Origin of the sequence: Caecibacter sp. AF58-12pH5A (genome assembly GCF_027681725.1) — a bacterium.
Lineage (GTDB): Bacteria > Bacillota > Negativicutes > Veillonellales > Megasphaeraceae > Megasphaera > Megasphaera hominis.
This window is the reverse complement of sequence record NZ_JAQDBC010000003.1, coordinates 57,672-115,342: the sequence shown is the minus strand read 5'-3', so window position 1 is coordinate 115,342 and position 57,671 is coordinate 57,672. Positions and strand designations below refer to the sequence as shown.

Sequence of the window (57,671 nt, the reverse complement as noted above, 5' to 3'; positions counted from 1 at the left end):
TTTTTAACGTACTTATATATTATACACGATATTTTTAAAAATTCCTATTAGAAACGAGTGAAAATCGCGCCTGGCCCGGGGAAAATGAAAGGCCTAGTCACATATCTTTTTTTAGTCTATAATAGAATAATATGTGGAAATACCCTTTCTGCATAGTAACAGATTACAAATTCAAGGAGAGATCTTCATGTTATTTGATGCATGTACCATAGGCGGCATTGACGCTCGCTGCCGTATTGTCCGTTCGGCCACCTTCGAAGGGATGGCCGATGCCCAGGGACAGCCGACAGAAAAGCTCGCCTCTATGTACAAAAACCTGGCCGCAGGCGGTACAGGCGTTATGATTACTGGCATGATTGCAGCTTCCAAATTGGAACCGCATCAGCACAACCAGATACTGCTTGACGATGACAGCTGTATTGCACCGCTGGCAGACCTTATTACGCAGGTTCATGACCGGGGCGGAAAAATCGTAGCCCAGATCGTTATCATGGGCTCTGCCATTATGGTGCCGGAAGGAGAAAACAGGTTGATCGTCAGCCCCAGCGGCGTTCCTGACCAGCTGGGACGGGAAAAACAAGACTCCACCGCGCTGAGCGAAGGGCAGATTCGCCAGCTCGTCGCTGATGCCGGCCAGGCTGCCCGCCGGGCCAAGGCTGCCGGTTTTGACGGCGTCCAGTTCCACGGTGCCCACGGCTATTTGGCCAGCAAATTCCTGACCCCCTTTTATAATACGCGTACCGATGCCTACGGCGGCAGCCTGGAAAACCGGGCCCGCTTCCTGCGTGAATGTATTGCCGAAATCCGCAAACAAACAGGTGCAGATTACCCCGTATGGGTAAAATTAAATTGCAGTGACTTCATGAAAGAAGGCGGCCTCGAAGCAGAAGAAAGCCTGCAAGTTATGAAATGGCTCGCTGAAGACGGCGTCCAGGCCATTGAAGTAAGTGGCGGCAATACGTCGTCCCTGCCCCGCAAAGGTCCCATCCGGGCCATCCGCCGCACGAAGGAACCCATGTACTTCGCTGCTTACGCCAAGGCGGCCGCAGCGGCCCTTAAAGGCAAAACGGATGTCGGTGTCGTTGGCGGCTGGCGTGCTGCCAGTGATATGGAAGAGGCCTTAGCGACATCAGATCTGTCCTTTATTTCCCTGTGCCGGCCGTTATTGCGGCAGCCCGATCTGCCCAATCTCTGGCGCAACGGCAGTACGGAGCCGGCAACCTGCATTTCTTGCAACCGCTGTTTCCGCGATACCGACGTAGACTGTATTTTCCACGAACAGGCAGAAGCCTGATCTGTCGTATTACAAAGAGGATTTCTTCCTGTTATAGCGAATACATTATCATAACGGAACTGTTCCGTGTACTATTGGGAAAGGGAGGCGTGCCATGCTCTTCATCATATTACTATCACTGCTTATGATGGTCCTTGCCTTGCTTCTCTTTATCCCTTGTACGTATACGGTTCACATAGAGATACGTGCGCCCTTCCGCTTATATTGCCAGGTTGCCTGGTTACAGCATGGCTTGTACTGGTCCTGGGATTACACCTTTGGCCAACGGCCGAAAAAAGAGCTGTATCTGGGCTGGCATGCCTGGCCGCCACAAAGAGTGCCGGCCGAGACAGAAGAGGAACCGGTTCCGGATGCTGCTCTTGACGATGACGTGCTGAGGGAAGCCCTGTCGGACGCAGACACACTGCAGTCCGAGTCAGACGAACAGGCAGGCTGGTGGCGGCCCTACCTTATATCAGAGGAGTTTCTGGCAGCGTGCTTACAGCTTATCCGCCGGGTGCTGCACCATTCCCGCATCCGCCGCTTTACTTTAGAGGGCACGCTGGGCCTGCCCCAGCCGCATCAGACAGGTATGACTGCCGGCTTTCTCTACATGGTGGCACCCCGGCAGGCAGCTACGCTGCAGTTCAATTTTCTGGAAGAAATATATGACTGTGAAGCGGTCCTTGCCGGCACGATATACCCGGGGGCCCTCATCCTATACGCAGCAGCCTTTATGACTACACGCCCGCTCCGCAAGCTTCTGCGGGCCATCTTACAACGAAGAAGGGATACGGATCATGGACAAAAACGAACTAAAAAACAACCTGGAAACGATATTTGAAAACTTCCGTGAGATGATCAAGGTGGAAACTGTCGTCGGCCAGGCCGTACACATTGGCGACGCCATTCTTGTCCCCTTTGTCGATATTACCTTCGGCTTTGGTACCGGCTGCGGCGGCGGCCAGGGGGAAGTAAGCCGGCGAAGCAGCGGCGGTGGCGGTGGTGGCGGCGGTGCAAAGATGGAACCTACTGCCGTATTAGTCATTAAAGGGGACCGTGTAGAAATGTTCTCCATCAAAAAAGGCGGCTATCAGGCTTCCGCCTTTGAAAAGCTGTTAACCATGGCACCGGAAATTATCGAAAAACTGAAAAAGGATAAATACATTTATATTAAAGACGACGACGAAACGACAACGGCCGGGCCGGCAGATAACAACAAAGAATCGTAATTGTCACAGTACAGTTACAAACGTTGTACTTTCCGTTTTATTTTGCTATAATAGGGAAACAGCAAGAAACCCTTAATATTTGCGATTTACAGGAGGAATATATAATGAAATTGAAAAAACAATTGGCTTCCCTCGCCGTAGTAGGGATGATGAGCATTGTTGCTGCGTCTTCTGCTTTTGCTGCTGGCGTAGGCTACGTCAATTTCGACACCCTCGTTCAGGCACATAAAGATTTCCCGAAGGTAAGTGCACAGATGCAGTCTGCCATCAAGAGCGCAAATGAAGAATTCTCTAAAAAAGCTCCTACACTGAAAACCGATCAGGAACGACAGGAATTAGGCCGTCAGCTGGCTCAAAACCTGAGCAAGCTGGAAAACAGCCTGATTGTCCCGATTGAAAAAGATGTAGTCGCAAATGTAGAAAAAGTACGTCAGCAGAAGAACCTGGACTGCATCGTAGCCCAGGGCGCTATCATCGCCGGTGCCGATAATGCACAGGACGAAACACAGGCCGTTGAACAGCTGCTCAAATAATACCGTACTTCATACGTCCGGAATCCATCCCCGTTTGGCCAAGAGCCAGACGGGGATTTTTTTATAGCCTTTCCGTGTCACGCAGGAACCTTCTGTGTGACGTTTTATTTTTCCTTTATATTTTTCTCTCTTTCCTGAAAAAACGGGGAGGGGTATAGTTTCTTTATATAGAATATCTCTATATCTTATTGGTTTATAAATGATACTTTTTCTCATATTTTTATATTGAAAATAAATTGCAAATTCCTTGACATATACCCCCTTAGGGTATATGATGTGTGCAGATACCGGTGGGAGGTATAGTAAGGAGGTGTACGTGATGGAAGAGAAGGAAAAAGAAAAAGCACTGGAAGTAGAAAAAGAAGCAGAAGTGAAGACGGCTTGCTGTTGCCCCACTGGCAAAAGCAAGCACCGCGATAAAGAGGGCAAGGAGTATAAAAGCCTCATTTGCCGTTTAAACCGTATTGAAGGACAGATCCGCGGTATCCGCAATATGGTCGAAAACGACCGTTATTGCGTCGATATCCTGATGCAGGTCAGTGCCGTTCAGTCGGCACTCAATGCCTTTAATAAAGAACTCCTGGCCCAGCACATCAACGGCTGCGTCGTCCGCGATATACGGGCAGGCAAAGACGAAGTCGTCGATGAACTGGTAACGATGTTACAAAAATTGATGAAGTAGGTGAGATAGATGAAGCATGAAAAGTACGCCGTCACAGGCATGAGCTGCTCTGCCTGCTCGAGCCGTGTAGAAAAAGCTGTTTCTAAGCTAGACGGTATGGATAAGGCCAGCGTCAACCTGCTGACTAACAGCATGCAGGTCGATTACGATGAAACAAAGCTGTCGAGTACGGATATTATCAATGCCGTCGTCGACGCCGGTTATGGTGCATCTGTAGCCGGTGGCAGTACACAAAAGAGCAACGCAGCCCCAGCGCCCAGTCCGTCTGATATGGCAAAAAAAGCCATGGAGGCTATGAAGACACGCCTCATTTGGTCTATTGTATTCCTTATTCCTGTCATGTACCTGGCTATGCATCATATGCTGCTGGAATGGTTTGGTATTCCTGTACCGGACATCATTACCAATACCTTCCACGGCGATGCCAACGCCATTACCTTAGGGTTTGCTGAATTTCTCCTCGTTTTGCCCATTATGTACTTGAACCGGGCCTATTATACAAAAGGCTTTCGCACACTCTTTGAAGGTGCGCCCAATATGAACAGCCTGGTTGCCATGGGTTCTATGGCTGCCGCGGCCTATGGTGTCTTTGCCATCTTCCGCATGAGCTGGGGCATGGGTCACGGCGATTGGGCCCTCGTTGCTACGTACAGTACGAATTTGTACTTTGAATCGGCCGGTATGATCGTCACGCTCATCGATATCGGCAAATATCTGGAAGCCCGCGCCAAGGGTAAAACCAGCACGGCCATTGAAAAGCTCATGGATTTGGCGCCAAAGCAAGCGACAGTCCTGCGTAACGGCGTAGAAACAGTCGTCCCTGTAGAAGAACTGGTCGTCGGCGATGAAATTGTCGTCCGCCCCGGTGAAAGTATTCCTGCTGACGGCGTCATCAGCGAAGGTACGACCAGCATCGATGAAGCCGCCATTACGGGCGAAAGCATTCCTGTAGAAAAACAGGCCGGTGACCCTGTTACGTCGGCAACGCTCAACAAAACGGGCTTTATCCATATGACAGCCCGCCGCGTCGGCGCCGATACGACCATCAGCCAGATCATCCAGCTCGTCGACGAAGCCAGCTCCAGTAAAGCGCCTATTTCCAAAATGGCCGATAAAATTGCGGGCATCTTCGTACCGGCCGTCATTACCATCGCCGTCATTGCCGGTCTCGTATGGTATTTTCTGCTCGGCTCTGATATGGAATTTGCTTTCTCGACAGCTATTTCCATTCTCGTCATTTCCTGCCCCTGCGCCTTGGGCCTGGCTACGCCGGTAGCCATCATGGTCGGTACCGGTAAAGGTGCTGAAAACGGCATCCTTATCAAGTCCGGGGAAGCCTTGGAAACGGCCCACGACGTAGATACAGTCGTTATGGACAAAACCGGTACCATTACAGAAGGTCATCCGCAGGTGACGGACATCTGGGTACAGCGGGGTACGGAAGAAGAACTCCTGGCCCTGGCAGCCGGCCTGGAACAGGGGAGCGAACATCCCTTAGCCGAAGCCATTACGACGTACGCAGCCGGCCGGCAGATCCGGCCTGTCGTGATTTCTGATTTTAAAGCGCTCTTTGGCCGCGGCATTCAGGGCGTTGTAAATGGCAAGCTGTACTTTGCCGGCAATACGCGGCTCCTCGAAGAAAAGGGCCTCTCTGCCACTGCCATTACGGACCAGCTGAACCGCTTTGCCGATGACGGCAAGACGCCCCTTATCTTCGCCGATCACAGCGGCGTTATCGGTATTATCGCCGCTGCCGACGTAGAAAAGGAAAACAGCGCCGCCGCCATTTCCCTCTTTCACCAGATGGGCATCCATGTTATTATGCTCACAGGGGACAACCAGCGTACAGCCGAAGCCATCCGCAAACGGCTGCATATCCCGCAGGTCATTGCCGGCGTACTGCCCCAAGACAAAGAACGTCATATAGCGGCGCTGCAGGCCAAAGGCCATAAGGTCGCCATGATTGGTGACGGCATCAACGATGCACCGGCCCTGGCCAAAGCCGACCTGGGTATCGCCATCGGTGCCGGTACGGACGTAGCGATTGAAAGTGCCGATGCCGTCCTCATGCGTAACGACCTCCTCGACGCGGTCAGCGCCGTCCGCCTGAGCAAGGCCGTTATTAAAAACATTAAAGAAAACCTCTTCTGGGCGTTTTTCTACAACGTCATTTGTATTCCCTTGGCAGCCGGCGTTCTTTATCCGGCCTTTGGCATCCGCCTCAATCCGATGATCGGCGCTGCTGCCATGAGCCTGAGCAGTTTCTGCGTCTGCATGAACGCCTTGCGTTTGCGCTTTTTTAAGCCCTCTGCCGCTCCTTCAGGACATATGTATCAAGGCACGCCCGTTACGGACGTTACAGCGGCTTCTAGCGCGATTACGCCCTTTACGGCCGAAACAGCCGCTCCGGCAGGTCCGTCTGCCCTCCCTGAAGAACACTATACGCTGCACGTGGAAGGTATGACCTGCAGCCATTGCACGGCTACGGTCACCAAGGCCTTACAGGCCATGACCGGCGTCACAGACGTTCAGGTCAGCCTGGAAGACAAGACCGCTATGGTCACCAGTACGTCCGCCATTGCGGCTGAAGACTTTGAAAAGGTCATTACCGCTGCAGGCTACACCTTAGTTCCGGCAGCAGCACAGGAACACTATACACTGCACATTGAAGGCATGATGTGCGGCCATTGCACGGCTACAGTCACCAAGGCCTTACAGGCCATGCCCGGCGTCACAGACGTTCAGGTCAGCCTGGAAGACAAGACCGCTATGGTCACCAGTACGTCCGCCATTGCGGCTGAAGCCTTTGAAAAGGTCATTACCGCTGCAGGCTACACCTTAGTTCCGGCAGCGGCACAGGAACACTATACACTGCACATTGAAGGCATGATGTGCGGCCATTGCACGGCTACAGTCACCAAGGCCTTACAGGCCATGCCCGGCGTCACAGACGTTCAGGTCAGCCTGGAGGACAAGACTGCTGTGGTCACCAGTACATCTGACATCCCGGCAGGAGATTTTGAAAAGGTCATTACTGCTGCAGGATATACATTAGTTCAAGGAAAGGAAGAATCAACGAATATGAAAACAACACTGAAAATCGAAGGCATGATGTGCCAGCACTGCCAAAAACACGTACACGAAGCATTAGCTGCCATGGATGGCGTAACGGCTGTCAGCGTAGACTTGGAAGGGAAAAAAGCAGAAGTAGAAACAAATCGCGAAATCCCGACTGCCGAATTTGCCAAAGTAATTGCCGATGCCGGCTACGAACTCGTTACCGCCTAAAAAGGGTTGCACAATAAAAAAGGTCCTGCACTGAAGTGAGTTCAGTGCAGGACCTTTTTTTATCCCCTTAGAAAATACCCATACGAATGAGCACGACGAGCTGCAACGCATACACCAGAAGGATACCGTATTTAAACTTCCAGTCCTTCTTCTTGTGCGTAAAAATATAAATACCAAAGTAAGCCCCCATAGAGCCGCCGGCAATAGCTAAGGCCAAGAGACCGCCGTCCGGCACAAGTTTCCGGCCGCCTTCCACATAATGCTTGTCCATTCCGTACACAATAAAGGCTAAGACGTTGATGATCGCCAAATACCACCATACGTAGGTTACATATATTGCTTCCATATCCGACTCCTTCTCCCAGTACGACACGCGTGTATTTTTCTATATTGTACCATAAAGAGGCCGTTTCTCCCATGTCACGTCCAGAAAAGAGAAGCGCCCATGGCAGGCGGCAAAAGAAAAATATAAAAAAAAGCCTATAATGATTGATTTTTTCTCTATATTGGCATACAATAGTCTCGTAAACGTTACTATTGTTGCGACAGATGAAACACTAGTTGTTAAAATAAAAGAGGGGGAGGTTCATCATGTCCATCCAATTAGCTATTGTCATTCTATACATTTTATTACTTTTCGCCATATCCTTTTACGTCAAACGCCGGGCCAGTCAAAACCCGACGGAATACCTGTTTGCAGGCCGCCAATTCTCAACCGGCCTCGTAGCTGTCAGCATTACCGGCATGGCCGTCGGTGCTGCATCTACTGTAGGCGTAGCTGAAAGTGCCACCAAAATCGGCCTGGCCGCCGGCTGGTACAATGCCGCCTGGGCCATTGGTGCCATCGTCATGGGTCTCGTCGCTGCCGGCAAATACCGCTCCCTGGAATGTACGACCATTCCGGAGCTCTTTGAACGGAGCTATGATAAAAAAGCGCGTGTCATCAGCGTTATCGGCTTATCCCTGATCATGATCTGTATTACATCCCTGCAATATGTTGCCGGCGGCTCTATCCTGCACGCCCTGATGCCGGACATTTTCTCGTTCCACGCCGGGATGATCGTCAGTGCTGTCGTCTTCATTGGCATTACGGCCATTGGCGGTCTCTGGTCCAGCGGTCTTTCCAACGTCTTAAGTGTTGCCGTCATTTATATCGGCATTGTCTACTCGATGATCCGCATTCTCATGCGTGATGGCGGCATTTCTGCTATCAACGCGGCCTTACCACAGGCAGACTTCGGCTGGTTCGATCCCTTTGGCGGCCTCACGGCAGCCATGCTGCTCGGCTGGATCATCGTCATGACCACCCAGGCCATTACCGCCCAGGGACCGGTACAAATTGCCTGCGGTGCCAAAAACGCCCATGCTGCCCGTAAGGGCTTTATCCTCGGCGGGTTCCTCATTTTTCCAATCGGCTTCATTTCTGCCGTTCTCGGCTTAGCTGCCAAAGCCCAGTTCCCCGATTTAAATCCGACCATGGCCTTGCCGCAAATCATCATGAGCCTCGATCCGTTTTCCTCCGGTATGACCTTAGCTGCCCTGTGGGCCGCTGACGTATCGACAGCCTGCACGATTCTCCTCGGCGCCGGTACACTCATTGCCCAGGATATTTACAAGCGGTTTATAAACCCGACCATTTCAGAACACTCGTATGTGCGCGCAAACCGCCTGATCATCCTCTTCGTTGGCTTAGGTACCCTCTGGCTGGCCTTTAACGCCGTCGGTATTGTTAAGGTCATGCTCATCGGCCTCTCCCTGACAACGGCCTTCACCTTGGTTTTCCTGGCTACCATGTTCTGTCCGTCCCTGTGCCGTAAAAACACAGCTTTCTGGACGACTTTGGTTGGTATCGTTGGCCTCTTCGCCTGGCAGTTTTTCCCGGAAATCCATTTCCTGCCCCACGTCATTTACTTTGAATGGCTGATCTGCATCATTACGCTTCTCGTCGTCCGCCTGGTCGATAAGACGCCGATTCAGCCGCCGCAGGTAAAGGCACAGGCAAAATAAACGTATCTGCAACGGTCCTGACACACACCACGTCAGGGCCGTATTTTTTCCCTGCAGACAGGCTGCCTTTGTTTCACGTGAAACAAAAGGGCAGGCCTGTCTGACAAACGAAGAACCTCCCGTATGTTTCACGTGAAACATACGGGAGGTTCTTTGTCATGTAGTAGGAAAGGTAATCGTAAAAACCGTTCCTTTACCGATTTCACTGGCAGCCTGTATCGTGCCGCCCTGGCTAAGGACAAACTGTCGCGCCAGGGCCAGGCCAATACCACTGCCACCGCTTTTCCGGTTACGCGATTTTTCGGCCCTGTAGAAACACTCAAAAATATGCTCAAGATCTTCCTTTGCTATACCAGGCCCTGTATCAGCAATCTGCAAGCACACCTGCCGTTTGCCTGCCGCTTCTTCCAGAGAGGTGGTAATCGTAATATCGGCCGCCTCCGGCGTGTAGCGGATAGCATTATTCAAAATATTGTAAATCACCTGATTGGTCCGGTCCTTATCAAGCTGCAAGAGTGGCACTGCGTCATCTAAGTGTACCGTCACATGGAGATTCTTTTCATCAAAGAGCGGCTGCAGCATCCCTGCCGCCCGGGTGAGGAGAAGATTGAGATCGACGTCACTCTTGTGGAGGACCAGCTCGTTTACTTCTGCCAGGGACAGGTCCCGCAAGTCCTGGACCAGGCGGTTCAGGCGCAGGATTTCATCTTCCATAGAAAGAAAATGTTCCTTATCTGCCGGGATAACGTCATCGATCATGCCTTCCAGATTTCCCTGCATGATGGCTAAGGGCGTCCGCAGCTCATGGGCGATACTGGCAAAGAGCTGCCGCCGCATCGTATCGTTATATTCCAGCTTGCGGGACATATCATTAAAGGTATCTGCCAGCATGCCTACCTCGTCATTCCGGTCTACCCTGACGGTTTGGCCAAAGGAGCCTTCGGCTATGTCATGGACGGCATCCGTCAATTTTCGCAACGGTTTGACAAAACTGCGTACGAAAAGCCAGCTCACGAAGACGCTGATGCAGATCATAAAGGAACCCACCCAAAAAAGGGACTGGTGCACAGACGACAAGTATATATTTTCCGGTGAATTGTGCATCATCATGCCGTGCATCCCCATGGGCATCCCACCCATGGCATGGGTGTACAAATAATTGGAAAAATGCGTATCCATCTGGTAATTCACCAAAAAGAGAAGCGTACCGATGGTAGCCGCAAAAAGCAGGAAAATGATACCGGTCAGGCGAAAAACCATACTATTGTATTTATTCACGGTTATGTGCGCCTCCATCGAATTTATAGCCAATACCATAGACGGTCAGGATATATTCCGGATGGGCCGGATCGCGCTCCAGTTTCTTGCGCAGATTACGAATGTGCGTGTCAATAGTCCGTTCATAGCCTTCAAATCCATAGCCGCCCTGCGTACGTTCCATGAGCTGCATACGGCTGAAAACACGGCCCGGCGAAGACGTCAATACTTCGAGCAGGTTAAATTCCGTTGGCGTCAGGCATATGGGCTCACCTGCACGGAGGACCGTATATTGGTCTTTATCGATGACCAAATCGGCTATTTCATAACGGGCTACATGCTGAATGACTTCTCCACGGGCCCGGCGCAAGAGGCTGTACACACGGGCAATGACTTCCTTCATATGGAAGGGCTTGGTAATATAATCGTCACCACCCATATTGAGCCCGACAAGACGGTCCGTTTCATCATCCTTTGCCGTCAGAAAAATAATAGGAATATCACTAAAGGAACGGATACGGCGGCACACTTCAAAACCGTCCATACTGGGCAGCATGAGATCGAGGAGCATGATCTGAGGTGTTTGCGTACGCACCGTATGGATCGCCGCAGCACCATCCGTTGCTGTATAGACAATAAATTTTTCTTGCTCAAAATACGAGCGGAGCAAAGAACAAAGTTTTTCGTCATCGTCGACGATGAGGATCGAATTTGTAATCAAAGGCTTACCCTCCTGCCATTTATAGGATCATATCTGTATTGTATCACGCCCTGCGGGGAGAAGGTAGGTTTCCATGTTTCACGTGAAACAAATCCCCCATGCCGTAGCATGGGGGAGAAAAGAGAAAAGCAGAAATTATTTGTTAGCATCGGAGCTCTGCTGATTCATATTCATATTTTGCTGATTATTCATCTGCTGATTGCTCATATCATGGTTCATCTGGCCGTTTTGCATGTTCATCTGCATGTTCATGGTCTGCTGCGGCGGTACATAGCCGGCGAGCTGCGGATCAGCCATGCCGAAGACCATGGCCATGTGGGTAAAGAAGATGAAGAGAATCATGAGCAGGGTGTGACGCTTCAAGCGTTTTTCTACATCGGCATTCTTGCAAACAACGCCTAACTCGAAGAGGATGAGCAGTACTGCCGGAATAATGGCCAAAACGTAGCTCCATACGGCAATGTAGTCAATAGGACCACGCCATTGAATGGTCGGCATGTACGAAATGACAATGTAGCCGGCGGCAAAGATGAAGAAGACGCCCAAGATGAGGCTGGCTGCATGACTTAACGAATCCCAGCGGGCACTGCGTGCATCGCCATCAATCAGGGAAATAACACCGGCAGCCAAAATGGTTTCTGCCAAAACCATCGGTACCAGCATGAAAAGGATCAAAAACCAAGGCTGATGGAGTGAAAGGAGCTCCATATAATGAGTCATTACCATAACTAGTTCCTCCTATATATGTACAATATCATTACCGCTGAGCCGCAAGGCCACGACAGCCACGCGGACCGGCACAGGTGTAGCCATTCTGGTTAGAAGACGCTGTGTCCCCGTTTCCCGTCGTAGCCGCCGTGCCTGTATAGCAATTCTGCGGTCCCTGGCAGTACGTACCTGCTGCCGGAGCCGGACAATCCTGTGGTCCCTGGCAATAGGCTGACGCATTCACATTACTTGTATTGCCATAGCAGGCCTGTGGCCCCTGGCAATATGTGCCATACCCGTTTTGTGCCTCATTCTGTGTGCCTGCAGTGGGGGCTGCAGCAAAAACAGAGAAGCTGGCAACAGCAGCGATAGCGGCCAAACCTAGGGCAAGTGTTCGTCTCATCATGTCTACCTCCTTTAACTTTTGTCTATGCTTATAGTATAGTAAAGGCATGCGAAAAAGTTGTGAAGATATTATGAAGAAATTGTGAAGATACAAAAATTCCCGCCATGTTTCACGTGAAACAAAGCGGGAATTTTATATCTGCAAAGAGCTTAGCCGTGCAGTTTATCGATCATAGCGTGCAGTTCTGCAATTTGCGTGGCTGCTTCCTGACGAATTTCTTCGGGATCGCGTTCGATACGGGCCGAGCCTGATTCCATAGCGGCCTTGGCTACCGCAGCTGCCACAGCCGGTGCTACGCGTTCATCAAAGGCATCGGGAATCACGTACTCTTCATGTAATTCCGCATCACTAATGAGGCCGGCAATGGCGTAGGCCGCAGCAATCTTCATATCTTCGTTGATATGGCGGGCCCGTACAGCCAGGGCGCCGCGGAAAATGCCCGGGAAGACCAAAACGTTGTTGATCTGGTTCGGAGAATCCGAACGGCCTGTACCGACGACGCGGGCACCGGCAGCCTTAGCAGATTCATAATCCGTTTCCGGAATAGGGTTGGCCATAGCAAAGACGATGGCATCAGCATTCATGGAGCGGATAATTTCTTTTGTAAAGATATGGGGTGCCGAAACGCCGAGGAGCAAATCAGCGCCTTTTACGACGTCGGCTAATGCGCCCTGTACGTGTTCCTTGTTGGTCAGGCTGGCCAGTTCAGCCTGTACGCTATTGAGGCCTTCCATTCCTTCATACAGGGCACCAAAGCGGTCTACCATGATGACCTGTTCCGCTCCGGCGCGAACGAGGAGCCGGCCAATGGATGCACCGGCAGCACCGGCACCGTTGATAACGATCTTAGCCGTTGCCAGTTTTTTGCCTACGACACGCAGAGCGCCGATAACGCCGGCGAGAGCCGCAATAGCCGTGCCGTGCTGGTCATCGTGGAAAACGGGGATATCCATTTCCTTTTTCAGGGTCGTTTCTATTTCATAGCATTTAGGTGAAGAAATATCTTCCAGATTAATGCCGGCAAAAGACGGCTGGAGCAGTTTTACCGTTTCAATGAATTTTTGCGGATCCTTCGTATCCAAGCAGATAGGTACGGCATTGACGCCGCCAAAGACTTTGAATAGGATGGATTTCCCTTCCATAACCGGCATGGCCGCTTCCGGACCAATATCGCCCAAGCCCAGTACACGCGTACCATCAGAAATGACGGCAATCATATTGCCACGACAGGTCAAGTCGAAGGATAAATCCTTATCCTTCACAATTTCCCGGCACGGCTGGGCTACACCCGGCGTATAAAGCGTACTCAAATCATCCCGTGTCTTCAAGACAGCCCGGGGGAGCGTTTCAATGATACCTTTTTTACCACGTCGTACAGCCATAGCGGCTTCGTCAAAATTCATATCCTCACCTCATCATCTAATCTGAAGACTGATACATAGCACAGCCTTTTTCTATACACCGTTATCTTATACTGATTTTTACAGTAAATCAAAGGCTTTTACCTGCCAGCCACGTTAGGCCCGTGAGTTATACAGTTTCTCCTGTCAGTGCCGCCCAGGCTTCATTGGCCCGTTCGACAAACATTTTCCGGACGGCTGCATTTTCTCCCAGGCCATGGATGTACACGCTGACAGAAAAGCCGGCTTTTTCAAGCAGCGTCTTATGCGAATCGTCTGCCGTACCGGCCATGTCATTGTTGGCGTGATCACCGGCGACGAGCATCATCGGCATGAGCAGGACCTCCCTAATGCCCCGGGCCTTGAGCTGGGGTATAATTTCCCCAAGTGCCGGCCAGCCTTCGACGGAATAGACATAGACCCGGTCCAGACCAGCCTGGTTCAGGCGGTGCTGGACGACGGCATAATAGGCGTTGGCCGGATGGGGCGTACCGTGGGCCATGACCAGGATGGCTTTATTTTCCCCTAAGGCCGCCGGGGGAAACTGCGTCGCAAAGGCCCGGGAAAATTCGGCTACATCGTCACGCTGCTCCTCTTGGCCCATCCAATAGAGAAGCGGCGTACCTAAGGTCATCTTCTTAAAATTGGCCTTATATAAGTCGAAAATAGCTGTCATATAACTATATTCCATACCGGGAATGATATCGAGAGAAGCCAGGGCTACGCGCGTACAGCCAGCCGTCAGGAGTTCTTCCAGGGCCTGTTCCGGTGTAGGTATGACACGGCCTTCCTTGGCCCGGATCCGGTCGATGATGATGTGGGACGTAAAGGCCAGGGCCACTCGTGTATCCTTATGGGCAGCCTGAATGGCCGCGACAGTCGCATCGATATTCAAGCAGCGGCTTTCCGCATAGGTCGTGCCGAAGCTGACGATAAGGAGGGCGTCGACATTCTCCCTATGAGCGAGCTCCGGGTTCTCATACGTCCGTACGCCAATGGCCGCAGCCTGGCGCAAGGCCGGCGTCGGGTCCTTGACGGCCGGATGCAGGCGGTACGACGCCTTTGCCGGCACACCCGTATAGGCACCACAGCCGGTAATTCCCATAATAGAACATAGACATACACGTTTCCATAGCTTACGAAACATAACACTGTCACTCCTTCAAAATAATTCCTGAAGACGGCAGAGCAGGCGCTGAAAAAACATCATCCACTCCCTATGGCTCGCAGGTTCGTTGATTACACAATCAGGCAGTTCTTCTGGCTCGGCATCATCACTACGCTGCGCCTTCCCATACTCCTGCGTACAGTGGCATTTAGCAGCCTCGCTCCACCTTACAGCGGCGGCACCGCGCCGGCTTACCCGGCTTCTCTTTTAAGCAAAAGCACCTGATTGAAAGAAAAGTACTTTGACTGTACCATAGACACTACGGCCTGTCAAATATGCTGAAAAATCTATTTTCCCCAGAATGTTTCACGTGAAACAAGCAGGGTGTTTCTAAAAAGACGCCCTGCCCAAAGGCAGAGCGTCTTGACAAATACATCCGTCTTATTTGCTTAAATCAAGGGAGCGTACTGTATCCCGCAAGGGCAGGACCGACTGGGGGCTCACGGACAACTCGTCTACACCCATGCGCAGGAATGTTTCGGTCAGGCTCAGGTCTGCACCGAGTTCACCGCAAATACCTACCCAAATGCCGGCCTGGTGGCCATTGGCAATGGTCTGGCCGATGAGACGCAGAACGGCCGGATGGTGCGCATCAAAGAACGAATCCAGCTGGGTCTGCTGCCGGTCAATGGCCAGTGTATACTGGGTCAGATCATTGGAGCCAATACTGAAGAAATCGACTTCCTTGGCCAGGTCGTCACTCATAATAGCCGCTGCCGGCGTTTCAATCATGATACCGATTTCCATGTCTTTATCATAGGCAATACCCCGGCGATCCAGATCCTGGCGCACTTCCTGCAACAGTTCCTTAGCCCGCCGTATTTCCTTGACCGAAATGATCATGGGGAACATGACGGCTATCTTGCCAAAGGCCGATGCCCGGCACAGTGCCCGGAGCTGGGTCTTGAAGAGTTCCGGACGGGTCAGGCAAATACGGATTGCCCGCATGCCCAGGGCCGGATTTTCTTCTTCTGCCAGATTAAAATAATCGACTTTCTTATCGGCACCAATATCGAGTGTCCGGATGACAACCTTTTTGCTGGGCAAGGCCTGGACCGTCTTTTTATATGCTTCGAACTGTTCCTCTTCTGTCGGATAGTCCGTCCGGCCCAGGTAGAGGAATTCACTGCGGAAGAGGCCAATGCCTTCGGCATCGTTGGCCAGTACCTGTGGCAGGTTATCCGGATTGCCAATGTTGGCAAAAATTTCTACGGTCTTGCCGTCTTTGGTTGCCGAAGGCAGGCCGCGGACCAATTCCAGCCTCTTACGGCGATCTTCTTCTTCCTTTTGAGCCTGTTGCATCCGGGCGAGTGTTTCCGCATCGGGATTAATATAGACCGTACCGGTCGTACCATCGACAATGGCCAACAGGCCATCTACGTCCTGATGGAGCTGTGTCCCCGTATTGACAATAGCCGCAATGCCCAGTGTACGGGCCAGGATGGCCGTGTGGGAGTTGGCACTGCCGCCTGAAGTGATAAAGCCCAAGATTTTATCCGTATCGAGCTGCATCGTTTCACTGGGAGCCAGATCATCGGCAGCAATAATCACTTCATCGTATTTACTGAAATCAATCCCCTGGCCGCCGCACAATTCCTGTTCTACCCGGCGGGATATATCCAGCACATCTGCGGCCCGGGCCTGCATATACGCATCATCCATTTCCCGGAACATAGTGGCAAACTGCTGGGCCGTATTCTCAACGGCCGCTTCGGCATTGCACTGTTTTTCTTCAATCTGGCTGACGATAGAATCGATGTAATCATCATCTTCGAGCATCATCTGATGTACTTCAAATACGGCTGCCTGTTCTTCGCCGACTTTTGCCAGGGCCTTTTCATACAGGGCCTGGAGCTGGCGGATAGCCGCTTCCCGGGCTGCCTGGAAACGGTCGATTTCTGCTGCTACATCTTCGACTTTACGTTCTGCCGTAGAAATAGTATTGCGATGAAACAGTGCCAGCGGCCCAATGGTAATGCCCGTATTGACACTTTTTCCTTTGAGTACTAACATGGGAACCTCCTTTGAAAGACAGGGGAGAATCGCCCTGGCAATTCTCCCCATATGGTGATAACTTAGAAATTTTCCTTCAAAAAGGCTTCCATAGCGGCAGCGGCAGCGTCTTCATCAGCACCTTGTGCCTGAACGGTTACGGTTTCGCCCTGTTTAACACCTAAGCCCATGACGGTAAAGATCTTCTTCAGATCGCCTTTCTTGGTCCCCTTTAAGATAGTCAGGGTAGAAGCATATTTTTTTGCTTCTTTTACGAGCAGGCCTGCCGGACGGGCATGAATACCTTGGGGATCTGTAATAGTAAACGTAAATTCTTTCATGATAGTTCCTCCTTTAAATGTGATGATACGTATATATATAGTGTACGTTACGTACAGCAGAATCGCAAGAGAAGGATCTTATTCCTGCGGCTGGGCTTTGCGTATAAGGCCCAAGAGAACGGCCGCAACGACCGTGCCAATAGCCAGGGCCGCTAAGTACATGGGCCAATTGTGAACGACGCCAAAGACGAAGATCCCGCCATGCGGCGCCGGCAGGGTGCAGCCGAAGAGCATGGAAAGCGCACCGGCTACGGCTGCGCCAATGGCACAGGAAGGAATGACATGTAACGGGTCAGAGGCCGCAAAGGGAATGGCCCCTTCTGTAATGAAGGAAAGGCCCATAATAAAGTTGGTAATCGTCGACTGCCGTTCTTTAGGCGTAAATTTTCCCTTGAAGAGCAGCATGGCCAGGGAAATAGCCAGCGGCGGTACCATGCCGCCGACCATAACAGAAGCCATGATACCTGAGCTGACAGCCGCGCCGGATGCACTCATGAGCGAAGCCGTACCAAAGACATACGCAGCCTTATTGATAGGCCCGCCAAAGTCGATAGACATCATGCCACCGAGGATAAAGCCGAGAATAATCCGGCTTGACGTCGACATGGAGTTCAGTGCGTCAGAGAGCCACTGATTGAAGATGGCCATAGGCGGATTGATGATGTAGATCATGATGACGCCAATGAGGATCAGCCCTAAGACCGGATAAAGGAGGACCGGCTTAGTCCCTTCCAAGGACTGGGGCAGGCGGGCAAAGACCTTTTTCAATAAGACGACTACATAGCCCGCAATAAACCCGGCAAAGAGAGCACCGAAGAAACCGGAACCGCCTTGCGTCGCCAGGAAACCGCCGACGATGCCCGGCATGAGGGCCGGCCGTTCACCAATACTGACGGCAATGTAGCCGGCCAGGATCGGCATCATCATGCTGAAGGAAAGACCACCGACGGTCTTTAAAAAGGCTGCCAGCGGCGTGCCGGAACCAAAGTTGCCCGACCCTGCGTTGCCCATATCAAAGAGAAAGGCCAGGGCAATGAGAATCCCGCCGCCAATGACGAAGGGGAGCATGTGAGAAACGCCATTCATCAGGTGTTTATAAATCTGCCGGCCGGCACTTTCACCGCCTGCGGCGGCTGGCGCATTGCTCGCAGCGGCGTGCGTACTGTGAAAGACCGGTACATTGCCATCGAGTACCTGCTGAATGAGATGCTCCGGTTCTTTAATACCGGCAGCCACTTTTACAAAGAGAACGGGCTTGCCATCAAAGCGGTCCGTTGCCACATCCTTATCGGCTGCGACGATAACGCCGGCAGCCCGCTGAATATCGGCGGCTGTGAGGACATGCTTGGCGCCGCCGGAACCATTCGTTTCAATTTTAATTTCAACGCCCATTTCCTGAGCTTTATTTTCCAGTGCTTCGGCTGCCATATACGTGTGGGCAATGCCCGTCGGGCACGCCGTTACGCCAATGACGTAGGGCTTTTCTGTTTCTGTCTCAGGTGCCGCCGGCACAGGTGCTGCCTGTGCTGCCGCTGCTTCCGCCGCTTCGGCTTCCTCTTCGGCTTCCTCTTCGGCCAGCTGCGCTGCTTCCGCCTCATTGATAACCGCTAAATATTCCTGCGGCGACGCAGCCTGCATCAGGCGGTCGCGAAAGTCATCGTCCATGAGCATACGGCTCAAACGGCTCAATACTTCCAAATGAATATCTGCCCCGTCAGCCGGAGCGGCAATCATGAAGAAGAGATACGCCGGTTCTTCGTCGAGGCTTTCATAATCGACACCGCCACGGACGATCATGGAAGCCAGGCCGGGATTTTGTACGGCATCGGTCTTGGCATGCGGAATGGCGATTCCTTCGCCAATGCCCGTACTGCCTTCTGCTTCACGGGCCAGTACGCCGGCCTTATAGGCACTGACATCCCGCAAATGACCACCCTTAGCCATCAGGTCTACGAGGTGATCAATGGCTGCCTCTTTGTTGACGGCCTGTGCCTGGAGATCAATACTGTCGAGTTTTAATAAATCTGCAATACGCACGGGATTTCCCCTCACTTTCCTACGAGTATCTATAACGTTTTATAGAGAGCACGGATTTCCTGCTCTGTAGCCAGCCATTCCTGAAAGGCTGTGGCACTGCCGGCACACAAGCCCAATTTTAATGCTTCTTCCAAATTGCCGCCAGACGATTCATAGCCTGCCAGGAAACCGGCAACCATACTGTCTCCGGCACCGACGGAGTTGACCATCTTGCCCTGTGGTGCTTCGCGGCGGTACACCTGTCCATCTTCACCGATGAGCAAGGCTCCGGCTTCACCTAATGACACGAGTACGTTGCGGGCCCCCATAGACTGGAGCCGTTTGCCACAGGTAATGATTTCTTCATCTGTATGCAGGATTACACTGAAGAGTTCGCCTAATTCAAATTGATTCGGTTTGATCAGGAAGGGATGATAGGCAATGACATTGCGCAGAAGATCACCTGTCGCATCGACGACAACGCGGATCTGCCGTCCCTGAAGCCGCTTCATGATAGCTTCATACATGTCGCCTGGCAGGACAGATGGGATACTGCCGGCCAAAACCAGCGTATCGCCGGCCTCTAAGGTCTGTATTTTTTCCCACAGGAGCTGCAGCTTAGCTTCCGGTATGTCCGGTCCCATACCGTTGACAGCCGTTTCATCGGCAGCACTGATTTTCAAATTGATGCGGGAATTTCCCTGATCGAGCGTAATAAAATCACAATCGCCGCCGTTCTCTTTGCAAAGCCGGACGATCTCCTGGCCGGTAAAGCCGGCCGTAAAGCCCAGAATCCGGGCCGGAATATGCAGGTTGCCCAGGACCAGGGCCACGTTGATGCCCTTGCCGCCCGGGTAGATCATTTCCTGTTCAGCCCGGTTGATGGCTCCTGTTTCAAAGTGTTTCATGCGTACAACATAATCCAAAGAAGGATTAAAGGTTACCGTGTAAATCACAGTACATGCACCTCCGTTAACTGCTGATACGAGCTAAAGTCCTGAATGCGTTCGTTTTTGGCAGTAATAATCGTAACATCCGGTAATTCGGCAAAGGTAATATGCGAAGCAAGGCCAAATTTACTGGCATCGGCCAGGATATATGCCGTATTACAGCGAACGACAGCCGCTTCTTTGGTAGCCGCTTCTTCAATATCCGGCGTCGTACAGCCTTCATGAAGACTCAGTCCATTAGCCCCAAAAAAGCCCTTCGTAAAGTGATACCGGCTCAGGAGCTGTATGACCTCACTGCCGACGACGGAAGCCGTCGTCCCTTTGACATGGCCTGCCAGGATCCTGACCTGGCAGCCATTACGGGCCAGTTTCTGTGCTAAGGGCAGGCTGTTCGTCATAAACGTCGCCGTAGAGCCAGAGAGGAAATCTGCCATTTGTTCCACTGTCGAGCCGGCGTCGAGATAAACGAAATCGGCCGGTCCGATTTGTCCTGCCGCATATTGGGCAATACGGCGCTTTTCCGGCAAATGAAAGGCATATTTTATTTCTAACTCTTCCATGTTTGCTTCATAACCGGCTGCATCGGAAGGGATAGCCGTAGCACCGCCATGGACACGGCGCAGGCGGCCAGCCTGTTGCAGTACAGTCAAATCCCGGCGTACGGTAGCCTCTGAAATATGAAAATAATCAACCAGTTCCTGTACAGAGGCGGCACCGCCAGCGTTGACAATGCGTACGATTTCTTCCTGTCGTTCTTCTGTAAGCATAGCGTCACCTGTCTTTTTTCTATGTATCATTCCTTATATCTGCCTTTATTATATAATCATAATCAATCATTTTCAATCATTTTTAGTGACTATGTTTAAAAAGCAATCATTTTCAATCATCCATCTAACTACGATATACCGGGACAAAAAAATCCCCCAGGCAGTACCATACTGCCACGGGGGATAGGGGTTAAACAGAGCTTAGCCTTTCACTTCCGCCTTCTGACGGACAGGACGGAGGCCTTCCGCATCACGGCAAACGATGCCATGACGGGTCTGGTATTTGAGGAAGAGCATCAGTGCTAAAGCGCCGACGAAGAAGGCCGAGAAGACCTGCAAGGTAACGGCATAGCTGTTCGTCGTTTCTTTAATCAAAGCCAGCAGCAGCGGACCGGCGACACCGGCAGCGCCCCAGGCCGTAAGAATACGTCCGTGAATGGCACTGAGTTCCCGTGTGCCGAAGAGGTCCGAAAGGTATGCCGGCATGCACGAGAAGCCGCCGCCATAGCAGGTGATGATGAGCAATACGAGAACCTGGAAGCTAAAAGAATTAGTCACCTGAGAAAGCTGCCAGAAGGCGACGATTTCAATGGCAAAGAAGAGGACATACGTAGCCGAACGGCCAAGGTAGTCCGATACGGTAGCCCAGGCGATGCGGCCGGCACCGTTCATAAACCCGATGATACCGACCATGGAAGCAGCGGCCATGGGCGACATGCCGACGACTTCCTGAGCCATAGGGGAGGCGACGGCCAGGAGGGCAATACCACAGGTAATGTTGGTAAAGAAGAGAAGCCAGATCGTGTAGAGCTGCCACGTCTTCATCGCCCCTTTGACCGTAAACTGGGGCAGGGAATCGGCATAGACGATCTTTTTCTTTTCCCCGGCCTGACGCAGGGCCAGATCGGCCTGAGGCACTTCGCCTGCTTTAGGCGGCGCCAAATACAGCGAAGAAGCTGTCATAATGGTCATATAAACGGCTCCCAAGATGAGGAAGTTGGGAATAAGACCTACGTGCTGCACCAGAAGCTGCATAACCGGACCGGCGATCATGCTGGCAAAACCAAAGCCCATGATGGCCAGACCCGTAGCAAAGCCACGGTTATCGGGGAACCATTTGACCAGTGTCGAAACAGGTGTAATATAGCCTGTACCCAGGCCGATGCCGCCTATGACACCATAGCAGATATAGAGCAGGGGCAGGCTGTGGAAATACAGGGCAGCAGCCGTACCAAACATGCCGCTGCAGAAGAAAGCCATCGATAAAAGACCTGACTTGCGCGGTCCGATTTTCTGGACAAAGCTGCCTAAAAAACCTGCTGACAGGCCTAAGAATAAAATGGCCAGGGAGAATGTCCACGTCGTTTCCTTCAGGGAAAAGCCCATGGACTCCATAATCGGGCGGGTAAGGACGCTCCAGGCATAGACACTGCCAATGCAGATGTGAATCCCCATAGCGGACAACGCAATAAGCCAACGGTTCTTTTTCATTGAATCCATCTCTCCTTTGCGGTCGGCCGGCACACAGGCGCACAAAAAGAAGCGCCGGCCGGCTGGCCAAAGCATATTTTCATATCTTTGCCCAGACGGTCGGCGCTTACTACTGCGATACAGTCCACGTGGTTGTTCCACTGATCCGTCAGTCCTGTATCGGAATATTCATGATGTTCTTTTATTATAGCAAGAAAGAGTCTTATGTCAAGAATTAATTTTTATGACTCTGCTCCTTGGGCATTGGCAGCAGAAAGGGCCTGTACCTGTCTCTGCTGAGCTGCAATAGACGATAAGGTCTGTCCTGCCGGTGCATTGCGCAGGACATAGGCTTCTTCTGCATCCCGGTCAGCAGCTGTCGCTGCGGCAGTTTCGCTTTGTGCCGCAGCCGCCTGGCTCGTCGTCTTAGCCGCCGGTGCAGCTGTCGTCTGCGGTGCTGTCGTATCCTTTAACTGCGAAAAACCATACGTGAGCAAGCTTTGGGCATCGGCAGAACGGCTCTGCGAATTGAGTATCGAAACGACGAGAGTATGGCCATCACGCGTGGCCGAAGCGACGAGGCAAGGACCGCCTTCGTTCGTCACGCCCGTTTTGACACCGTTAGCACCGCTAAAGCCACTGGTCAGGAACCCATTGGTCGTTTCACAATGCTTGGTCCCGCTATCGATATAGGGCATATCGTAGGACGTGTGGTTTACAAGGCCGCGGAAATCAGAGGACTGCATCGCATAGGCTGCGATTTTCGCCAAATCGCGGGCTGTCGAATAGTGCTTGGCATCAGGCAGGCCGGTAGGATTGGTAAAATGCGTGCCTGTCGCGCCTAAGGCGGCAGCCTTGGCATTCATTTGCTGCACAAAATCAGCTTCTGTCGGCGCTACCGTTACGGCTGCGTCTATGGCCGCATCACAGCCACCGACGGTCATCATACCGGTCAGGGCATGACGCAAGGTCACTTTATCACCGGCATAAAGGCCCAGCTTGCTGACATCGCCAGGCAGCTGCTGGGAAGCCGGAGCAATCGTAAGAGGCTGATCCAGTTTCCCCGATTCTACACCGAGCAGACTGGTCATAATCATAGTCGTACCACCGGGATACATGCGGTGATCTGCATCCTTGGCGTATAATTCTTTCCCCGTATTGGCATCAATGACACAGGCCGACTGTGCATTGATTTCCGGTGCAGCTGCCATGGCGGCCGCCGTACCCAGGGTAAAGCAGGCTGTAAGCAGGACCAGAATAGATTTTTTAAGAGACATGCTGACACACCCTTTCTATAGGCTGAAAAATATGAATTCAGCTCCATTATAACGGATTTTTGGCAGCCAGTGTAGGCTTGCGCGGATATTTTAAGGGACTCTTGGCGTTCTTGCGGATGTAGAGGACAGCCCGCTTATCTGTAAGCCCCGGCAAGGTCACAGGACGCACAGCTTCCAGGGTCCCTCCTAGCACAGCCAGAGCATGGCCGGCTTCTTTGATTTCCTCTTCATATTGTGCCCCCTTAAGGGCAATGAAAACACCGCCTGTACGCACATAGGGCAGTGCCCATTCGCAGAGAATATTGAGGCGCGCAACGGCCCGGCTGGTAACGACATCGAACTGTTCCCGGTAGGTCTTGTCATGGGCTTTTTCTTCAGCCCGGCCGTGGAGAAATACAGCTCCTGTCAGCGTTAGTTCTGTCGTGACCTGTTCCAGGAAACGCAGCCTTTTTTGCAGGGAATCGAAAAAAGTCATGCGCAGGTCCGGCCGGTAAATGAGCAGGGGAATACCGGGAAAACCGGCGCCAGTGCCTAAATCGAGGCAGGCAGCGCCCTTAGGAAAATACGCGTCCCCATAGCAGGAAAGGCTGTCTGCCATGTGCTTGACCGCTACTTCTTTGGGTTCTGTAATGGCCGTCAGGTTCATGACCTTGTTCGTTTCCAAAAGGAGTTCTTCAAAGCGGCAGAACTGGCTGAGCTGCTGCTCGCTCAGGGAAATATGCATAGCCGTCAGAACGGCAGTCAATTCATTACGAAACATGATTGCCCTCCCGCTTGTTTTGTTCCAGCACGATGAGCAGTGCCGTAATATCGGCCGGAGAAACACCGGAAATACGGCTGGCCTGGCCGAGGGAACGGGGACGGATAGCATCGAGCTTCTGCCGCGCTTCGGCAGACAGCGTATCGATATCTGCATACACGATAGTATCCGGCATGAGTTTTTGTTCCAGCCGGTTCATTTTTTCTACCTGTTCCAGCTGGCGGTTAATATAGCCTTCATATTTGATCATGATTTCGATTTCTTCTTTTACATCAGCATTCAGATCGGGCAGCTCGAAGACTGTCTGCAGCCGGTCATAGGTCAATTCCTGGCGGCGCAGCAGTTCATAGGCCGTAAGCCCAGTATGTACCGGTGCTGTCCCCAAGGCCTGCAGCTTTTCTCCCATGGCCTTGCTGGGCGTAATAGAAATGGCCCGCAGCGCAGCTATGCCGTCGGCAATAGCCTTTTTTTTGGCGCAAAAGCGGTCGTAGCGTGCCTGGCTTACGAGACCCAGGTCGTAGCCCTTCTGGGTGAGGCGCAGGTCTGCATTATCCTGACGCAGGATGAGACGGTATTCACTGCGGCTGGTCATCATGCGGTATGGTTCTTCCGTACCCTTTGTGACCAGATCATCAATCAGTACGCCGATATACGCTTCGGCACGCGTTAAAATAAACGGTTCTTTTCCCTGGACCTTGCGGGCTGCATTAATACCGGCCATGAGTCCCTGGGCGGCAGCTTCTTCATAACCGCTGGTCCCATTGGACTGGCCGGCGGAAAAGAGGCCGCTGACCTGCTTTGTTTCCAAGGCCGGGGTCAGCTGCAAGGGGTCAAGGCAATCGTATTCAATGGCATAGCCCGGACGCATAATGCGCACGTCTTCCAGGCCCGGAATGGTATGCAAAAATTCATACTGCACATCAATTGGCATACTCGTACTCATGCCCTGGACGTACATTTCTTCCGTCGCTTCTCCTTCCGGTTCAATAAAGAGCTGATGCCGTTTCTTGTCGGCAAAGCGGACGATTTTCGATTCGATAGAAGGGCAGTAGCGCGGGCCAATGCCTTCAATCGTACCATTACACATAGGTGCCCGGTCCAGATTTTCCCGGATGATGCGGTGTGTTTCTTCATTCGTAAAGGTCAGCCAGCAGCATTCCTTGTTGCGGTTTTCCCGTTCCGACATAAAGGAAAAGGCGTGACCGTCTGTATCGCCTTCTTGAATGGTCATTTCCTCCGTCCGCAAGGTCCGCCGGTCGACGCGGGCAGGCGTACCGGTTTTAAAGCGCATGAGATGGAGGCCTGCCCCGAGCAGGGAAGCCGACAGGTCTTCAGCCGACCGCTGTCCTACCGGGCCGCCGGAGTAGGTGCACTCGCCAATGATGATTTTCCCCTTTAAGTACGTACCGGTCGCCAAAATGACACAGGCCGCCTTATATACTTCACCTAATTCCGTACGGATGCCCGTTACCTTGCCATCTTCGATGAGGAGGTCCGTCACCATGAGCTGGCGTACATCGAGATTTTCCTGATTTTCCAAGGTTTTCGTCATGGTCATCTGATAGAGCTTTTTATCCGACTGGGCCCGCAAGGAATACACAGCCGGCCCTTTGCCTGTATTGAGCATGCGCATTTGCAGGCATGTCCAGTCCGTATTGATGCCCATTTGTCCGCCTAAGGCGTCGATTTCCCGCACTAAGTGGCTCTTACCGGGGCCGCCAACGGCCGGATTACAGGGCATGAGGGCAATATTATCCAGGTTAAGCGTGGCCATCAGTGTTTTAGCTCCCAAACGGGCACTGGCCAGGGCCGCTTCACAGCCGGCATGGCCGGCACCAATGACGATGACATCGTATGTATCTATGACAAACATGGAAATTCCTTCCTTTGCGTAATGTATGAACTCGTATTATTTTCCCAAACAAAAACGGCTGAATATTTCTTCTACAATATCGGCATGAACCGTTTCCCCCGTAATGGATCCCAAAAGGTCCCAGGCTTCGCGAATATCGACGACAGCACAATCGAGAGGCATGCCGGCGGCCAGGGATTCCTGGGCCCGTGTCAAGGCGGCTGCACTTTGCCGCACCAGCTCGATATGCCGCGTATTGGTCAGGAGGGCACTCTGGCCGTCCATCAGGCCGTGGGCCAGGACTTCCTGGAGCAGGCGCTCTTTTAATGCATCCATACCGGCGCCTGTATTGGCTGAAATAGGACATACAGGGAAGCCGTAGTCCGTCAGGTCAGAGACGGTCACTTCTTTTTGCAGGTCTTCTTTATTTAAGACGATAATGGCTTTTTTGCCCTTTACCGAGGCGAGGATCTGACGGTCTTCTTCCGTCAGGGCCCGGGAGCCGTCAATGACTACCATGACGATATCGGCCCGGTCCAGATATTTCCGGGCCCGGTCGACACCTATCTTTTCGACAGTATCTTCCGTTTGCCTGATCCCGGCTGTATCGACGAGACAAACAGGTACGCCCTGGAGGACGATCCATTCTTCCAGTACGTCCCGCGTCGTCCCCGGTACATCTGTAACGATGGCCCGTTCTTCCTGCAAAAAGCGGTTCAGGAGGCTCGATTTACCGGCATTGGGCACGCCGGCAATGGCTGCAACGACGCCATCGCGGATCATTTTGCCACTTTGGGAGTTTTCCAGCATGGCCTGGATTTTCTCCTGCATCGTCTGCAGGGCTGCACTGACATCAGGTACGACAATATCTTCCAAATCTTCTTCCGGGTAATCGATCATGACTTCCAGGCGCGTAATCAGTTCGGTCAGTTCCTGACGCACAGACCGGACGGCCTGGGAAAGGCGGCCCTCCAGCTGGCTTACGGCACTGGTAAGACCGGCTTTGCTTTTCGCCTGAATGACATCCATCACGGCCTCTGCCTGGGCCAGGTCAATACGGCCGTTGACAAAGGCCCGTTCCGTAAACTCACCGGGATTGGCCAGGCGGGCACCTTGACGCAAAATAAGCGCTAAAATAGCAGCCAAGGACTGACGGCCGCCATGACATTGAATTTCGAGTACATCCTCAGCCGTATAGGAATGAGGGCCCTTCATGATCAGGGCCAATACTTCATCTATGCAATGGCCTTGTTCATCGACAATAGTGCCGTATTGGATAGACCGGTCCCGTCTTTCGCCTAAGGGAGTTTGGGACTGGCTGTGAAAGATACGGTCACCCAGGGTATATGCGTCAGGACCGCTAATGCGGATGGCGCCGATCCCGCTTTCGCCTAAGGGCGTCGTAATAGCCGCAATCGTATCTGTTGCATCGTAGAGCATAGGAAGAGTTCCTCCTTTCAAAAAAACCCGGTGCCAGCACCGGGTTTTTTTGCAGGTGTTATCCTGCGTTTATTCTGCGTAATAAATGACTACATGACGGTAAGGATCCTGTCCTTCACTTTCCGTCCGGACGTGTTCCTTATCCTGCAGTGCCACGTGAATGATCTTGCGTTCATACCCGTTCATCGGTTCTAAAACTACTTTATCGCCTTTTTTCTTAATACGCCCGGAAAGGCGTACAGCCAGCTGTTTTAACGTTTCTTCACGGCGATGGCGGTAATTTTCTACATCGAGCATGACAAAATGACGGCCTTCATGACTCTGATTAATCGTCAGATTCGTCAGATACTGCAGCGCATCCAGCGTTTGTCCGTGCTTACCGATGAGAATGCCCAGATTTTTCCCGTGCAAGTGGAGGACAATCTTGTCCGGCTTGATCATCTTTTCGATCATCACTTGCAGGCCCATATTGGCAAGAACTTCCTGTAAGAAGCGTTTTGCCTGAGCGGCGGCTTCTTCCGCTGTGTATACGGGTTTCGTTTCTTCTGTATCGGCAAGGGCTACAGCCGGTGCTGCTTCCGGTGCGTTAGCAACAGCAGGTGCTGTCATTTCCGCAGCCGGAGCCGTAGCGGCAGGAGCCACTTCTTTTTCTTCTGTAACTGCCTTGCTGTCTTCTTTTTCAACAGCAGGCACAGGTACTTCCTGTGCGGCAGCCGCCTCTTCTTGCTGACGGAAGAGTACATGGGCTGCTTCTTTCTTAGCCGTTACCCGTACTTGGGCAGGCTTGCTGCCAAGACCGAGAAAACCGCTTTTCGGTTCAGCTAATACTTCGACATCAGCTTCATCACGGGTTAATCCCAATTGAACCAGGCCAGAGCGGACGGCATCTTCGATCGTTTTGCCTGTAGCTTCTACACTGTTCATGCATTAGCTCCTTTCTTTTTGCCGCGGAACATGATGAGTTGCTGTACCCACTGGAATACGTTGGAAACGACCCAGTAAATAACAAGACCGCTAGGGAAGCTGATGCTGATCCAGCCGATGAAGAGAGGCATGACGATCTGCATGATTTTCTGCTGCTTTGCCTGCGCATCATTCATCGCTACCTGCGTACCGCTCATCTGCTTTTGAATGCCAAAGGTAGAAATGGCGGAAAGGATAGGCATGATATACGTCGGATCGGCAGCACCCAGGCTGGGCATCCATAAAAAGCTTTCATATGCCGGATCGTAAGGATATGCCCTCAGGGCATAAAAAATAGAAATCAGGAACGGCATCTGAATGATGATCGGCAGGCATCCTGAAAAGGGGCTGACCTTTTCTTCCTTATATAATTTCTGCAGGGCTGCCTGCATTTTTGCCTGGTCGCCTTTGTATTTCTTTTGCAATTCCTTGATCTTCGGCTGTATTTTCTGCATGCCTTCCATGGAATGGATCTGCTTTGCCGTTAAAGGCGCCAGAATCAGCTTGATGATGATCGTCAATAAAATAATTGCAATGCCATAGCTCGGGTAACCAATCATATGGGTGAAGGCATAACAATAATCGAGGCAGACGGACATGAAACCTGTTAATATATCCATAATTCCGCTAAAAAAGCTCAATAAACTCAACTCCTGTCGAATAAAAAGGATAAAAAATCAGACAGCCTCTTTTTCATCTGTCTAATTTATTAAGGTACAGGATCGTAACCTCCCTTATGGAAAGGATGGCATTTTAAAATGCGCTTTACTGCCAGATAACCGCCTTTCAAGGCACCGTATTTCTGTACAGCTTCCAAGGCATAGGCGGAGCACGTAGGGTAAAAACGGCAACATGGCAGCCGTAGCGGAGATACACATACCTGATAAAAACGTATTACGAAAATGAAGAGTGCTTTCATTGCATTCGCTTCTTCCATATATTGGCCCGGCGAAATAGCTGGAGGATACTTTTTTCAGCTTCTTTATATCCTACATCTTTTAAATAGCTGCGTCCGATTAATACTACATCATAGCCGTCCTGCAGGGAATCCTGATGCAAGCGGTAGACTTCCTTCATTAACCGGCGACAGCGGTTGCGTTCTACAGCACAGCCGATCTTTTTCCCTGTAACAAAGCCGATGCGTGACGGCTGTTTCGGGGAACGGGGCAATACGTATAAAACGGCTAAGCGATTTACGAAAGATTTACCGCGGCGGTAGACAAGCTGATATTCCCGGTTCTTACGCAACCGCTTTTCTTTATTTAATTCATACATCGTAAGTTCCTAAGCTGTAATTCCTAAAAATTACAGATGAACAGAAAAATTCCTCTGTGGAACTTTTCTGTTCATCTGAAAAAATTAAGCAGAAAGCTTCTTTCTGCCTTTCATGCGGCGTTTTTTCAAAACCATGCGGCCACCTTTGGTCTTCATTCTTTCACGGAAGCCATGGGTTCTTTTTTTCCACAGTTCGTTCGGCTGATATGTCTGTTTCAATGTAGACACCTCCTTCGTATCGATACAACGTATATAGAATTTACACCATAACAGTGTAATTATAGACAATCCGACTGCTCATGTCAATCATTTCCGCTTACATTTTATTTTTTCCGGTCTTACATGAGGCGAAAAAAAGTTATCCACAGCCCTGTGTACAAGTAAAAACACAAGTTCTATTTGTGTATTATCCACTTTTGATGTACAATGTCAATGTGATCTTCGGGAAGATATTCACCTAGTTATCCACAAGTTATCCACAAAATGTGGATAACTTCCATTATGTCGGAAATTCGATATTCATCGGCTTTCCGTTTTTTTCAGCCCTATTTTACCCACTTTATCCACAAGGGATTATAAACATATCCACAAGAGGAAGGAATGCATGACATGGCAAGCATGGATCTGACATCACTTTGGCTGGGAATCCTGGCTAAAATCCAGCAGGAAATACCTCCACAAATTTATGACAACTGGTTTGAAACAGCCCTGATTCCCTATACGTATGAGAACGATATACTGACTCTCGATACGACAGGCCTCTTTATTTGTAAATTTATCAGCAAAAAATACACAGGTCTCCTGGAAAATGCGGCTTCCCAGGTAACGGGAAAGGCGACAACGGTCCGGCTGATCTATAGCAGTGAAGGCGAAGAAGAAGCCATTGTCAGTACGGCTGCCGAAAAAACGACGAACGCACTGCTACAAGAAACGCATGGCATAGACGAACCGGAATTACAGCCGGAGGAAGCAGAACCAGCAGTAGATCCGCCTATTACGCCAGCCATCGAAGTCGTACAGCCGGAACTTTTCGTCCAGGATGCATTGCCACTGACACCGCCCAAAAACGACGTAAAACCCTTGACGACAGCCGATGAATTAAACAGCAATTATACCTTTGAAACGTTTATCGTCGGCAACAGCAACCGCATTGCCCACGCAGCAGCCCTTTCGATTGCCGAAGCACCGGCCCAGAAATATAATCCTTTCTTTATATATGGCGGCTCCGGCCTCGGTAAAACCCATCTCATGCAGGCCATTGGCCACCGCATTCGTGAAAACTTCCCCAACATGGTCCTGCGCTGCATTACCAGTGAAGACTTTGCCAACGAGCTGATCCAATCCATTCAGGATAAAAGCTCGGAAAGTTTCCGCCAGCGCTACCGCAATGTAGACGTACTGCTCGTCGATGATATTCAGTTTCTCGAAAACAAGGAACACACACAGGAAGAGTTTTTCCATACCTTCAACAAGCTTTACCAGGACCATAAACAAATGGTATTTACCAGCGACCGTCCGCCCCAGGATATAAAAAAAATGGAAGACCGCCTGCGATCCCGTTTCCAAGGCGGCATGGTAACCAGCATCGACCCGCCGGACCTGGAAACGCGTACGGCCATTCTGCGCAGCCGCGCCGAAGCCGAGCATATCGAATTTCAAAAGGAAGCTATCGATTATATCGCTTCGAACGTCAGTGAAAATATCCGTGAGCTCGAAGGCGCCTTCGTCCGTGTCACACTCCTGGCCTCGCAGGCCCATTCTCCCATTACACTGGAGCTGACCCAAAAGGCCTTACAGGACCTGGTAAAGACTAATAATAAAAAGAAGTATATTACGATAGATGAAATTACACGGACTGTCTGCCAATTCTATAAAGTAAAGTATGAAGATCTGATGAGCAAGAAAAAGACGAAATCTATCGTTATTCCCCGCCAGATTGCCATGTACCTTTGCCGGGAATTGACAGAAAATACCTTTCCACATATCGGTACTGCCTTTAGCGGCCGTGACCATACGACAGTTATGCACGCCTGCAATAAAGTATCTGATGAAATTAAAAGCAACGAAAGCTTTCGTAAGATGATTGAGCAGTTAAAGACACAGATTACAGGCGTGGATAAGTAGGCGCACACAATGTGGATAACTAAAAAGTTTTCCACAAGCCCCGAAAAACGGTGGAAATGTGGATAGATAATCTCTGGTTATCCACAATTTATACACACCTGTGGATAGCTGAAAATACAGGGGTTTAACCACTTATACACAATTGCACAGCGCCTATTACTATTATTACGATCTTTTACTCTTTCTCAATTAAACTCACCACAGTAGAAAAGGGGACAACCATGAAACTGAAACTCAAAAAGGAAGATCTCAATAAAGGCCTCCAGGCCGTACATAGAATAGCTCAGCTTAGCACTACGGAACTCCACTCACAATCAGGGTTCCTTATTAAAGCAGTCAGTGAACATATTGAATTTCAAGCCAACGGCTTCGACATGGCAATCCGCATCCATGTACCCGGAATCATAGAAGAAAAAGGAGAAGCATATATAGCTAATCCCTATCTTACAGAACTGACACGTCGCCTGCCAGGAGACGAAATCGAAATGATCAAACAAAACGGTGACACACAGCTCCTTTTAAAGGGTGGCAAACTGAAATTCGAATGCCTGACAATCAACCCGGATGACTTTTCCGAAGTAGATATTGTCAACTCCGGACAAGTCCAATTCACAACAGACAGCATTACCTTAAAAGATTTAATCGAACACACAGCTTTTGCCTGCTCGACAGACACAGTACGCCCTATCTTCTCCGGCACCTACCTGGACGTATCCGGTACGACAATCAATATGGTCGCTACAGATACACACCGCCTGGCCTACAAATCAGCCAGCCTGGAAAAACCAGTCGATCAGCCCTTTAAGGCCGTCATTCCCAGCCGCCTCTTAGCCGAAATTTCCCGTCACTTGCCGACAGATATTCCGGAAATGGTCGATATCATTTTGCTGCGCAATTCTCTGGCCGTAACTTTTACCAACGTATATATGAAGACGCGCCTGATCGAAGGTGAATTCCCCGACTACCACCGCGTCATTCCCAGCCAGTTTTCCTGTGTCGCCACGGTCAACCGCCAGGAATTTACGAATGCCGTCGAACGGGCATCCCTCATCGCTAAAGATGCCGGCTACAATGTCATCGATTTTATGGTTACCAATGAAAGCATCAATATGACCAGCCAGAATCCGGATTACGGTACCATTGCCGACAGTGTTCCCTGCCAGGCTATAGGGGATCCCCTCCATATCGCTTTGAACGGAAAGCTTCTTCTCGACCTCCTGAAACATTGTGAAGCCGACGACGTCGTCTTGAAATTAGGCGAAAACAAACCGGTACTGGTACAAAATAAAGATGATAATAATTGTTTATTTGTCGTAACACCTATGAGGACGAAATGATAAAGAATATTAAAATAAAAACAGATATGATTCAGTTAGACCAACTTTTAAAATTAGCCGATGTGATTGCCACGGGCGGACAGATCCGCATGTTTTTGGATGATAAGAAAATCTTTGTCAACGGCGAACTGTGCCAGGTGAAAAGAAAGCAGCTCCATGACGGCGATGTCGTAGAAGTAAAAGGCTGTGGCACATACCGGGTATGCGGAGAATAAGCTATGCAGATACATCAGATTCGTTTACATAACTATCGCAATTATGAAGCAGAGTGCGTTTCTTTTCCGGCATCTATCGTCATTTTGTATGGAAAAAACGGACAAGGAAAAACGAATCTTTTGGAAGCCCTGTATATGGCCAGCTTTGGCAAATCCTACCGGGGCCTGCAGGATGCGGATCTCATCCGCTTTCAAGCCCAGGAGGCCAGTCTCATCCTCTCTTTTACACGTAACCAGGTTGCCCAGCAGATTAAAATCATCCTTTCCCATACAGCGAAAAAAGAGCTCTGGGTCAATGAAACCAAGGTACCCCAGCGGGAGCTCATCGGCACGCTGAATGAGGTCCTTTTTTCGCCGGAGGATCTGCAGCTGATCAAAGCCGGACCGGCTCTGCGGCGCCGCTTTCTAGACCGGGAAATATCCCAGGTCAGTCCTGTCTATTGCCGCACTCTGCTGCGTTATAACCGGGCTATAGCCCAGCGCAACCTGCTGTTAAAAAAGATGAAATACGAAGGGCCTTTATCGTTAGAAGAATGGGACCGGCAAATTGCCGGCCTGGCTGCAGACATAACGGCACGCCGTCTCGATGCGCTCCATAAAATAGGCTTTCTGGCCGGCGTCATTCACAAACGGATCAGCAGTGGGGAAATACTGGCCCTGGCTTATGAACAGCCCTATGGTGACGGACAGGGAAAGGTGGCAGATGCAGCCTGGTTTTATGAAAAATTGCAGGCCCATTTACAGCAGGATATCTACCATATGTCTACGTCTGTAGGCCCCCATCGTGACGATTTGGTTTTTACCGCCAACGGAGCGGATCTGAAAAAATTTGGCTCTCAAGGTCAGCAGCGTACGGCTGTATTATCGTTAGAATTGGCTGAACTGGAATATATTAAATCGGAAACCGGTGAATATCCGGTCTTACTCTTAGACGACGTCATGAGTGAACTGGACAGCAGCCGCAGACAGGCCTTACTGGCCTTCGTCCGGGGCCGGATCCAGACCTTTATTACGACGACAGAGCCGGATTTATTCCGTTCCATGGAAGGCTGCTCTTTCATCCGGATTGAGCAGGGAAAGGTGGCTGCCTATGACTGAACGAAAAGGCAACTTATCCCAGGCCGGACAAAGTATTCCCACAGTACTAGAAAAATACAAGCTCTTATATCCCTTGCGCTTTTACATGGCTAAGCGGGATTGGGAACAGATCGTCGGCAAACAAGTTGCGAAATATTCTTATATTAAAGATATGGATAAACATGAAGTAGTGATAGGCGTTACCAATTCTATTTGGATGAATCAGCTCTTCATTATCCAGCAGGACATACAAGATAAATTGAATGCCTTTATTGGCAGTGATTTTGTGCACTCCGTCCGCTTTGTCAAAGCCGGCCGCAAACCACTGCCGCCTGTTTTCCAGGAAGAAAAGAAAGAAAACGCACTGCAGAAAAAACTGCATACAGCTATCCGCAATATTGTGCTCAGTGATGAATTTGTCGCAAGCGTCAAGGCGCAGACCGAAGGAATCAAGGAACCACTGCGCAGCAAAATCAGGGCCGCCCGCTATGCCAGTGAAAAGAACCGTCTGGCCCACGAGGCGGCAGGCTACAGGACGTGTCCCCAGTGTGGCCGCTGGCTGGAAGAATGGGAAACACTGTGTCTCTTTTGCCGGCGCAAGGCCTGGCAGGAAAAAATACGCTGGGCCTATTCGATCCTAAAAGAACAGCCCTGGCTGACGCTGGCACAATTTGGCGAGGCCGGCAGCGTGGCCGTCAATAAAGAAGTAGAAAACGTCTATAATGAGGTACGCCGGGACTGCATTTATAAACTCATAGACAAGATTTACCATAATACAGATACGCCGGTGGATGATATTTTGCTCACTCTGTACATTACGCGCAAGACACCGTCAGAGCTGACAGATGATCTGATCCGTAATTTAACGAACCGGTACCGGAAAAAAGAGAACAAAGAAAAAGAAGAAGGGAAGAACCATGTATCTGCACATCGGCGGCAGTCAGATGATTGATGTAAGGCATATCGTCGCCTTTTTTCATAGTGATCCCGGCCGTACGGGCAAGGCCAATCCCGTTACGTCGTATCATTTGCCTTACCGGCTGGCGGACCCGCAAAATGGAGCACACGTACGCAGCTATGTCCTGACGGATGATGCTATTTATGGCTCTCCTCTGGCAGTACAGACACTGGTCCGGCGGTATGAAACGCTGCTGAGTGTGGAATGAACGGGCAAAATTTGGTATAATAAGACGTTGACACATCTTTTCGTATACAGCACTGTGAAATACATACGGAGAGCTGGACTGTGCAATAGCATAGTTTTCAGAATAGGAGGAATCGTTATATGTCGGAAGGCAAGAAAATAAAGTATGGTGCCGAACAAATTCAGGTCCTTGAAGGCCTGGAAGCCGTTCGTAAACGACCGGGCATGTATATTGGCAGTACGAGTCTGCGCGGTTTGCATCATCTGGTGTATGAAGTCGTAGATAACAGTATTGACGAAGCCTTGGCTGGCTATTGTACACATATTGAAGTAGAAATTGAAGCCGATAACAGTATTAGCGTAGTCGATAATGGCCGCGGTATTCCTGTAGCCATGCATAAAGTAGGCAAACCGGCTGTTGAAGTCGTCCTGACAGTCCTGCATGCCGGCGGGAAATTTGGCGGTGACGGCTACCCCATTTCCGGTGGTCTCCACGGCGTCGGTATTTCCGTCGTCAACGCCTTGAGTGAATGGACACGTGTAGAAGTAAAACGTGACGGCTATTTGTATACCATTTCCTTCGCCCGCGGCATTACGGATCAGCCTCTCATGCAGGTACGTCCTTTACATCCCGGCGAAGAAACGGGTACGCATGTTACCTTTAAGCCTGATAAGGAAATCTTCCCCGATACGGTATATGATTTTGACACCTTGAAAACGCGTCTGCGTGAACTGGCCTTCCTCAATAAGGGCCTCCATATTACGCTGACGGATAAACGGGGGGAAGGCAAGCAGGAAGTATATTGCTATGAAGGCGGCTTAACCTCCTTTGTTGAATTTTTGAACGAAAAACGTACCCCTGTGAATCCGACTGTCGTCAATATTGACGGTGAAAAAAATAAGGTCATCGTCGATATTGCCATGCAGTATAACGATGGCTATAGTGAAAATATTTTAAGCTTTGTTAACGACATCTTTACGGAAGAAGGGGGAACCCACCTTTCCGGCTTCCGCTCCGGCCTTACCCGGACGATCAACGATTATGGCCGTCAGGCCGGCCTGATCAAGGAAAACGAAGAAAATCTTTCCGGTGATGATGTCCGTGAAGGGCTGACGGCGGTCATCAGCGTCAAAGTACGGGAACCGCAGTTTGAAGGCCAGACGAAGACCAAGCTCGGTAATAGTGAAGTCAAAGGGATTGTCGATAATATCGTTTCCGACGGCCTGCGGGAATACCTGGAAGAACACCCGGCAGAAGCTAAAAATATTATCAACAAGACCATTTCGGCAGCCCGGGCCCGTCAGGCTGCCCGTAAGGCCAGAGAACTGACGCGCCGTAAAAATGCCTTGGAAATCAGCAGCCTGCCAGGCAAACTGGCTGATTGCTCTGATAAGAATCCGGATGAAACGGAAATTTACCTCGTCGAAGGGGATTCCGCCGGTGGTTCGGCAAAACAGGGCCGGGATCGTAAATTCCAGGCTATTTTGCCGTTGCGCGGCAAAATCATCAACGTTGAAAAAGCACGTCTTGATAAAATTCTTTCGAATGATGAAATCCGTTCCATGATCACCGCCTTTGGCACGGGGATTGGTGAAGAATTTGATATTACCAAACGGCGCTACGATAAAATCATCATCATGACCGATGCCGATGTAGACGGTGCCCATATCCGGACGCTGCTTCTGACGTTCTTCTACCGTTTCATGAAACCCCTCATCGAAGAAGGCCATGTCTATATTGCCCAGCCGCCTCTCTATCAGGTACGCAAGGGCAAACAGGTCTGGTATCTCTATACAGATGAAGCGATGAATGCCAAACTGGCTGAACTGGGCAACGATTCGTCTGTTGTCGTCCAGCGCTATAAAGGCTTAGGGGAAATGAACCCGGAACAGCTCTGGGAAACGACGATGGATCCGGCTAACCGGACCATGCTCAAGGTCCATTTGGAAGATGCTGTCGCTGCTGACCAGATCTTCTCGGTCCTCATGGGCGACAAAGTAGAACCGCGCCGTAAATTCATTGAAGAAAACGCGAAAAAAGTACGTAATCTCGATTTGTAAGCCAATAAAAAAGCAGTTTTCCCATAACCTGGGAGAACTGCTTTTTTTACTTGTTCCAGATTCATTGCACCCGGACCGGACAGGCTTTATAATGAAAGAGTAAAGGTTAGCTTTAGAAAGGGGGACGAGCCCATGCTGAAAAAATGGGTTATTACGAGCCTTAGCGCGTGTCTCCTGTGCGGCACGGTCCTGGCGGCTGCGCCGGCAGAAACGACGGCGCCTGCAGGCACAGCGGCACCGGGAACGGCCGTTACGGCACCGGTGATACCGGAAGTACAGACAGACCCGGCTGTGAATATGAAGCATCCGGAAAAGTATTATCTCGTTTCCGGTTCAACCTATGAAAAGGTAACGGGCCTCTTAGAAGAAATTGCCAAAGAGCGGACGGGCCTGCCGGCCGTAAGAAGCCAGTATTATTACCGCGTAGAAAAGAACCTGACAAGTAACTATTTGTACAGCGTCAAAGCCTATGCTACGGACACGCATGTTCTTATAGGCAGTTATTTCGTGGCCAAGGATGGTTCCTGCGTCTGGCGCTTATCCCAAAACGGCGATGGGGCTATGATCTTTGGTACAGCTGACAAGTTGCTGGAAAAAGCTGAAGTCGTCGTCTATCCCGATAAAATACAAATGGGCAGCCATGGTATCCTGCGCGTCCACGTGCCGGGACGCCTGCCCTATGATATTAAGGTGACGAGCCTCAACACGTCTATTGCCTCCGTGTCAGATGAACTGAATATTATGCCCCAAAGTGAAGGCAAGACGGATTTGGTTATTGACCTGAAAATGGGAGATACCATACGTACGCTGACTAAGAGCGTACGCGTCATAGAAACGGCTGACCGCCATACGGGCAGCAGCGGCCGGAATGTCGGTGTCGGCATTGGTATTGGCGTCGGCTGGGGCGGTGGCTGGCATCACCACGGCGGCATTGATATTTGGGTCTAGTAAAAAAAACGGAAGAATCTTACGATTCTTCCGTTTTTTCCGGCAGGTTTTGGGTTACGAGAATTTTATCGACCCGCAGGTTATCCATATCCATGACTTCAAAAGTGAAATGCTGCCACGTACACGTGTCTGTTTCTGCCGGTATACGCCCGATTTCATAGGTAATAAAACCGGCTAAGGTTTTATAGAGGTCATCTTCTTCGCCAGGCAGGTCTTCATCCAAATCGAAGAAATCTTTAAATTCTTCAATCGTCAGGAGGCCTTCCATGAGCCATTGGTTGGGTCCCCGGCGGATGATGCGGTTCGCTTCTTCCTGTTTTTCTTCTTCGCCGGCAGGCATGATGCCTACGAGCTCTTCCAGAATATCGTGCAAGGTGACAATGCCGCTCAGGCTGCCATATTCGTCGAGGACGGCTGCTTCATGCACGCCTTGTTCACGGAATACCTGGACGGCCTTCATGATATCCATCGATTCCGGTACGTACGTAGGCCGGCGCAGGCTGGATTCGATGATGTGGATCATGGAAGGAATTTTTTGGCTGTGTACGGCTGCGTGGTATTTGCCAAACACTTCGGCAATAGAAACGATGCCGACAAAGTCATCGAGGGAACCACGGCCAATGGGCAGCATCATGTGATTGCATTCGATCATTTCCTGAATGATCGTGTCTTCCGGATCTTCCAGGTCAATCCAGTCGATCTGGGTCCGGTTGGTCATGATATCGCTGACGTCCATATCGGCCAAACGGAAGACGCGGTCTACCAGCTCCGGTTCCTCTTTGGCAAAGGCACCGAGTTCAGCACCCTGTTCGAGGAGCAGTTTGATTTCATCCTCCGTAACGGGCTGCTTTTTAGGCTGGCTGGCACCCATGAGTTTCATGACGGCCGCTGTAGACGCGGACAGGAACCAAACCAGGGGCGTACAAAACGAGGAAAAATAGAGCATCGGCCGGGCCAGCAGACAGGCAATACGTTCGGGATTATCAATGGCCAGCCGTTTGGGCACCAGTTCTCCTAAAATTAAGGTCAAATAGGTAATGGCAATGACCAGTGCAGCCAGGCTGATAGAATAGGCATAGGGAGCCAGGGAAGGCAACAGTGATATGAGGTATTCCGACATGGGTTCGGCCATGGCAGTACCACCGTAGACACCGGTAAGCAAACTGACCAGGGTCATGCCAAACTGGACCGTCGAAAACATTTTATTTGGGTTTTCCCGTAATTTAATGACGATCTTTGCCGATCCGTTTCCCTCTTCAGCCAGGGATTCCAGTCGGGCTTGGTTGCAACTGACTATGGACATTTCCAGCATAGAAAATATACCGTTACCAATAATCAGCAAGAGGATAACAAGAAATTGTTGTCCTAGTGAAAAATCCAAATTATATGACAGCTCCTTTTAGTAATAAAAAATAATAGTTGTTTGCAACGTATTATACCTTGTTTTCTGTTCTGGTGCAAGAAAAAGGCTGGCTAGGCTCTGGCTGGTCTGCTATGATAGATAAAAATGAAAAGGGGGAATTCACATGTTATATACAGGTGAAGAAATGGAACATACAGCGGTACTGACGACGGCTGCCAGAATGTGTGCAGCTGCCCGTACGGCACCGAAAACACGCCATATCGATGGCATTCATACATTGGTAGTCACTGGGGCAGAAAAAGAAGCCCTGGCGGCTAAAATGGAGGAATTTGGCAAGGCTCATTTTGCTGACGACTGGCAGCACTGGTACGGCCGCGACGCCGGTAACGTACGGGCTGCCGGCGCTGTCGTACTGATCGGTGTCGAAAAAGGATACCGGGGCCTCAAAGAATGTAATTTCTGTGATTTTGGCGACTGTTCCGGCTGCCGTGCTGCCGGTGGCAATTGCGCCTACATTTACGTCGATTTGGGCATTGCCCTGTCTTCGGCAGCGGTCATTGCCAATCTGGACCTGACGGATACGCGAATCTATGCCTCCATCGGCAAGGCAGCCGGTGAAATGGCATACGGCAAAGATTACAAATGGCTGGGAATCGCCCTTTCTGTAGCCGGCAAGGATCCTTTCTTTGATCGCTAGAAAATTGCAAAAAATTCGCCTCTTTTGCCGTTCCTTTTTTTTCAGTATCTGTTATACTATTGAACGAATGATACTTGAGAAAGAAGGCCCTATTGTGAAATTGAAATCTGTATGGAAAAAAGCGTGTCTTTTATCGTTAGGAGCTGCCATTTGCAGCTCAGTCTGCCTGGCGGCAATCCCCTATACGCAGGTACTGATCGGTGGCGTAGGCCCCGGTTCGTCTATGGACTACGTGAAGAGTATTTATGGGCAGCCGGCCAGTACGAGTTTTGATACGCCTGCAGAAGCTACGTATACGTATGGCAATTCCTTTGTCCTCACAGCCAACGCCAGCACGAATACGGTATATACGGTTCTTTCGTCCGGCCATAACGGTCTCAATACGCCAGCCGGTGTCGGTGTCGGTATGGATGCTTCTGTTATTACGGAAAAATATGGTACGTGTGAACGCATTGGCAATGTCAATGGCGTGACGTACTATCATTATGCCATGGAACCCAATCCGGCTATGCCGAACGATTTTGGCGGCTTTAGCTTTGGCGTAGAAAATGGCAAGATTATTTCCATCTGGGCCGGTGTAGTCCCTGACGAATCGGCTCCAGCCGCACCGGTAACGGCGACGGAAGCAGTGCCGGCAGCCGCTGCTACACCTGCCGCTGTTGCACCTGCCGCTGCTGCACCTGTTACGCCGGCAGATACTGAAACCGTAGCCAAGACGATTGCTTCCCACAACGAAGCTGCAACAACGCCGGCAGAGCCGGCAGCGACAACGTCGCAGGTAACGACCGTAGACGGGACAAAAGTGAGCATCGAAAAAGATAACGGCTAATAAGAAAAAGGTATCGCCACAAAAAGCGATACCTTTTTCTTATTCTTCCTTTTGGGAACGAAGGAAGAGATCCTGTAATCCTTCTAAGGGATCTTTTTGATGACAAATGATTTCGTAAATCGTCCGGGTAATGGGCAGCTCTACCTGGTAGGCGCCGGACAAGTCGACGAGAGCCTGGCTGGTATAGACACCTTCGGCCAGCTTGGTAAAGGGTTTGCCCAGGATGAAATCTTCGCCAAAACGGCGGTTATTGCTGTGCCGGGAAAAGAGGGTTGCCTCATAATCCCCTAAGTGGCTTAAGCCGTAGACGGTCATGGCGTCGCCTCCCATGGCGGCGATGAGGCGCGACAGTTCGTGTGTTCCCCGGGCCATGAGGGCTCCCTTGAGGCTCGTATAATGATAGCCGTCGAGCATACCGGCGGCAATGCCAATGACGTTTTTGGCAGCGGCGCCGATTTCTGTACCTAAGAGATCCTTGCCGTAATAAAAACGGATTAAGGGACTGCTGAAGAGATTGGCTATGTGCTTGGTGCGGTCCAAGTTATCCGAGGCCATGACCATACAATTAGGCATGCCGGCGAGGAAATCCTGGACATGTCCCGGACCGACCCAGACAATGGTGTGTACCTGGGGGCCCAGTACTTCTTTCATTACCGTGGTCAGGCGTTTTCCCGTACCGATTTCGAGGCCTTTCATACAGAGAATAAAGGGCGTTTTGGTCAGGCCCGTAGCCTTGATTTGTCCGGCCAGATTGCGCAGCTGCTGGGCGCTGATGCTGATGATGACTACATCAGCACTGGCCAGTGCCCCTGTCAGATCTGCCGTCAGGGCAATATCTCTGGGCAGCGTCATATATTCGTTGCGGCGCTGAGAAATAAGCTCTGCCAAATGAGGGGAACCCGGACGGCCCCAAAGGGTTACACGATGACCAATGTGATGGGCATACCAGGCATGGAAAGCGCCCCAGCGTCCACAGCCTAAAACTGTAATATTCATACCAATCCCTCCTGAAAACCTTTCTTTTATATGGAGTATTATATCATATATCATAACAAGATAAGAAAGATGTGGTAAAATGTAAAGAAAAGGTTACAGAAAGGGGTTTAGCCATGAGCTTACATATTGAAGCAAAGCAAGGGGACATTGCCGACCGGATTTTACTGCCAGGAGATCCCTTGCGGGCAAAGTACATTGCTGAAACGTTTTTGGAAGATGCACAGTGTTACAATCAAATACGGAATATCCTGGGATATACAGGCACGTATAAAGGAAAACGTATTTCTGTGCAAGGCACAGGCATGGGCATTCCTTCTATTTCTATTTATGTGAATGAACTGATTCGCGATTATGGTGTCGAAAAACTCATCCGCATCGGTACGTGCGGTGCCATGCGCGCAGATATTCAGCTGCGTGATGTACTCATTGCCCAAGGGGCAACGACCGATTCTTCTATTATCCGCAATATTTTTGGCCCGTCCATTACCTTTGCACCGTTAGCTGATTTTGATCTCTTGCGTCTTTCCTATGAAAAGGCCAAAGCTGCCGGCGTTTCCGTGCGTGTAGGCAATCTGATTTCCGTCGACCGTTTTTACGATGAAGAAATTGATAACAAAAAACTGACAGATTACGGTATTATGGCTGTCGAAATGGAAACGGCCGCTTTATATGTCCTGGCTGCCCAATATCACGTACAGGCCCTGGGAATTTTTACGGTTAGCGATCATCTCCTCACCGGTGCTGCCTGCACGGCAGAAGAACGGCAGACCTCCTTTAATGATATGATCCGCGTAGCCCTCGATACGGCTGTAGAAGCATAAAAAACGCACAAAAAAAGAATGAGCCGTCATGGCCCATTCTTTTTTTGTGCGTTTTTTTGTTATAATTTTGCAATAATGGCGTCTTTGTATTCTTCTGTCTTAGCTGTACCGCCTAAGTCCGGAGTCAGGCATTTCTTTTCGGCCAATACGTCATCGACAGCCTTGCGGATGCGCCGGGCTGTTTCATTTTCTCCCAGGTGTTCCAGCATCATGCAGGCGGACCAGAGGAGCGCTGTCGGATTGGCAATGTGCTTGCCGGCAATATCCGGTGCCGAACCGTGGACGGCTTCAAACATGGCATAATCCGTACCGATATTCATGGAAGGCAGCAGGCCCAGGCCGCCGATGAGGCCGCTCGTGAGATCAGAAATGATATCACCGTAAAGGTTGGGCATGACCATGACGTCGAAATTTTCCGGATGCATGACGAGCTGCATACACGTATTATCGACAATTTTGTCGTCGCTTTCAATTTGCGGATACTCCTTGGCAATGTCCCGGAAAATATCGAGGAACATGCCATCGCTCAGTTTCATGATATTGGCCTTATGGACACAGGTTACCTTTTTACGGCCGTGAGCTACGGCATATTCAAAGGCGCTGCGGATGATGCGGCTGCTGGCGTGACGGGTAATGATTTTGATGGAATGCATTTCGTCGTCACTGATTTTTTCTTCTACGCCGGCGTAGAGGTCTTCAGTGTTTTCCCGGAACGTAACCAGATCGACGTTGGGAAAGGGCGTCTTAACGGCTGTATTCGATTTTGCCGGACGGATGTTGGCAAAGAGATCGTATTTTTTGCGCAGCGTTACGTTGAGAGAACGAAAGCCCTTACCAATAGGCGTGGTAATAGGGGATTTCAGCAGGATATGCGTTTTATCGAAAGACTGGAAGGCTGCTTCCGGAATGAGGGCGCCATTGCGTTCGTATTCGGCTTCACCGACGTTAAAAAATTCATACGTCAGCGGTGCCTTCGCGGCGTTCAGGATATCAATTACGGCATCTGTAATTTCCGGGCCAATGCCATCGCCCTTAAAAACTGTAATCGTAGTCATTGGTTATCTGTCCTCCATAGGGATATATTCCAGCAATTCGCCCACATACTTAGCTGCCGGGCGGACAATGCGGTCGTCATATTCTTTATGTTCAATATTATGAGCCAGCCAGCCGACAAAACGGCTGATGACAAAGAGCGGCGTATAGAGATCACGGGGAATCCCCAGGAGCTGATAGGCAAAGCCGCTATAATAGTCCACATTGCTGCACATATGCTTTCCTTTGGCTTGAGATAACGTACGGACAGCTGTTTTTTCAAAACGGCAATAGAAATTGTACAGTTCATCAAGACCTTTTTCCTTGGCTACGACACCACAGAAATGACGCATAATTTCTGCACGGGGATCGGAAAGGGTATATACGGCGTGACCAAAGCCGTAGACGAGGCCGCTGTGGTTCTTGAACTTTTTATGTAAAATTTTATCGATGACATCTTCCATTTGGGCATCAGACGCATGAATACCGATGGCATCGATGATCCGTTCCATCATGATTGATACTTTGACGTTGGCACCGCCGTGACGCGGCCCCTTAAGGGCAGCAACAGAAGCGGCCATAGCCGAATACAGATCCGTATTGGTAGAGGAAACAACCAGGTTGGCAAAGGTAGAGTTGGTACCACCGCCGTGATCCGCGTGGAGGAAGAGCAGTAAATCGAGGAGATGAGCTTCTTCTTCCGTAAATTTTCCATCCAGGCGCAGCATGGAGAGAATATTCTGAGCTGTCGAAAAATCCTTGCGCGGATAATGGATGACCAGACTCTTACGGTCGTAGTAGTGTACCTTTGACATATAGGCATAGACGGCAATGGAAGGCAGCTTGCTCATAATGTTGAGCCCTTTGCGCAAGGTTTGATAGACATCTGTATTATCCGGATCAGGATCGTAATTATACAAGGTAATCAGGGCATGCTGCAGTTTATTCATCAGATTTTTCCCGGGCAGACGCAGGAGGTTCATTTCCAGGAATTCGTCAGGCAGATCATAGCCGCTTTGGAGTACCTTACAGAATGCGTCAAGCTCTTCACGCGTGGGAAGGTAGCCAAAGAGCAGGAGAAAACAGGCTTCTTCATAGAGAAAACCGTGGTATTCTTCCCGTTCAATCAGACTACATACGTCAATACCGCGATAATACAAGACACCATCACAGTCTACTTTGTTGTTGTTTTCGTCCCGTTTGTAGCCGACGACATCAGCAACCCGTGTCAGGCCAACCAGCACGCCGGTGTGGTCTTCATTACGCAGTCCGCGTTTGACGCCAAATTTAGGAAACCATTCGCGGGGAATTTGTGTGTAATTTTGTGATTTGCCAAAGAATTGGGCCAAGTAAATATTTTTGTCCATGAAACTCCTCTCTTTCCGGCAGGTATCTAAAAAAAGTAATTTTTAGATATACGTCTGTTTTTATATTTATACACTCCTGCATTCTCTGTGGATCATTCCCTGAGAGTATAAGTAATTATAGCATAATTAAGGCAAAAGTAAAACAAAAATGAAAAAAATACGGGAACCTGTTATGGCTAGTCAGAATTAGAATAATTATGATATAATATTTACGTAATAGCAGATTTTTTCATAATATGAAAATAATTTACATTTGTTTGAAAAGCAGGCCTTATAGGAAAAAGGCGTAAGAAGGAGGACGTAAACACATGATTACCTTATCCAACGGCGGCGCATACTTGCTGCACGGAACGCAAATTATCCCGGAAAGTGAAGCTGCCAAACTAAAGGAACTGACAGGCCGTGACGTAAGCAAAGAAGAAGGACGTCGCGGTACCATTGCCTATTCTATTTTACAAAAACACAATGTATCTCCTGATATGGAGCACTTACAAATAAAATTTGATGCCATGGCTTCCCATGACATTACCTTTGTCGGTATTATTCAGACCGCACGGGCTTCGGGAATGGAAAAATTCCCCCTGCCCTATGTCCTGACGAACTGTCACAATTCCCTCTGTGCCGTCGGCGGCACGATCAACGAAGACGATCATCTCTTTGGCCTGTCTGCAGCAAAAAAATACGGCGGCATTTATGTACCGCCTCACATTGCCGTTATTCATCAGTATATGCGTGAAAAAATGGCCGGCTGTGGCAAGATGATCCTCGGCTCGGACAGCCATACGCGTTATGGTGCTTTGGGCACCATGGCCATGGGCGAAGGCGGCGGCGAACTGGTAAAACAGCTCCTTTGTGATACGTACGACGTGGCCTATCCCGGTGTCGTCGGCGTGTACCTCACAGGCCGTCCTAATCCCGGTGTAGGTCCTCACGATATTGCCATTGCCATCGTCGGTGCCGTCTTTAAAAATGGCTATGTCAAAAATAAGGTCATGGAATTTGTCGGCCCCGGCGTCGCCTCTATGGGTACGGATTACCGGAACAGCGTCGACGTCATGACGACGGAAACGACGTGTCTGTCATCCATTTGGCGGACCGATGACGATACGAAAGCCTACCTGACCCAGCACGGCCGTCCGGAAGACTATAAAGAATTGAATCCTGCCGACGTTGCTTACTATGATGGCATGGTTACTGTCGATTTGTCGACGATTAAACCTATGATTGCCTTGCCCTTCCATCCGAGCAATGCTTTTGAAATCGATGCATTTAACGAAAATGCCGCTGACATTCTGCGGGATGCAGAAAAACGGGCACAGGAACTCATTGGCAGCCGCGATATTCCCTTTAGCCTGACGGATAAAGTCATTGACGGCAAGCTGCACGTCCAGCAGGGCGTTATTGCCGGTTGTGCCGGCGGCAACTATGTCAACGTCATGGCAGCTGCCCATATCCTGAAAAATGCCAGCTGCGGCAACGATATCTTTACGCTGGACGTCTATCCGTCGAGCCAGCCTGTCAATATGGACCTGGTACGCAAAGGTGCCGTAGCCGACCTCATGGCAGCCGGAGCCGTCGTGAAGACGGCCTTCTGCGGTCCCTGCTTTGGTGCAGGTGATACGCCGGCTAATAATACGCTCAGCATCCGTCATACGACGCGTAACTTCCCGAACCGTGAAGGCAGCAAGCCTGGTCAGGACCAGTTTGCTGCTGTAGCTCTCATGGATGCCCGTTCCATTGCGGCGACTGCTGCCAATGGCGGTGTCCTCACGTCGGCTGAAGCCTACGCCGATGATTATGAAGTACCGGCCTATGACTATGATGACAGCTCATATGCCGTCCGCGTGTACAATGGTTTCGGCAAGGCCGAACCGGAAGCCGATCTCATTTATGGCCCGAACATCAAAGACTGGCCGAAAATGGAAGCTCTGGCTGACGACATTCTCCTCAAGGTCTGCTCGAAAATCATGGACGCCGTTACGACGACAGACGAACTCATTCCCTCCGGTGAAACGAGCTCCTTCCGCTCTAATCCCTTAGGCCTGGCAGAATTTACCTTGTCCCGCCGCGATCCCGAATATGTAGGCCGCTCTAAGGCCGTACGGACGCTGGAAGAAGCCCGTACAGCCGGCCAGTGCCCGGCTCAGGCCGATGCTGCCTTGAAAGATATTTATGCACAAATCCAGGCACATTTCCCCCAGGCGTCAATGAAGACGACGGAAATCGGCAGTATGATTTACTGCACCCGTCCCGGTGATGGCTCAGCCCGTGAACAGGCAGCCAGCTGCCAGCGCGTTCTCGGCGGTCTGGCCAATATTTGCAGCGAATATGCAACCAAACGCTATCGCTCGAATGTCATCAACTGGGGCATGCTGCCTTTCCAGATGAAAGATACGCCGTCCTTTGAAGTAGGCGACTATATCTTTATTCCGTCTATCCGGAACGCCCTCGATGGGGATATGCAGCACATCAAGGCCTACATCGTCGGTAAAGAATGGCAGGAAATAGAACTTTTCATTTCGCCTATGACCGATACGGAAAAGGAAATCGTCAAAGCAGGCTGCCTCATTAACTTTAACCGCAACTGCTGATTATTCGCTGAAATCCAGATCGGCCAGCTCGCTGCCACGCTTGGGAGATAAATCATATTGCTTTTTCCAGGCCCGGTAAAAGGTAGAATAGTTCGTAAAGCCGCAGTCATAGCAGACTGCCGTCAAAGCCCGTCCCTCGGCAATGAGGCGGCGGGCTTTTTGCAGTCGTTTGGCCGTAATGTAATGGCCGAGAGAAAGGCCCGTCTCGCTCTTAAAGAGATGCATGAGGTAATCGGGACTGAGAAAACAATCGCGGGCGATGATAGGAATGGTCAATTTTTGCGTCAAGTGGCTGTCAATATAAGACAGGACGAGCTGGATTTTTTTGTTTTGCCGGCCATCACTGGCACTGCCGATTTTTTTCTCTTGCACCGCCAGGGCCAGGTGAATGAGAAATTCTGAAAAGATAGCTTCCTGGAGAAGTTTGCCCGGTCCGCCTGCATAGGTCCAGGCCTGGCGCAGGCGGCACGACGTACCGTACAGGCTGCCCGTATCCAGGGATTGGCGCAAGACCGTACCGCCAGACTGGGAAAAAATCGGTGTCAGGGAACAGCCTTTGTCTGCATAGGCCTGGAGAAAGGCTGGCGATAAGTAGGCAATGATCCGTTCGTAAACCGCATCAGACGTAATGACCGGCCGGTGAATACAGCCGGAAGGAATGACGACAATGTCATAAGGCTGTAGGGCATAGGATACGCCGGCCATATCATAATGGACCTGGCCTTGCAGAAACAGCGTGATTTTATCGAAATCATGATAATGATAGGGGCACGTCCACTGCCGCTGATCGGAAAGATGGAAGAGGCGGAACTCTTCCTTTAAATACCCTGTTTTCGTAGCCAACTGAAGCTCCTCCTTTACCAGAAATAGCAGGATTTGCAATAAGTATAGCATTATTTTCATATATTTGCCATTTTCCGTTATACTATAATGAAGAGGATCAAGACATAGACATTCTATAGTGTAATTTTTATATAAAAGGAGATACGTCCCATGAAATTCGTAAAAATGCACGGCTTAGGCAACGATTTTGTATTTTTGGAAGACAAGAATGGTGCTGATAAAGATTTTTCCCAGCTGGCTGTCAAATTATGTGCACCCCATACGGGTGTCGGCGCCGACGGCATTATCGTCATCGTGCCCAGTGACAAGGCCGATGTGCGTATGCGTATTATAAACGCCGATGGCAGTGAAGCGGAAATGTGCGGCAATGGGATTCGTTGCTTTGCCAAATATGTCTACGACCATGGCATCATTACGAAAGAGGAATTTGCCGTAGAAACCCTGGCGGGCATTATGAAACCGAAGGTAACCGTAGGGGACGACGGCAAGGTCAGCCTGGTTACCATCGACATGGGCACGCCTTTTACAGAACGGGCCCAGATTCCTATGGAAGGTCCGGCTGGTCCCGTCGTAGATGAACCGATCGAAATCGACGGCAAAACCTACAAGATTACGAGTCTCCTCATGGGTGTACCCCATACGATGACCTATGTTAACAATGTAGATGACATCAATCTGCCGGAATTAGGGCCTAAATTTGAAACGTACAAGGCCTTCCCGCGCAAAACCAATATGAACTTTGTTCAGGTCATTGATGATCATACGATCAAAGTCCATACGTGGGAACGCGGTGCCGGTGCAACCCTTGCCTGCGGTACCGGCTCCTGCGCCTGCGCTGTCGGCTCCTTCCTCAACGGCTTTACAGGCCGCAGTGTCGATGTACAGCTGTATTTAGGTACACTGCATATCGAATACGACGAAAAAACCGGCCACGTTTTCATGACCGGTCCGGCTGCCGTTACCTTTACAGGTGAATGGCTGGAAGACTGACAGATCAGATCACATAATCCAGACAAATCAAAGACTGTGCCCTTATGACGATTTTCATGGGAGCGCAGTCTTTTTTTATCAGAAAAATACGTTCCTTTTTCGAAAAAAGCGAGTATAATAAATACGCTTTTAGAACGTCAGGCCCTCTGGCACCGTATCTGACTAAGGTGGTGGTATTACGGATACGTCTACACAAGAAGAAAAAGAAAAGAAAAAAATTAAACATATGCTGGAGTTGCCTGTACGGCATCTTATTACGTCCCTGGCAATTCTCTCCATTATCAGTATGCTCTGTACGAGCTTTTATAATATGGCTGATACCTTTTTTGTCAGTAAAATCGATACGGCAGCGACGGCTGCTGTAGGTGTTACCTTTGCCAGCATGGCCATCATGCAGGCCCTGGCCTTTTTCTTCGGCATGGGCTCAGGCAATGCCGTGTCCCGCCTGCTCGGTGCAGGAAAGCGGGACGCGGCCCATGGCATGATTTCGACGAGTTTCTTTTATGCCTTTTGCTGTGGCCTCGTCGTTGCCTTAGGCGGTAATTTTTTTGTTTCTGATATTGCCGTGCTTACAGGCTCGACACCGACCATTTTACCCTATGCTATTCAATATTTAAGTGTCATTCTTTGGGGGGCACCTGTCATGATGTGCTCTCTGTTGATGAACAACCACCTCCGCTTTCAGGGCAGTTCGTCCTTAGGTATGATCGGGATTATGGCCGGTGGCTTTCTCAACGTTCTTCTCGACCCGCTTTTTATCTTTTATTTTCATCAGGGTGTAGCCGGCGCCGCCTATGCGACGGTACTCAGTCAGATCGTGAGCTTTTGTATTCTCTTCTGTATGACCCGCCGGGGTGGCAACATTCCCTTCCGTCTGCGTGATGTGCATCCGTCGTGGCCGGTCTTTAAGGAAATTGTTGCCGGCGGTGCGCCGTCCCTGACCCGCCAGGGTACGACGAGCGTCGCTACGATTTGTCTCAATGTAGCTGCCGGTGCCTACGGTGATGCGGCCATTGCCGCTATGTCCATTGTGACCAGACTGAGTTTTTTCGCCGCCGCCGTCATCATCGGTTTTGGCCAGGGCTTTCAGCCTGTGTGCGGCTTTAGCTATGGCGCCCGGAAATTTTCCCGCCTGCGCCAGGGCTTTTCCTTTGCCGTGACCTTTGGCACGACCTTTGCCTGCGTCGTTTCCGTCGTTGCGTTTCTCTTTGCCAGCTCCATTATTGCCCTTTTCCGCGATGATCCGGCGGTTATTTCCATTGGTATCTGGGCCTTGCGCTGTCAATGTGTGACCTTTCCTTTTACAGCCCTGGTCGTCATTACCAATATGACGCTTCAAACGACGCGTCATACCTTAGGCGCCATGGTAGTCGCTGCCGGCCGGAGCGGCATTTTTCTCATTCCGGCACTCCTCCTGCTGCCGTATTTCTTTGGCCTGGCCGGTCTGGTGTGGTGCCAGTCTCTATCAGATATCTTGGCCTTTATCCTGGCCTTTTTCCTGATTCGTCTCTTCTTTAAGGAAATTCCCAAAACCGACATGGTTTTACAAAAGACCGTAACGGAACCACAACTGGCGGCAGGCAGAAAATAACATTGTATAAAAATAACGATCTGGTTTTAACCAGGTCGTTATTTTTTATCTCTTAATGAAGGTTTCGTAGGTCTTTCGCAATTCTTCCAAATAGCGGCTGTTAGAAACGCTGTCAGTGTCCATACTGGTCAGGCAGAGAATGAGAATATCCAAGAGCAGCATGGGAATCGTCATGGAATGGTATTCATTGGGCTCACCGCGATAGGTATAGAAGACAAAATCGGCTTTGTCTTCTTCGGTGAATAAGAGGAGATCTGTAAAGACCAAGGCCGGGCAGGAAATGCTTCGGCAGTGACGCAGCAATACCTTGACTTCATTGATAATGTGGGAATAGCTGAAAATCAACAGGACGTCCCGGGCTGTGAGGGAGACAAGATATTCATACAGCTCTGAACCTGTTTTGATAAGAATCATTTCCAAACCCAGGCGGCGCAGCCTGTATTGCAAAATATAAAATAATCCCAGCGATGCATCCGGCGCGAGAACGTAAATCCGACGGGCTTGTTGCATGAGATGCGCTGCTTTTTCCAATTTCTGTGGCTCTAAGTGTTCCCAGGTCCGTTTGATACCCTGCTTTTGCCGTTCCAGGACATCTTCTTCAGAAATGCCTGTACACTGGATTTGTTTTACTGCCGAGGCCATGCGGGAAGACGGTGTTGCCTGTTCCAAATCATGGAGCCGCTGCTTTAAATCGTTTAAATTGCGGACGTCAATTTTTCCCCAAAAACGAGACACCGTAGCCGGACTGATTTGCAGCGTATGCACGAAATCACGGACGGTCAAATAGGGAAGCTGATCCTTATTGCGCAACAGGTATTCCATGATTTTATGGTCTGACCGGGAAAACAGATCCTTGTGCTGTTCGTACAATTCTTGTAGCATACACATCCTCCTTGCCATGATGTACCTTTCTTTCCCGTCTATTGTACAGGATATAGTTACAAAAATGCAATAATTATTTCAATATTTTGTTCAATGAAATAATTTTATTCATTCTTTACAGAAATCCTGTAAGGCTTTTACAAAGACATGGGTATAATAGCGTAGCAAGGAGAAGGAGGCATCCTATGAAGGACATGTTTGTTGCGTCTACGTTGTTTTGGCAGACATCCTTGCAGGATATGACAAGACAAATAAAGACGGATGGTCTGACCGGCCTGGAAATGTGGGCCCAGCAATTTTTTTACCAAAATTATGATATAGAAGAGTATAAAGCATTGGCTGAAGCTTACGGCTTACGCACACTCGTGCACAGCTGCAGCTGGGATCTGAATCTGGCTTCGATTAATGAAAGTATCCGCCAGGCTTCGGTAGGGCAGGTCATTGCGTCCCTGCAGCTGGCAAAGGCTATTGGTGCAGAAGAAGTGACCGTTCACCCGGGGCATCTGACCTTGGCCGGCATTACGGATAGAAGCTGTGAAATCCTGCACCGCTCCCTGGAGGAAATCAGCATGGCTGCTGCTTCTATGTCGCTGGCCGTATCACTGGAAATCATGGAGAAAATCAAGAGGGAATTCGTTACGACGGCTGCAGCTATGCAAGCAGTAACGGGAGAACTCTTTCCGAAATTTTCGTATACCGTCGATATTGCCCACTGCGACAGCCTGTCTGAAGCGCGGCAGCTATTGACCTTCATGCCCGGTGTTTCCAAAATCCATATCAGCAACCGCCGCGGCGCCGTATACCATACGCCCTTAGGGGAAGGTGATTACGACTTGAGCGCTTTTTGGCCGTGGCTGCAGAAAAGAAATCTCCCCTTCGTCATAGAAGGCTATGACGACAGCCGGGAGTGTACTATATACCACAAAAATCTTGTATTCTTACATTCTAAGGAGGATTCTTGCGATGAAAAGCTGGAAAAAGAAAGTCGTAGTAGCGGTAATGATGGGTGTTACCATGATGGGTCTGGCAGGCTGTTCCGGAACCGGCTCGGAAACGAGTAAAAATGAAAATACAGGGTCTCTTGTCCTGTATACGTCACAGCCTGAAGCAGATGCACAAAAGCTCGTTGACGGCTTCCACAAGCAGCATCCGGAAGTAAAAGTCGATGTGTTCCGCTCCGGTACAGAAGAAGTCATCAGTAAAGTACTGGCAGAAAAACAGGCTGGCGCCGTACAGGCCGATGTCCTGCTCGTAGCAGACAGTGTTACTTTTGAAAACCTGAAGCAAAAGGATTTACTCGAATCCTATGAATCGCCGGAGCTGCAAGGTATTCCTGCTACCTTTATCGATAAAGATCATATGTATACAGGTACGAAAGTCATTACGACAGGGATCATGTACAATACGACGCGGACCAAAGAAATTCCGACGAGCTTTGCCGACCTTACAAAACCGGCCTATAAAGGGGAATTGATTATGCCGAGCCCGCTCTATTCCGGTGCGGCTGCCTATAATGTAGGCGTCATGACCCGTATTCCTTCCTTAGGCTGGGAGTATTTCCAGGCCTTGAAACAGAACGATGTCAAAGTAGATAAAGGCAATGGTGCCATTCAGAAAGCCGTCGTCGCCGGAGAAAAAGCCTGCGGGATCATCGTCGACTACATGGCAAACCGTTCGAAGAAAGAGGGCGCACCGGTAGAATTCGTCTATCCGGCTGAAGGCTCCCCGGTTATTACCGAACCGATTGGCCTCGTCAAGGGCGCAAAGAATAAGAAAGCTGCCCAGGCCTTCATCGATTATGTCCTTTCGGCAGACGGCCAGAGACTGGCAGCCAGCATTGGCTATACACCGATTAAAGAAGGCGTAGAAGCGCCGGCCGGCTTAAAGAGCATTGCTGATATTAAAGTAATGGATGTCAATATTTCTGAGCTCTTTAAAAACCGCGAAGCTGATAAGAGCAAATTCACAAGTATTTTTCAGTAACTAAGAAAGGAAGGCAAGGATGGACATACTGCGCAAGGGGTGGCAAAAAAGCAAAACCAGCCTCTTTTATGCCGCGATCTTTATGATCTTCGTAGCCCCTATTATCCGCTTGCTGGTCATGAGCCTCAAAGGCCCCGATGGCTACAGCCTGCAGAATTATTACATCCTGTTGCAGGATGCGCGGACTCTGGAGGCCATCGTCAATACGGTGATCATAGCCCTGGGCTCGACCGTAATCGCTGCTGTCGTCGGCGTACTCATGGCTCTGGCTGTAGCCTATACCAATTTACGGCATAAGCGGCTCATGGAAATGATGGTACTCATGCCGTTCATCATTCCCTCGTACATTATTACGCTTTCGTGGAGCGGCCTTTTGACAAAACGGGGACTGGTTAACCAGTTCCTGGAAAGTCATGGCCTGGCTGCTATCGATATGTACACGACGGGCGGTATTCTTTTGGTCATCGGTATTTGCAACATACCCATTGTGTATTTGAGTGTCGTTCATATGCTGCGTAAAATACCTCTCGATATGGAATGGGCTTCCCGGGCCTGCGGCTTCACCATTTGGCAGACCCTGTGGAAGATTGATTTAAAAGAAGCACTGCCAGCCATTATGAGCGGTTCCCTCCTGGCCTTTCTCTCAGCGATTGATAACTTTTCTGTACCAGCTTTTTTGGGTATTTCTTCCGGTATTCCCGTACTCAGTACGTATATCTATGAAAAGGCCATCAGCTTTGGCCCTGATTCGTTCCCCCTGGCAGCATCTTTGTCGGTTATCCTGTCGGTCATTGCCATTACGGGTACCCTCATTGAAGCGCTGGTCATCCGCAAGGGCGGTGCTATGGAAAGTATTAAGGATGATTATGCTGTACGTATTTACCTGCAAAAGGGGCGGCGCCGTCTGCTGGAATGGGGCTTGTTCCTCCTGTGGGGCCTGATTAATTTAGTCCCCTTGGCGGCTATGATTTCCAGTGCCTTCTTGAAAAATTATGGCCTGGCCATGACCCGTGCCAATCTGTCGCTGCAGCATTTTTCCTTTGTCTTTACCAATACAGGCGTCCTTTCGGCCATTCGCAACAGTATTCTCCTGGCCGTGATCACCTGTGTAATCTGTATCCTGGTGGGCACAGCCATGGCCTATTTGAAAGTACGCCGTAACAGCCGGGCCGTAGCACTGGCTGAAAAGTGTGCATCCCTGACCTATGCCATTCCGGGTATCGTCCTGGCCCTGGCTATGATTTTCCATTGGACAGAGCCCTTGCCAGGTGTAAAACCGGGCATTTATGGTACGATCAATATCCTTATCATTGCCTACATTACACGCTATCTGATCTTACAGATCAAGGGCAGTACGACGGCACTCCTCTCGGTCAACCCGGAACTGGAAGAAGCCGTCCGCGTTTCCGGCCGTAGCAAGTGGACGTTGTGGCGGACGGTCATGATTCCCCTCTTGACCAGACCGGTCCTTTCCAGTGCCTTTCTGATTTTTGTTTCCGCTCTGACGGAATTAACCTTGTCTTCCATGCTGGCCAGTGCCGGTACGAAGACCATTGGCCTGACGATCTTTAATTTCCAGCAGGCCGGTGATTACAGTCTTTCGGCAGCTATGTCGACGGTCATTGTCATCCTGATCCTGGCTGGTTACAGCCTGGTTCACTTTAAAGCCTCTGAACGAAAGGAGAAAAAGGAACATGAGTTTGTATCTGGAACACGTAAGTCAGCAGTTCGGACAGACGCCGGCCCTTCGTGATATTACCTTAGAAATCAAAAAAGGCGAATTCATTGCTATTCTGGGGCCATCCGGCTGCGGTAAGACGACGCTTTTGCGGGCCATTGGCGGCTTTATTAAGCCGACCGAGGGGACGATCCGCCTGGATGAAACAATCTATTCAGATGGGCATACCATGGTGCCTGTAGAAGCACGTGATCTGGGGATGGTGTTTCAGTCCTTTGCCCTTTGGCCGCACATGACCGTAGAAGAGCATGTCCGCTTTCCTATGGAAAGCAAACGGCAAAAGCACTTGTCGGCAGAAGAAAAAAGAAGAGCCGTTGAACAGGCCATTGCCAATATGGGCCTCCTGCCCTATGCCAAGCGTCTGCCCGGTGAATTATCCGGCGGTCAGCGCCAGCGCGTAGCCTTGGCCCGGGCCATCGTAGGCAAGCCGTCTATCCTGCTCATGGATGAACCCTTGAGCGCCTTAGATGCGGAATTAAAGATCAGTATGCGCCGGGAAATTCAGGACATTCATAGCCAGACCGGGGCGACCATCATTTACGTTACCCACGATCAGAGCGAAGCCCTGGCTATGGCCGACCGTATTATCGTGATGAAAAATGGCGCTATTGAACAAATCGGTACGCCGCAGGAAATTTATGCCTCGCCGCGGACAGAATTCGTTGCTTCCTTTGTCAGCAAATGCAACATGGTACAGGGCAAGTGGCGTGACCATCAGTTTCATGTAGCCGGTTCGACCTTGGTCTATGAAGATCAGGCTATTGCGCCGGTCTTTAAAGAAAAAGGGATTTATCCCGTACGGCCGGAACAGTTCCGCCTGAGCCGTACCGGCCAGGGGCTGGCTGCGACGGTTACAAACCGCCAGTATAACGGCCGGGAAATCCAATATTCCCTGCGTTGTGCCAACGGCTGGTTTACCGTATATACCGGTTGTGAAGCCATGTTCCAGCCGGGGGAAGAGGTCCGCATGATTCTTAAGGATCAGGAAGGGGCAGGCCGATGAAAAAATTATTGTTTGACTTGCATACGCATACCCTGGTCAGCGGCCATGCCTTCAGTACGTTGAAGGAAAATATCGAAGCGGCGAGGGACCGGGGCCTATGGGCTATGGGCACATCGGATCACAGCAGCTCCATGCCGGGCGCACCGGACCCCATCTTCTTTGGAAATTATAAGGCTGTACCGGATGAACTGTTTGGCGTTCGCATCTTTACCGGTATGGAAGCCAATATCAGCGATTATGACGGACACCTCGATATGGACG

The 57,671-nt window shown here is 50.3% G+C and carries 54 protein-coding genes and 2 riboswitches (1 of these 56 only partly in view); of the genes, 26 read left to right on the top strand and 28 right to left on the bottom strand.

Annotated elements, in window-relative coordinates:
* The first annotated feature begins 187 nt into the window (after positions 1-187).
* The 6 genes from PGX44_RS02820 to PGX44_RS02795 all read left to right on the top strand — a co-directional run bounded on the left by PGX44_RS02820 (position 188) and on the right by PGX44_RS02795 (position 7,008).
* On the top strand, positions 188-1,294 hold the full coding sequence (locus tag PGX44_RS02820; RefSeq protein WP_498854171.1) for an oxidoreductase: 1,107 nt from the start codon (positions 188-190) through the stop codon (positions 1,292-1,294).
* Between the two features lie 94 nt (positions 1,295-1,388).
* The gene (locus tag PGX44_RS02815) at positions 1,389-2,117 is read left to right on the top strand and encodes a hypothetical protein (protein ID WP_498854170.1); all 729 of its coding nucleotides are present in this window, start codon (positions 1,389-1,391) and stop codon (positions 2,115-2,117) included.
* A complete protein-coding gene (locus PGX44_RS02810) occupies positions 2,074-2,505 on the top strand; it encodes a GerW family sporulation protein (protein ID WP_289000973.1) in 432 nt (143 codons plus the stop codon). Before PGX44_RS02815 ends, PGX44_RS02810 begins: the two co-directional genes overlap by 44 nt.
* A gap of 104 nt (positions 2,506-2,609) precedes the next feature.
* The gene (locus PGX44_RS02805) at positions 2,610-3,038 is read left to right on the top strand and encodes an OmpH/Skp family outer membrane protein (protein ID WP_186502469.1); all 429 of its coding nucleotides are present in this window, start codon (positions 2,610-2,612) and stop codon (positions 3,036-3,038) included.
* Positions 3,039-3,357: 319 nt separating this feature from the next.
* Positions 3,358-3,720 carry a metal-sensing transcriptional repressor gene (locus PGX44_RS02800; RefSeq protein WP_289000975.1) on the top strand — a complete coding sequence of 121 codons (363 nt, stop codon included), beginning with the start codon at positions 3,358-3,360 and terminating at the stop codon, positions 3,718-3,720.
* Between the two features lie 9 nt (positions 3,721-3,729).
* The gene (locus PGX44_RS02795; RefSeq protein ID WP_498854169.1) at positions 3,730-7,008 is read left to right on the top strand and encodes a heavy metal translocating P-type ATPase; all 3,279 of its coding nucleotides are present in this window, start codon (positions 3,730-3,732) and stop codon (positions 7,006-7,008) included.
* A gap of 67 nt (positions 7,009-7,075) precedes the next feature.
* Here the strand turns inward: PGX44_RS02795 and PGX44_RS02790 are convergent, their stop codons facing one another.
* Positions 7,076-7,354, bottom strand: a complete 279-nt coding sequence (locus tag PGX44_RS02790; protein ID WP_498854168.1) for a DUF1294 domain-containing protein — start codon at positions 7,352-7,354, stop codon at positions 7,076-7,078.
* Between the two features lie 245 nt (positions 7,355-7,599).
* On the opposite strand from PGX44_RS02790, the gene PGX44_RS02785 reads away from it, so the two are divergent.
* Positions 7,600-9,015: a sodium:solute symporter family protein gene (locus PGX44_RS02785; RefSeq protein WP_498854167.1), complete on the top strand. Its 1,416-nt coding sequence runs from the start codon at positions 7,600-7,602 to the stop codon at positions 9,013-9,015.
* Between the two features lie 156 nt (positions 9,016-9,171).
* Here PGX44_RS02785 and PGX44_RS02780 read toward each other — a convergent pair whose 3' ends face one another.
* The 21 genes from PGX44_RS02780 to rpmH all read right to left on the bottom strand — a co-directional run bounded on the left by PGX44_RS02780 (position 9,172) and on the right by rpmH (position 29,997).
* Positions 9,172-10,293, bottom strand: a complete 1,122-nt coding sequence (locus PGX44_RS02780; protein ID WP_498854166.1) for a sensor histidine kinase — start codon at positions 10,291-10,293, stop codon at positions 9,172-9,174.
* Positions 10,286-10,993: a response regulator transcription factor gene (locus tag PGX44_RS02775; protein WP_498854165.1), complete on the bottom strand. Its 708-nt coding sequence runs from the start codon at positions 10,991-10,993 to the stop codon at positions 10,286-10,288. The genes PGX44_RS02780 and PGX44_RS02775 overlap by 8 nt, the downstream gene beginning before the upstream one ends.
* Before the next feature lie 135 nt (positions 10,994-11,128).
* Positions 11,129-11,719 carry a DUF6803 family protein gene (locus PGX44_RS02770; protein ID WP_498854164.1) on the bottom strand — a complete coding sequence of 197 codons (591 nt, stop codon included), beginning with the start codon at positions 11,717-11,719 and terminating at the stop codon, positions 11,129-11,131.
* A 31-nt stretch (positions 11,720-11,750) separates the two neighbouring features.
* Entirely contained in the window at positions 11,751-12,107 is a 357-nt protein-coding gene (locus PGX44_RS02765; RefSeq protein WP_498854163.1) for a hypothetical protein, read from the bottom strand.
* Between the two features lie 149 nt (positions 12,108-12,256).
* Complete coding sequence (locus tag PGX44_RS02760) at positions 12,257-13,510, bottom strand: NAD(P)-dependent malic enzyme (RefSeq protein ID WP_498854162.1); 1,254 nt, start codon at positions 13,508-13,510, stop codon at positions 12,257-12,259.
* 127 nt (positions 13,511-13,637) lie between these two features.
* A complete protein-coding gene (locus PGX44_RS02755) occupies positions 13,638-14,654 on the bottom strand; it encodes a sirohydrochlorin cobaltochelatase (RefSeq protein WP_498854161.1) in 1,017 nt (338 codons plus the stop codon).
* Between the two features lie 86 nt (positions 14,655-14,740).
* Positions 14,741-14,915, bottom strand: a riboswitch (cobalamin riboswitch).
* Positions 14,916-15,056: 141 nt separating this feature from the next.
* A complete protein-coding gene (ptsP, locus tag PGX44_RS02750) occupies positions 15,057-16,688 on the bottom strand; it encodes a phosphoenolpyruvate--protein phosphotransferase (protein WP_498854160.1) in 1,632 nt (543 codons plus the stop codon).
* Between the two features lie 62 nt (positions 16,689-16,750).
* Positions 16,751-17,008 (bottom strand): HPr family phosphocarrier protein, encoded by a 258-nt coding sequence (locus PGX44_RS02745; RefSeq protein WP_289000987.1) that lies wholly within the window; start codon positions 17,006-17,008, stop codon positions 16,751-16,753.
* Between the two features lie 78 nt (positions 17,009-17,086).
* The gene (locus PGX44_RS02740; RefSeq protein WP_498854159.1) at positions 17,087-19,045 is read right to left on the bottom strand and encodes a PTS fructose transporter subunit IIABC; all 1,959 of its coding nucleotides are present in this window, start codon (positions 19,043-19,045) and stop codon (positions 17,087-17,089) included.
* A gap of 29 nt (positions 19,046-19,074) precedes the next feature.
* On the bottom strand, positions 19,075-19,980 hold the full coding sequence (gene pfkB, locus PGX44_RS02735) for a 1-phosphofructokinase (RefSeq protein ID WP_498854158.1): 906 nt from the start codon (positions 19,978-19,980) through the stop codon (positions 19,075-19,077).
* Positions 19,977-20,771 carry a DeoR/GlpR family DNA-binding transcription regulator gene (locus PGX44_RS02730; RefSeq protein ID WP_498854157.1) on the bottom strand — a complete coding sequence of 265 codons (795 nt, stop codon included), beginning with the start codon at positions 20,769-20,771 and terminating at the stop codon, positions 19,977-19,979. The genes pfkB and PGX44_RS02730 overlap by 4 nt, the downstream gene beginning before the upstream one ends.
* 171 nt (positions 20,772-20,942) lie before the next feature.
* The gene (locus tag PGX44_RS02725; RefSeq protein ID WP_498854156.1) at positions 20,943-22,232 is read right to left on the bottom strand and encodes an L-lactate MFS transporter; all 1,290 of its coding nucleotides are present in this window, start codon (positions 22,230-22,232) and stop codon (positions 20,943-20,945) included.
* Between the two features lie 82 nt (positions 22,233-22,314).
* Positions 22,315-22,398: riboswitch (ZMP/ZTP riboswitch) on the bottom strand.
* Between the two features lie 55 nt (positions 22,399-22,453).
* Entirely contained in the window at positions 22,454-23,488 is a 1,035-nt protein-coding gene (locus tag PGX44_RS02720) for a D-alanyl-D-alanine carboxypeptidase family protein (RefSeq protein WP_498854155.1), read from the bottom strand.
* A 46-nt stretch (positions 23,489-23,534) separates the two neighbouring features.
* A complete protein-coding gene (rsmG, locus tag PGX44_RS02715; protein WP_498854154.1) occupies positions 23,535-24,248 on the bottom strand; it encodes a 16S rRNA (guanine(527)-N(7))-methyltransferase RsmG in 714 nt (237 codons plus the stop codon).
* Positions 24,238-26,121, bottom strand: coding sequence for a tRNA uridine-5-carboxymethylaminomethyl(34) synthesis enzyme MnmG (gene mnmG, locus PGX44_RS02710; protein ID WP_498854153.1), 1,884 nt, complete (start codon positions 26,119-26,121; stop codon positions 24,238-24,240). Before mnmG ends, rsmG begins: the two co-directional genes overlap by 11 nt.
* 36 nt (positions 26,122-26,157) lie before the next feature.
* Entirely contained in the window at positions 26,158-27,540 is a 1,383-nt protein-coding gene (mnmE, locus tag PGX44_RS02705) for a tRNA uridine-5-carboxymethylaminomethyl(34) synthesis GTPase MnmE (protein ID WP_498854152.1), read from the bottom strand.
* Between the two features lie 69 nt (positions 27,541-27,609).
* A complete protein-coding gene (jag, locus tag PGX44_RS02700; protein ID WP_498854151.1) occupies positions 27,610-28,464 on the bottom strand; it encodes an RNA-binding cell elongation regulator Jag/EloR in 855 nt (284 codons plus the stop codon).
* Entirely contained in the window at positions 28,461-29,123 is a 663-nt protein-coding gene (locus PGX44_RS02695; RefSeq protein ID WP_186502491.1) for a YidC/Oxa1 family membrane protein insertase, read from the bottom strand. Before PGX44_RS02695 ends, jag begins: the two co-directional genes overlap by 4 nt.
* A gap of 89 nt (positions 29,124-29,212) precedes the next feature.
* Positions 29,213-29,422 (bottom strand): membrane protein insertion efficiency factor YidD, encoded by a 210-nt coding sequence (yidD, locus tag PGX44_RS02690; RefSeq protein WP_186502537.1) that lies wholly within the window; start codon positions 29,420-29,422, stop codon positions 29,213-29,215.
* A complete protein-coding gene (gene rnpA / locus PGX44_RS02685) occupies positions 29,419-29,778 on the bottom strand; it encodes a ribonuclease P protein component (protein ID WP_498854150.1) in 360 nt (119 codons plus the stop codon). The genes yidD and rnpA overlap by 4 nt, the downstream gene beginning before the upstream one ends.
* Before the next feature lie 84 nt (positions 29,779-29,862).
* A complete protein-coding gene (gene rpmH / locus PGX44_RS02680) occupies positions 29,863-29,997 on the bottom strand; it encodes a 50S ribosomal protein L34 (RefSeq protein WP_186502493.1) in 135 nt (44 codons plus the stop codon).
* Between the two features lie 390 nt (positions 29,998-30,387).
* Between rpmH and dnaA the strand changes: the two genes are divergently transcribed.
* The 8 genes from dnaA (at position 30,388) to PGX44_RS02640 (ending at position 38,684) form a co-directional block, all read left to right on the top strand.
* The gene (dnaA, locus tag PGX44_RS02675) at positions 30,388-31,902 is read left to right on the top strand and encodes a chromosomal replication initiator protein DnaA (RefSeq protein WP_498854149.1); all 1,515 of its coding nucleotides are present in this window, start codon (positions 30,388-30,390) and stop codon (positions 31,900-31,902) included.
* Positions 31,903-32,123: 221 nt separating this feature from the next.
* Positions 32,124-33,239: a DNA polymerase III subunit beta gene (dnaN, locus tag PGX44_RS02670; RefSeq protein ID WP_498854148.1), complete on the top strand. Its 1,116-nt coding sequence runs from the start codon at positions 32,124-32,126 to the stop codon at positions 33,237-33,239.
* Positions 33,236-33,454, top strand: a complete 219-nt coding sequence (locus tag PGX44_RS02665) for an RNA-binding S4 domain-containing protein (protein WP_498854147.1) — start codon at positions 33,236-33,238, stop codon at positions 33,452-33,454. Before dnaN ends, PGX44_RS02665 begins: the two co-directional genes overlap by 4 nt.
* 3 nt (positions 33,455-33,457) lie before the next feature.
* A complete protein-coding gene (recF, locus tag PGX44_RS02660) occupies positions 33,458-34,552 on the top strand; it encodes a DNA replication/repair protein RecF (RefSeq protein ID WP_498854146.1) in 1,095 nt (364 codons plus the stop codon).
* Positions 34,545-35,483: a DciA family protein gene (locus tag PGX44_RS02655; protein ID WP_498854145.1), complete on the top strand. Its 939-nt coding sequence runs from the start codon at positions 34,545-34,547 to the stop codon at positions 35,481-35,483. Before recF ends, PGX44_RS02655 begins: the two co-directional genes overlap by 8 nt.
* Complete coding sequence (locus PGX44_RS02650) at positions 35,449-35,697, top strand: DUF370 domain-containing protein (RefSeq protein WP_498854144.1); 249 nt, start codon at positions 35,449-35,451, stop codon at positions 35,695-35,697. Before PGX44_RS02655 ends, PGX44_RS02650 begins: the two co-directional genes overlap by 35 nt.
* Before the next feature lie 119 nt (positions 35,698-35,816).
* Entirely contained in the window at positions 35,817-37,736 is a 1,920-nt protein-coding gene (gene gyrB / locus PGX44_RS02645) for a DNA topoisomerase (ATP-hydrolyzing) subunit B (RefSeq protein ID WP_289000998.1), read from the top strand.
* A 132-nt stretch (positions 37,737-37,868) separates the two neighbouring features.
* On the top strand, positions 37,869-38,684 hold the full coding sequence (locus PGX44_RS02640) for a hypothetical protein (protein WP_498854143.1): 816 nt from the start codon (positions 37,869-37,871) through the stop codon (positions 38,682-38,684).
* A 19-nt stretch (positions 38,685-38,703) separates the two neighbouring features.
* Here the strand turns inward: PGX44_RS02640 and PGX44_RS02635 are convergent, their stop codons facing one another.
* Positions 38,704-40,065: a hemolysin family protein gene (locus tag PGX44_RS02635; RefSeq protein ID WP_498854142.1), complete on the bottom strand. Its 1,362-nt coding sequence runs from the start codon at positions 40,063-40,065 to the stop codon at positions 38,704-38,706.
* A gap of 145 nt (positions 40,066-40,210) precedes the next feature.
* On the opposite strand from PGX44_RS02635, the gene PGX44_RS02630 reads away from it, so the two are divergent.
* Both PGX44_RS02630 and PGX44_RS02625 read left to right on the top strand, forming a co-directional pair.
* Positions 40,211-40,744 carry a DUF2148 domain-containing protein gene (locus tag PGX44_RS02630; RefSeq protein ID WP_498854141.1) on the top strand — a complete coding sequence of 178 codons (534 nt, stop codon included), beginning with the start codon at positions 40,211-40,213 and terminating at the stop codon, positions 40,742-40,744.
* Between the two features lie 94 nt (positions 40,745-40,838).
* Entirely contained in the window at positions 40,839-41,573 is a 735-nt protein-coding gene (locus PGX44_RS02625) for a hypothetical protein (protein ID WP_498854140.1), read from the top strand.
* Between the two features lie 39 nt (positions 41,574-41,612).
* Here PGX44_RS02625 and PGX44_RS02620 read toward each other — a convergent pair whose 3' ends face one another.
* Complete coding sequence (locus PGX44_RS02620; protein ID WP_498854139.1) at positions 41,613-42,569, bottom strand: NAD(P)H-dependent glycerol-3-phosphate dehydrogenase; 957 nt, start codon at positions 42,567-42,569, stop codon at positions 41,613-41,615.
* Between the two features lie 113 nt (positions 42,570-42,682).
* Here PGX44_RS02620 and deoD point away from each other — a divergent pair, with 113 nt between their 5' ends.
* On the top strand, positions 42,683-43,390 hold the full coding sequence (deoD, locus tag PGX44_RS02615) for a purine-nucleoside phosphorylase (protein ID WP_498854138.1): 708 nt from the start codon (positions 42,683-42,685) through the stop codon (positions 43,388-43,390).
* Positions 43,391-43,449: 59 nt separating this feature from the next.
* On the opposite strand, the gene PGX44_RS02610 is transcribed toward deoD, so the two are convergent.
* Together PGX44_RS02610 and PGX44_RS02605 are read right to left on the bottom strand one after the other, a co-directional pair.
* On the bottom strand, positions 43,450-44,445 hold the full coding sequence (locus PGX44_RS02610; protein WP_498854137.1) for an isocitrate/isopropylmalate dehydrogenase family protein: 996 nt from the start codon (positions 44,443-44,445) through the stop codon (positions 43,450-43,452).
* 3 nt (positions 44,446-44,448) lie between these two features.
* Positions 44,449-45,789, bottom strand: a complete 1,341-nt coding sequence (locus PGX44_RS02605) for a citrate synthase (RefSeq protein ID WP_498854136.1) — start codon at positions 45,787-45,789, stop codon at positions 44,449-44,451.
* Positions 45,790-46,097: 308 nt separating this feature from the next.
* Between PGX44_RS02605 and PGX44_RS02600 the strand changes: the two genes are divergently transcribed.
* Positions 46,098-48,380 carry a hydratase gene (locus PGX44_RS02600; RefSeq protein ID WP_498854135.1) on the top strand — a complete coding sequence of 761 codons (2,283 nt, stop codon included), beginning with the start codon at positions 46,098-46,100 and terminating at the stop codon, positions 48,378-48,380.
* Here the strand turns inward: PGX44_RS02600 and PGX44_RS02595 are convergent, their stop codons facing one another.
* Positions 48,381-49,223, bottom strand: a complete 843-nt coding sequence (locus PGX44_RS02595; protein WP_498854134.1) for an AraC family transcriptional regulator — start codon at positions 49,221-49,223, stop codon at positions 48,381-48,383.
* Positions 49,224-49,373: 150 nt separating this feature from the next.
* Between PGX44_RS02595 and dapF the strand changes: the two genes are divergently transcribed.
* Both dapF and PGX44_RS02585 read left to right on the top strand, forming a co-directional pair.
* On the top strand, positions 49,374-50,213 hold the full coding sequence (gene dapF, locus PGX44_RS02590; RefSeq protein WP_289001007.1) for a diaminopimelate epimerase: 840 nt from the start codon (positions 49,374-49,376) through the stop codon (positions 50,211-50,213).
* Positions 50,214-50,439: 226 nt separating this feature from the next.
* Entirely contained in the window at positions 50,440-51,804 is a 1,365-nt protein-coding gene (locus PGX44_RS02585; protein ID WP_498854133.1) for an MATE family efflux transporter, read from the top strand.
* 45 nt (positions 51,805-51,849) lie between these two features.
* Here PGX44_RS02585 and PGX44_RS02580 read toward each other — a convergent pair whose 3' ends face one another.
* Complete coding sequence (locus tag PGX44_RS02580) at positions 51,850-52,686, bottom strand: MurR/RpiR family transcriptional regulator (RefSeq protein WP_498854132.1); 837 nt, start codon at positions 52,684-52,686, stop codon at positions 51,850-51,852.
* A gap of 185 nt (positions 52,687-52,871) precedes the next feature.
* On the opposite strand from PGX44_RS02580, the gene PGX44_RS02575 reads away from it, so the two are divergent.
* The 5 genes in view from PGX44_RS02575 to PGX44_RS02555 are tightly spaced (at most 19 nt apart) and all read left to right on the top strand, a layout consistent with a single transcriptional unit that may run on beyond the window.
* Positions 52,872-53,747, top strand: a complete 876-nt coding sequence (locus PGX44_RS02575) for a sugar phosphate isomerase/epimerase family protein (RefSeq protein WP_498854131.1) — start codon at positions 52,872-52,874, stop codon at positions 53,745-53,747.
* Entirely contained in the window at positions 53,650-54,669 is a 1,020-nt protein-coding gene (locus PGX44_RS02570; protein ID WP_498854130.1) for an ABC transporter substrate-binding protein, read from the top strand. The genes PGX44_RS02575 and PGX44_RS02570 overlap by 98 nt, the downstream gene beginning before the upstream one ends.
* Before the next feature lie 19 nt (positions 54,670-54,688).
* The gene (locus PGX44_RS02565; protein WP_288201033.1) at positions 54,689-56,422 is read left to right on the top strand and encodes an ABC transporter permease; all 1,734 of its coding nucleotides are present in this window, start codon (positions 54,689-54,691) and stop codon (positions 56,420-56,422) included.
* A complete protein-coding gene (locus tag PGX44_RS02560; RefSeq protein ID WP_186502514.1) occupies positions 56,364-57,410 on the top strand; it encodes an ABC transporter ATP-binding protein in 1,047 nt (348 codons plus the stop codon). The genes PGX44_RS02565 and PGX44_RS02560 overlap by 59 nt, the downstream gene beginning before the upstream one ends.
* Positions 57,407-57,671, top strand: the 5' end (the start) of a protein-coding gene (locus PGX44_RS02555; protein WP_498854129.1) for a phosphatase. Its footprint extends 467 nt past the window's final position; 265 of the gene's 732 nt are visible here — the first part of the coding sequence; it begins with the start codon at positions 57,407-57,409; the stop codon falls past the right edge of the window. The genes PGX44_RS02560 and PGX44_RS02555 overlap by 4 nt, the downstream gene beginning before the upstream one ends.

What these genes read in the sequence shown, in the direction of transcription:
- yidD (WP_186502537.1), bottom strand. Translation starts at nt 29,422, where the DNA reads ATGAAAGCACTCTTCATTTTCGTAATACGTTTTTATCAGGTATGTGTA.
- PGX44_RS02765 (WP_498854163.1), bottom strand. Translation starts at nt 12,107, where the DNA reads ATGATGAGACGAACACTTGCCCTAGGTTTGGCCGCTATCGCTGCTGTT.
- ptsP (WP_498854160.1), bottom strand. Translation starts at nt 16,688, where the DNA reads ATGTTAGTACTCAAAGGAAAAAGTGTCAATACGGGCATTACCATTGGG.
- PGX44_RS02745 (WP_289000987.1), bottom strand. Translation starts at nt 17,008, where the DNA reads ATGAAAGAATTTACGTTTACTATTACAGATCCCCAAGGTATTCATGCC.
- PGX44_RS02570 (WP_498854130.1), top strand. Translation starts at nt 53,650, where the DNA reads ATGAAAAGCTGGAAAAAGAAAGTCGTAGTAGCGGTAATGATGGGTGTT.
- deoD (WP_498854138.1), top strand. Translation starts at nt 42,683, where the DNA reads ATGAGCTTACATATTGAAGCAAAGCAAGGGGACATTGCCGACCGGATT.
- dnaA (WP_498854149.1), top strand. Translation starts at nt 30,388, where the DNA reads ATGGCAAGCATGGATCTGACATCACTTTGGCTGGGAATCCTGGCTAAA.
- PGX44_RS02805 (WP_186502469.1), top strand. Translation starts at nt 2,610, where the DNA reads ATGAAATTGAAAAAACAATTGGCTTCCCTCGCCGTAGTAGGGATGATG.
- PGX44_RS02810 (WP_289000973.1), top strand. Translation starts at nt 2,074, where the DNA reads ATGGACAAAAACGAACTAAAAAACAACCTGGAAACGATATTTGAAAAC.
- rsmG (WP_498854154.1), bottom strand. Translation starts at nt 24,248, where the DNA reads ATGTTTCGTAATGAATTGACTGCCGTTCTGACGGCTATGCATATTTCC.
- PGX44_RS02760 (WP_498854162.1), bottom strand. Translation starts at nt 13,510, where the DNA reads ATGAATTTTGACGAAGCCGCTATGGCTGTACGACGTGGTAAAAAAGGT.
- PGX44_RS02665 (WP_498854147.1), top strand. Translation starts at nt 33,236, where the DNA reads ATGATAAAGAATATTAAAATAAAAACAGATATGATTCAGTTAGACCAA.
- jag (WP_498854151.1), bottom strand. Translation starts at nt 28,464, where the DNA reads ATGAACAGTGTAGAAGCTACAGGCAAAACGATCGAAGATGCCGTCCGC.
- PGX44_RS02620 (WP_498854139.1), bottom strand. Translation starts at nt 42,569, where the DNA reads ATGAATATTACAGTTTTAGGCTGTGGACGCTGGGGCGCTTTCCATGCC.
- PGX44_RS02820 (WP_498854171.1), top strand. Translation starts at nt 188, where the DNA reads ATGTTATTTGATGCATGTACCATAGGCGGCATTGACGCTCGCTGCCGT.
- PGX44_RS02785 (WP_498854167.1), top strand. Translation starts at nt 7,600, where the DNA reads ATGTCCATCCAATTAGCTATTGTCATTCTATACATTTTATTACTTTTC.
- PGX44_RS02650 (WP_498854144.1), top strand. Translation starts at nt 35,449, where the DNA reads ATGTATCTGCACATCGGCGGCAGTCAGATGATTGATGTAAGGCATATC.
- PGX44_RS02575 (WP_498854131.1), top strand. Translation starts at nt 52,872, where the DNA reads ATGAAGGACATGTTTGTTGCGTCTACGTTGTTTTGGCAGACATCCTTG.
- PGX44_RS02560 (WP_186502514.1), top strand. Translation starts at nt 56,364, where the DNA reads ATGAGTTTGTATCTGGAACACGTAAGTCAGCAGTTCGGACAGACGCCG.
- PGX44_RS02725 (WP_498854156.1), bottom strand. Translation starts at nt 22,232, where the DNA reads ATGAAAAAGAACCGTTGGCTTATTGCGTTGTCCGCTATGGGGATTCAC.
- PGX44_RS02695 (WP_186502491.1), bottom strand. Translation starts at nt 29,123, where the DNA reads ATGGATATATTAACAGGTTTCATGTCCGTCTGCCTCGATTATTGTTAT.
- PGX44_RS02800 (WP_289000975.1), top strand. Translation starts at nt 3,358, where the DNA reads ATGGAAGAGAAGGAAAAAGAAAAAGCACTGGAAGTAGAAAAAGAAGCA.
- gyrB (WP_289000998.1), top strand. Translation starts at nt 35,817, where the DNA reads ATGTCGGAAGGCAAGAAAATAAAGTATGGTGCCGAACAAATTCAGGTC.
- recF (WP_498854146.1), top strand. Translation starts at nt 33,458, where the DNA reads ATGCAGATACATCAGATTCGTTTACATAACTATCGCAATTATGAAGCA.
- mnmG (WP_498854153.1), bottom strand. Translation starts at nt 26,121, where the DNA reads ATGTTTGTCATAGATACATACGATGTCATCGTCATTGGTGCCGGCCAT.
- PGX44_RS02770 (WP_498854164.1), bottom strand. Translation starts at nt 11,719, where the DNA reads ATGGTAATGACTCATTATATGGAGCTCCTTTCACTCCATCAGCCTTGG.
- PGX44_RS02790 (WP_498854168.1), bottom strand. Translation starts at nt 7,354, where the DNA reads ATGGAAGCAATATATGTAACCTACGTATGGTGGTATTTGGCGATCATC.
- PGX44_RS02720 (WP_498854155.1), bottom strand. Translation starts at nt 23,488, where the DNA reads ATGTCTCTTAAAAAATCTATTCTGGTCCTGCTTACAGCCTGCTTTACC.
- PGX44_RS02565 (WP_288201033.1), top strand. Translation starts at nt 54,689, where the DNA reads ATGGACATACTGCGCAAGGGGTGGCAAAAAAGCAAAACCAGCCTCTTT.
- PGX44_RS02585 (WP_498854133.1), top strand. Translation starts at nt 50,440, where the DNA reads ATGCTGGAGTTGCCTGTACGGCATCTTATTACGTCCCTGGCAATTCTC.
- dapF (WP_289001007.1), top strand. Translation starts at nt 49,374, where the DNA reads ATGAAATTCGTAAAAATGCACGGCTTAGGCAACGATTTTGTATTTTTG.
- PGX44_RS02730 (WP_498854157.1), bottom strand. Translation starts at nt 20,771, where the DNA reads ATGATACATAGAAAAAAGACAGGTGACGCTATGCTTACAGAAGAACGA.
- rnpA (WP_498854150.1), bottom strand. Translation starts at nt 29,778, where the DNA reads ATGTATGAATTAAATAAAGAAAAGCGGTTGCGTAAGAACCGGGAATAT.
- PGX44_RS02755 (WP_498854161.1), bottom strand. Translation starts at nt 14,654, where the DNA reads ATGTTTCGTAAGCTATGGAAACGTGTATGTCTATGTTCTATTATGGGA.
- dnaN (WP_498854148.1), top strand. Translation starts at nt 32,124, where the DNA reads ATGAAACTGAAACTCAAAAAGGAAGATCTCAATAAAGGCCTCCAGGCC.
- PGX44_RS02600 (WP_498854135.1), top strand. Translation starts at nt 46,098, where the DNA reads ATGATTACCTTATCCAACGGCGGCGCATACTTGCTGCACGGAACGCAA.
- PGX44_RS02655 (WP_498854145.1), top strand. Translation starts at nt 34,545, where the DNA reads ATGACTGAACGAAAAGGCAACTTATCCCAGGCCGGACAAAGTATTCCC.
- PGX44_RS02795 (WP_498854169.1), top strand. Translation starts at nt 3,730, where the DNA reads ATGAAGCATGAAAAGTACGCCGTCACAGGCATGAGCTGCTCTGCCTGC.
- PGX44_RS02640 (WP_498854143.1), top strand. Translation starts at nt 37,869, where the DNA reads ATGCTGAAAAAATGGGTTATTACGAGCCTTAGCGCGTGTCTCCTGTGC.
- PGX44_RS02630 (WP_498854141.1), top strand. Translation starts at nt 40,211, where the DNA reads ATGTTATATACAGGTGAAGAAATGGAACATACAGCGGTACTGACGACG.
- mnmE (WP_498854152.1), bottom strand. Translation starts at nt 27,540, where the DNA reads ATGCTCTACGATGCAACAGATACGATTGCGGCTATTACGACGCCCTTA.
- PGX44_RS02580 (WP_498854132.1), bottom strand. Translation starts at nt 52,686, where the DNA reads ATGCTACAAGAATTGTACGAACAGCACAAGGATCTGTTTTCCCGGTCA.
- PGX44_RS02815 (WP_498854170.1), top strand. Translation starts at nt 1,389, where the DNA reads ATGCTCTTCATCATATTACTATCACTGCTTATGATGGTCCTTGCCTTG.
- PGX44_RS02605 (WP_498854136.1), bottom strand. Translation starts at nt 45,789, where the DNA reads ATGGACAAAAATATTTACTTGGCCCAATTCTTTGGCAAATCACAAAAT.
- PGX44_RS02610 (WP_498854137.1), bottom strand. Translation starts at nt 44,445, where the DNA reads ATGACTACGATTACAGTTTTTAAGGGCGATGGCATTGGCCCGGAAATT.